This is a genomic window from Vibrio sp. CAU 1672, from assembly GCF_029223195.1.
Taxonomy (GTDB): Bacteria; Pseudomonadota; Gammaproteobacteria; order Enterobacterales; family Vibrionaceae; genus Vibrio.
Genome location: NZ_JARHUF010000018.1, coordinates 1 through 57,671 on the forward strand (window position 1 = coordinate 1; position 57,671 = coordinate 57,671).

At 50.2% G+C, this 57,671-nt stretch carries 53 protein-coding genes (1 of these 53 running past the window's edge); 34 read left to right on the forward strand and 19 right to left on the reverse strand.

Going from position 1 to position 57,671, the window contains the following annotated elements; translation table 11 throughout:
* Nucleotides 1-465 precede the first annotated feature (465 nt).
* From hemG to P2G85_RS15340, 3 genes are read right to left on the reverse strand one after another with little or no spacing between them, the layout of a single operon-like run.
* Entirely contained in the window at nucleotides 466-993 is a 528-nt protein-coding gene (hemG, locus tag P2G85_RS15330; protein ID WP_275864936.1) for a menaquinone-dependent protoporphyrinogen IX dehydrogenase, read from the reverse strand.
* 9 nt (nucleotides 994-1,002) lie between these two features.
* A complete protein-coding gene (locus tag P2G85_RS15335) occupies nucleotides 1,003-2,460 on the reverse strand; it encodes a TrkH family potassium uptake protein (RefSeq protein ID WP_275864937.1) in 1,458 nt (485 codons plus the stop codon).
* A gap of 46 nt (nucleotides 2,461-2,506) precedes the next feature.
* The gene (locus P2G85_RS15340; protein WP_275865009.1) at nucleotides 2,507-3,130 is read right to left on the reverse strand and encodes a YigZ family protein; all 624 of its coding nucleotides are present in this window, start codon (nucleotides 3,128-3,130) and stop codon (nucleotides 2,507-2,509) included.
* Nucleotides 3,131-3,400: 270 nt separating this feature from the next.
* Here P2G85_RS15340 and fadB point away from each other — a divergent pair, with 270 nt between their 5' ends.
* The 3 genes from fadB (at nucleotide 3,401) to P2G85_RS15355 (ending at nucleotide 7,995) form a co-directional block, all read left to right on the forward strand.
* Complete coding sequence (fadB, locus tag P2G85_RS15345; protein ID WP_275864938.1) at nucleotides 3,401-5,602, forward strand: fatty acid oxidation complex subunit alpha FadB; 2,202 nt, start codon at nucleotides 3,401-3,403, stop codon at nucleotides 5,600-5,602.
* Nucleotides 5,603-5,616: 14 nt separating this feature from the next.
* Nucleotides 5,617-6,792, forward strand: coding sequence for an acetyl-CoA C-acyltransferase FadA (gene fadA, locus P2G85_RS15350; protein ID WP_275864939.1), 1,176 nt, complete (start codon nucleotides 5,617-5,619; stop codon nucleotides 6,790-6,792).
* Between the two features lie 222 nt (nucleotides 6,793-7,014).
* Complete coding sequence (locus P2G85_RS15355; RefSeq protein ID WP_275864940.1) at nucleotides 7,015-7,995, forward strand: MDR family oxidoreductase; 981 nt, start codon at nucleotides 7,015-7,017, stop codon at nucleotides 7,993-7,995.
* Between the two features lie 78 nt (nucleotides 7,996-8,073).
* Here the strand turns inward: P2G85_RS15355 and P2G85_RS15360 are convergent, their stop codons facing one another.
* Both P2G85_RS15360 and P2G85_RS15365 read right to left on the reverse strand, forming a co-directional pair.
* Nucleotides 8,074-9,015 (reverse strand): LysR family transcriptional regulator, encoded by a 942-nt coding sequence (locus P2G85_RS15360; protein ID WP_275864941.1) that lies wholly within the window; start codon nucleotides 9,013-9,015, stop codon nucleotides 8,074-8,076.
* 165 nt (nucleotides 9,016-9,180) lie between these two features.
* Entirely contained in the window at nucleotides 9,181-9,363 is a 183-nt protein-coding gene (locus P2G85_RS15365; RefSeq protein ID WP_275864942.1) for a hypothetical protein, read from the reverse strand.
* A gap of 132 nt (nucleotides 9,364-9,495) precedes the next feature.
* Between P2G85_RS15365 and tusA the strand changes: the two genes are divergently transcribed.
* Nucleotides 9,496-9,744 carry a sulfurtransferase TusA gene (gene tusA / locus P2G85_RS15370; RefSeq protein ID WP_275864943.1) on the forward strand — a complete coding sequence of 83 codons (249 nt, stop codon included), beginning with the start codon at nucleotides 9,496-9,498 and terminating at the stop codon, nucleotides 9,742-9,744.
* Between the two features lie 65 nt (nucleotides 9,745-9,809).
* Here tusA and P2G85_RS15375 read toward each other — a convergent pair whose 3' ends face one another.
* Complete coding sequence (locus P2G85_RS15375; RefSeq protein WP_275864944.1) at nucleotides 9,810-10,070, reverse strand: hypothetical protein; 261 nt, start codon at nucleotides 10,068-10,070, stop codon at nucleotides 9,810-9,812.
* Between the two features lie 161 nt (nucleotides 10,071-10,231).
* Complete coding sequence (locus tag P2G85_RS15380; protein WP_275864945.1) at nucleotides 10,232-10,786, reverse strand: TMEM165/GDT1 family protein; 555 nt, start codon at nucleotides 10,784-10,786, stop codon at nucleotides 10,232-10,234.
* Between the two features lie 481 nt (nucleotides 10,787-11,267).
* Here P2G85_RS15380 and glyQ point away from each other — a divergent pair, with 481 nt between their 5' ends.
* The 4 genes from glyQ (at nucleotide 11,268) to P2G85_RS15400 (ending at nucleotide 18,092) form a co-directional block, all read left to right on the forward strand.
* Nucleotides 11,268-12,188: a glycine--tRNA ligase subunit alpha gene (glyQ, locus tag P2G85_RS15385; protein ID WP_275864946.1), complete on the forward strand. Its 921-nt coding sequence runs from the start codon at nucleotides 11,268-11,270 to the stop codon at nucleotides 12,186-12,188.
* A 14-nt stretch (nucleotides 12,189-12,202) separates the two neighbouring features.
* Nucleotides 12,203-14,269 carry a glycine--tRNA ligase subunit beta gene (glyS, locus tag P2G85_RS15390; RefSeq protein ID WP_275864947.1) on the forward strand — a complete coding sequence of 689 codons (2,067 nt, stop codon included), beginning with the start codon at nucleotides 12,203-12,205 and terminating at the stop codon, nucleotides 14,267-14,269.
* A gap of 204 nt (nucleotides 14,270-14,473) precedes the next feature.
* Nucleotides 14,474-16,558 carry an alpha-amylase gene (locus tag P2G85_RS15395; RefSeq protein WP_275864948.1) on the forward strand — a complete coding sequence of 695 codons (2,085 nt, stop codon included), beginning with the start codon at nucleotides 14,474-14,476 and terminating at the stop codon, nucleotides 16,556-16,558.
* 283 nt (nucleotides 16,559-16,841) lie between these two features.
* Nucleotides 16,842-18,092, forward strand: a complete 1,251-nt coding sequence (locus tag P2G85_RS15400) for a valine--pyruvate transaminase (protein ID WP_275864949.1) — start codon at nucleotides 16,842-16,844, stop codon at nucleotides 18,090-18,092.
* A 59-nt stretch (nucleotides 18,093-18,151) separates the two neighbouring features.
* On the opposite strand, the gene P2G85_RS15405 is transcribed toward P2G85_RS15400, so the two are convergent.
* The 5 genes from P2G85_RS15405 to dnaA form a co-directional block, all read right to left on the reverse strand.
* The gene (locus P2G85_RS15405; RefSeq protein WP_275865010.1) at nucleotides 18,152-18,589 is read right to left on the reverse strand and encodes an Hsp20 family protein; all 438 of its coding nucleotides are present in this window, start codon (nucleotides 18,587-18,589) and stop codon (nucleotides 18,152-18,154) included.
* Between the two features lie 371 nt (nucleotides 18,590-18,960).
* Complete coding sequence (gyrB, locus tag P2G85_RS15410; RefSeq protein WP_275864950.1) at nucleotides 18,961-21,378, reverse strand: DNA topoisomerase (ATP-hydrolyzing) subunit B; 2,418 nt, start codon at nucleotides 21,376-21,378, stop codon at nucleotides 18,961-18,963.
* Between the two features lie 13 nt (nucleotides 21,379-21,391).
* The gene (recF, locus tag P2G85_RS15415; RefSeq protein ID WP_275864951.1) at nucleotides 21,392-22,471 is read right to left on the reverse strand and encodes a DNA replication/repair protein RecF; all 1,080 of its coding nucleotides are present in this window, start codon (nucleotides 22,469-22,471) and stop codon (nucleotides 21,392-21,394) included.
* Between the two features lie 9 nt (nucleotides 22,472-22,480).
* Nucleotides 22,481-23,581: a DNA polymerase III subunit beta gene (gene dnaN, locus P2G85_RS15420; RefSeq protein ID WP_275864952.1), complete on the reverse strand. Its 1,101-nt coding sequence runs from the start codon at nucleotides 23,579-23,581 to the stop codon at nucleotides 22,481-22,483.
* A 63-nt stretch (nucleotides 23,582-23,644) separates the two neighbouring features.
* Nucleotides 23,645-25,051 (reverse strand): chromosomal replication initiator protein DnaA, encoded by a 1,407-nt coding sequence (gene dnaA / locus P2G85_RS15425; RefSeq protein WP_275864953.1) that lies wholly within the window; start codon nucleotides 25,049-25,051, stop codon nucleotides 23,645-23,647.
* Between the two features lie 414 nt (nucleotides 25,052-25,465).
* On the opposite strand from dnaA, the gene P2G85_RS15430 reads away from it, so the two are divergent.
* The 23 genes from P2G85_RS15430 (at nucleotide 25,466) to glmU (ending at nucleotide 45,649) form a co-directional block, all read left to right on the forward strand.
* A complete protein-coding gene (locus tag P2G85_RS15430) occupies nucleotides 25,466-26,212 on the forward strand; it encodes an amino acid ABC transporter substrate-binding protein (protein ID WP_275864954.1) in 747 nt (248 codons plus the stop codon).
* A 105-nt stretch (nucleotides 26,213-26,317) separates the two neighbouring features.
* The gene (locus tag P2G85_RS15435) at nucleotides 26,318-26,989 is read left to right on the forward strand and encodes an amino acid ABC transporter permease (protein WP_275864955.1); all 672 of its coding nucleotides are present in this window, start codon (nucleotides 26,318-26,320) and stop codon (nucleotides 26,987-26,989) included.
* Nucleotides 26,986-27,726: an amino acid ABC transporter ATP-binding protein gene (locus tag P2G85_RS15440; protein WP_275864956.1), complete on the forward strand. Its 741-nt coding sequence runs from the start codon at nucleotides 26,986-26,988 to the stop codon at nucleotides 27,724-27,726. Before P2G85_RS15435 ends, P2G85_RS15440 begins: the two co-directional genes overlap by 4 nt.
* A gap of 228 nt (nucleotides 27,727-27,954) precedes the next feature.
* On the forward strand, nucleotides 27,955-28,089 hold the full coding sequence (gene rpmH / locus P2G85_RS15445) for a 50S ribosomal protein L34 (RefSeq protein WP_006880025.1): 135 nt from the start codon (nucleotides 27,955-27,957) through the stop codon (nucleotides 28,087-28,089).
* Between the two features lie 46 nt (nucleotides 28,090-28,135).
* Nucleotides 28,136-28,459 carry a ribonuclease P protein component gene (gene rnpA, locus P2G85_RS15450; protein WP_275864957.1) on the forward strand — a complete coding sequence of 108 codons (324 nt, stop codon included), beginning with the start codon at nucleotides 28,136-28,138 and terminating at the stop codon, nucleotides 28,457-28,459.
* On the forward strand, nucleotides 28,426-28,683 hold the full coding sequence (gene yidD / locus P2G85_RS15455; RefSeq protein ID WP_275864958.1) for a membrane protein insertion efficiency factor YidD: 258 nt from the start codon (nucleotides 28,426-28,428) through the stop codon (nucleotides 28,681-28,683). The genes rnpA and yidD overlap by 34 nt, the downstream gene beginning before the upstream one ends.
* Nucleotides 28,684-28,685: 2 nt before the next feature.
* The gene (yidC, locus tag P2G85_RS15460) at nucleotides 28,686-30,305 is read left to right on the forward strand and encodes a membrane protein insertase YidC (RefSeq protein ID WP_275864959.1); all 1,620 of its coding nucleotides are present in this window, start codon (nucleotides 28,686-28,688) and stop codon (nucleotides 30,303-30,305) included.
* A 132-nt stretch (nucleotides 30,306-30,437) separates the two neighbouring features.
* Nucleotides 30,438-31,799, forward strand: coding sequence for a tRNA uridine-5-carboxymethylaminomethyl(34) synthesis GTPase MnmE (gene mnmE / locus P2G85_RS15465; RefSeq protein ID WP_275864960.1), 1,362 nt, complete (start codon nucleotides 30,438-30,440; stop codon nucleotides 31,797-31,799).
* Nucleotides 31,800-31,862: 63 nt separating this feature from the next.
* The gene (gene mioC, locus P2G85_RS15470) at nucleotides 31,863-32,297 is read left to right on the forward strand and encodes an FMN-binding protein MioC (RefSeq protein WP_275864961.1); all 435 of its coding nucleotides are present in this window, start codon (nucleotides 31,863-31,865) and stop codon (nucleotides 32,295-32,297) included.
* 474 nt (nucleotides 32,298-32,771) lie between these two features.
* On the forward strand, nucleotides 32,772-34,670 hold the full coding sequence (mnmG, locus tag P2G85_RS15475; RefSeq protein WP_275864962.1) for a tRNA uridine-5-carboxymethylaminomethyl(34) synthesis enzyme MnmG: 1,899 nt from the start codon (nucleotides 32,772-32,774) through the stop codon (nucleotides 34,668-34,670).
* Nucleotides 34,667-35,302: a 16S rRNA (guanine(527)-N(7))-methyltransferase RsmG gene (gene rsmG / locus P2G85_RS15480; protein WP_275864963.1), complete on the forward strand. Its 636-nt coding sequence runs from the start codon at nucleotides 34,667-34,669 to the stop codon at nucleotides 35,300-35,302. Before mnmG ends, rsmG begins: the two co-directional genes overlap by 4 nt.
* Before the next feature lie 10 nt (nucleotides 35,303-35,312).
* The gene (locus tag P2G85_RS15485; protein ID WP_275864964.1) at nucleotides 35,313-36,086 is read left to right on the forward strand and encodes a ParA family protein; all 774 of its coding nucleotides are present in this window, start codon (nucleotides 35,313-35,315) and stop codon (nucleotides 36,084-36,086) included.
* Nucleotides 36,087-36,110: 24 nt separating this feature from the next.
* A complete protein-coding gene (locus tag P2G85_RS15490; RefSeq protein ID WP_275864965.1) occupies nucleotides 36,111-36,992 on the forward strand; it encodes a ParB/RepB/Spo0J family partition protein in 882 nt (293 codons plus the stop codon).
* A 190-nt stretch (nucleotides 36,993-37,182) separates the two neighbouring features.
* Nucleotides 37,183-37,572 carry a F0F1 ATP synthase subunit I gene (locus tag P2G85_RS15495; RefSeq protein ID WP_275864966.1) on the forward strand — a complete coding sequence of 130 codons (390 nt, stop codon included), beginning with the start codon at nucleotides 37,183-37,185 and terminating at the stop codon, nucleotides 37,570-37,572.
* Nucleotides 37,573-37,580: 8 nt separating this feature from the next.
* Entirely contained in the window at nucleotides 37,581-38,393 is an 813-nt protein-coding gene (gene atpB, locus P2G85_RS15500; protein WP_275864967.1) for a F0F1 ATP synthase subunit A, read from the forward strand.
* A gap of 55 nt (nucleotides 38,394-38,448) precedes the next feature.
* Nucleotides 38,449-38,703 (forward strand): F0F1 ATP synthase subunit C, encoded by a 255-nt coding sequence (gene atpE, locus P2G85_RS15505; RefSeq protein ID WP_002540812.1) that lies wholly within the window; start codon nucleotides 38,449-38,451, stop codon nucleotides 38,701-38,703.
* 71 nt (nucleotides 38,704-38,774) lie between these two features.
* A complete protein-coding gene (gene atpF, locus P2G85_RS15510) occupies nucleotides 38,775-39,245 on the forward strand; it encodes a F0F1 ATP synthase subunit B (RefSeq protein ID WP_275864968.1) in 471 nt (156 codons plus the stop codon).
* Nucleotides 39,246-39,259: 14 nt separating this feature from the next.
* The gene (gene atpH / locus P2G85_RS15515) at nucleotides 39,260-39,793 is read left to right on the forward strand and encodes a F0F1 ATP synthase subunit delta (protein WP_275864969.1); all 534 of its coding nucleotides are present in this window, start codon (nucleotides 39,260-39,262) and stop codon (nucleotides 39,791-39,793) included.
* 13 nt (nucleotides 39,794-39,806) lie between these two features.
* Complete coding sequence (gene atpA, locus P2G85_RS15520; protein WP_275864970.1) at nucleotides 39,807-41,348, forward strand: F0F1 ATP synthase subunit alpha; 1,542 nt, start codon at nucleotides 39,807-39,809, stop codon at nucleotides 41,346-41,348.
* 44 nt (nucleotides 41,349-41,392) lie between these two features.
* The gene (gene atpG / locus P2G85_RS15525; RefSeq protein ID WP_275864971.1) at nucleotides 41,393-42,259 is read left to right on the forward strand and encodes a F0F1 ATP synthase subunit gamma; all 867 of its coding nucleotides are present in this window, start codon (nucleotides 41,393-41,395) and stop codon (nucleotides 42,257-42,259) included.
* A gap of 35 nt (nucleotides 42,260-42,294) precedes the next feature.
* Nucleotides 42,295-43,698, forward strand: coding sequence for a F0F1 ATP synthase subunit beta (gene atpD, locus P2G85_RS15530; RefSeq protein WP_275864972.1), 1,404 nt, complete (start codon nucleotides 42,295-42,297; stop codon nucleotides 43,696-43,698).
* 18 nt (nucleotides 43,699-43,716) lie between these two features.
* A complete protein-coding gene (locus P2G85_RS15535; protein ID WP_275864973.1) occupies nucleotides 43,717-44,139 on the forward strand; it encodes a F0F1 ATP synthase subunit epsilon in 423 nt (140 codons plus the stop codon).
* Nucleotides 44,140-44,287: 148 nt separating this feature from the next.
* A complete protein-coding gene (gene glmU, locus P2G85_RS15540) occupies nucleotides 44,288-45,649 on the forward strand; it encodes a bifunctional UDP-N-acetylglucosamine diphosphorylase/glucosamine-1-phosphate N-acetyltransferase GlmU (protein WP_275864974.1) in 1,362 nt (453 codons plus the stop codon).
* A gap of 83 nt (nucleotides 45,650-45,732) precedes the next feature.
* Here glmU and P2G85_RS15545 read toward each other — a convergent pair whose 3' ends face one another.
* Nucleotides 45,733-46,473: an amino acid ABC transporter permease gene (locus P2G85_RS15545; RefSeq protein ID WP_275864975.1), complete on the reverse strand. Its 741-nt coding sequence runs from the start codon at nucleotides 46,471-46,473 to the stop codon at nucleotides 45,733-45,735.
* Nucleotides 46,474-46,594: 121 nt separating this feature from the next.
* On the opposite strand from P2G85_RS15545, the gene P2G85_RS15550 reads away from it, so the two are divergent.
* Nucleotides 46,595-47,371 carry a transporter substrate-binding domain-containing protein gene (locus P2G85_RS15550; RefSeq protein WP_275864976.1) on the forward strand — a complete coding sequence of 259 codons (777 nt, stop codon included), beginning with the start codon at nucleotides 46,595-46,597 and terminating at the stop codon, nucleotides 47,369-47,371.
* A 63-nt stretch (nucleotides 47,372-47,434) separates the two neighbouring features.
* Here the strand turns inward: P2G85_RS15550 and punC are convergent, their stop codons facing one another.
* Nucleotides 47,435-48,640: a purine nucleoside transporter PunC gene (punC, locus tag P2G85_RS15555; RefSeq protein ID WP_275864977.1), complete on the reverse strand. Its 1,206-nt coding sequence runs from the start codon at nucleotides 48,638-48,640 to the stop codon at nucleotides 47,435-47,437.
* Nucleotides 48,641-48,794: 154 nt separating this feature from the next.
* Between punC and punR the strand changes: the two genes are divergently transcribed.
* The gene (gene punR, locus P2G85_RS15560; protein WP_275864978.1) at nucleotides 48,795-49,697 is read left to right on the forward strand and encodes a DNA-binding transcriptional activator PunR; all 903 of its coding nucleotides are present in this window, start codon (nucleotides 48,795-48,797) and stop codon (nucleotides 49,695-49,697) included.
* A gap of 39 nt (nucleotides 49,698-49,736) precedes the next feature.
* On the opposite strand, the gene ilvA is transcribed toward punR, so the two are convergent.
* From ilvA to ilvG, 5 genes are read right to left on the reverse strand one after another with little or no spacing between them, the layout of a single operon-like run.
* On the reverse strand, nucleotides 49,737-51,266 hold the full coding sequence (gene ilvA / locus P2G85_RS15565) for a threonine ammonia-lyase, biosynthetic (protein WP_275864979.1): 1,530 nt from the start codon (nucleotides 51,264-51,266) through the stop codon (nucleotides 49,737-49,739).
* Between the two features lie 3 nt (nucleotides 51,267-51,269).
* Entirely contained in the window at nucleotides 51,270-53,111 is a 1,842-nt protein-coding gene (gene ilvD, locus P2G85_RS15570) for a dihydroxy-acid dehydratase (protein WP_275864980.1), read from the reverse strand.
* Between the two features lie 19 nt (nucleotides 53,112-53,130).
* Nucleotides 53,131-54,069 carry a branched-chain-amino-acid transaminase gene (ilvE, locus tag P2G85_RS15575; RefSeq protein ID WP_275864981.1) on the reverse strand — a complete coding sequence of 313 codons (939 nt, stop codon included), beginning with the start codon at nucleotides 54,067-54,069 and terminating at the stop codon, nucleotides 53,131-53,133.
* 12 nt (nucleotides 54,070-54,081) lie between these two features.
* Nucleotides 54,082-54,366 (reverse strand): acetolactate synthase 2 small subunit, encoded by a 285-nt coding sequence (ilvM, locus tag P2G85_RS15580; RefSeq protein ID WP_275864982.1) that lies wholly within the window; start codon nucleotides 54,364-54,366, stop codon nucleotides 54,082-54,084.
* A gap of 11 nt (nucleotides 54,367-54,377) precedes the next feature.
* Nucleotides 54,378-56,024 (reverse strand): acetolactate synthase 2 catalytic subunit, encoded by a 1,647-nt coding sequence (gene ilvG / locus P2G85_RS15585; protein WP_275864983.1) that lies wholly within the window; start codon nucleotides 56,022-56,024, stop codon nucleotides 54,378-54,380.
* A 451-nt stretch (nucleotides 56,025-56,475) separates the two neighbouring features.
* Here ilvG and P2G85_RS15590 point away from each other — a divergent pair, with 451 nt between their 5' ends.
* On the forward strand, nucleotides 56,476-57,671 hold the 5' portion of the coding sequence (locus P2G85_RS15590) for a YifB family Mg chelatase-like AAA ATPase (RefSeq protein WP_275864984.1). 328 nt of this gene lie beyond the right edge of the window; the window shows 1,196 of its 1,524 coding nt (coding positions 1-1,196); its start codon is at nucleotides 56,476-56,478; its stop codon lies off the right edge, out of view.

Here is a 57,671-nt window from a genome sequence, read left to right on the forward strand (position 1 = left end):
AATACTGACTTCAAAACTACTAATGTAATTTTAAAGCTATTATCGTTCCAACAGAACGATAATGAATTGACTGTGCCAAGTCCGAAGACTTGATTGGTCACTCAGTTCATTGAAACCTAATTTACTACCGAAGTAGTTAATTGGATTATCATCAACGAGTGCCCACACAGATTGATAGGTCTATATTGTTAAAGAGCTTTCCATCTGAGCTTCGCTCAAGTGGACGGCCATTTTAGCGAGTTAAAATTTAGTGTCAATCACTTTTTTCAAACTTTCTTTCAAGCGTTTCCGCTGGGCTAAACTGACTTGCTAACCCAACCGCGTTTCTTTCGAAGCGTTGCCGTGTCAGCGAGGTGGCATTATAGAGATTGCGATCACATTGGCAAGCCCTTTTTCGTGTTTTTTTTGCTTTTTTTATTGTTCGGATAAATTTGCAGCAAAAACCGCTAAAAAAGCATGTTATTTCTACAGTTCTTTGAATTTATCCGCGAAAAGTGCCACTTTTTCCCAGTTGGTGTATTCCACTTCTTTACTTGTATCCGTTTCTCCCCCCGTCATTGACATGATGAACTTAATCATCACTTTGTCGAACCAACTATAGCGGGGGTAATACAACGCACCCGCAAAAACACCAATTAATGCCGGCTTCCAGGGTGACTTCTTCAAGAACTTACGAACATAGATACTACCTTCCGGGGTATCTTTACCCTGCTCCTCTTTACGAGCCGTTAGGTTGACACAGAAAAACGCCACTTTACCCTGCTCTAACTGAGTCAGGTGGCGCTCAATAAATTGGTAGAGCTTTTTATTAAGATGACCATAACGAATCGATGCACCAATCATTACTTTGTCATACTGGCTGAAATCCAGCATATCGGCCTGATGGAGATCCACCAGTTCACAATCAAAATCCACCAATTGTTTATCTATATAACGGAAGATTTTTTTCGTTTGCCCTTCACGTGAAGAATACAGAAATAGTGCTTTTGCCACGATATCCCCTTAACTACGCCAAAATGTCGGCGTTAGTAAAATCAATAAAGTAAAGATTTCTAATCGACCAAACAGCATCGACACCACCAGCACCCACTTTGCTTTGTCATTGATATCTCCAAAATGCAGCGCCACCTCACCAAGACCCGGGCCAAGGTTATTCAGTGTTGCCGCAACGGCTGAAAATGCACTCAGTTCATCCATCCCAGTTGCAATAAGCGCCAACATACAAGCTACGAAGACCAATGTATAAGCGGAAAAGAACCCCCATACCGCATCCACGACCCGTTGTGGCAGCGCACTTCCTCCCACTTTAATGGTATATACCGCACGAGGGTGTACCAGACGCTTCAGTTCACGAGCACCTTGTAAGGTCAGCAACAAAATACGGATGACTTTCATACCACCACCCGTCGAACCCGCACACCCTCCTATAAAAGAAGAGAACAGGAGTAATACCGGTAAGAACAGTGGCCAATCAGCAAATCCTGTGGTGGTAAATCCGGCGGTCGTCGAGATTGACACGGTCTGAAACAGAGCCTGATCAAAGGCATCATAGGCAGAATCGTAGGAATGGTGGTTCAGCAACAGTAAAAAACAGATGATAAACAACAGCAACTGAATAAGTAAGAAGGCACGAAACTCAGGGTCTTTCCAGTAATACTTCGGGTGTACGCCTCCTGAAGCAAACGCCGCAAAGTGCAAAGAATAATTACAAGCGGAGATGAGCAGAAAGACCACCGTGATCATGTTAATGGCATAGCTGTTGAAGTAGCCCATACTGGCATCATGGGTAGAGAACCCACCGATAGCGATGGTCGAAAAGCTGTGACTGATGGCATCAAATGGTGTCATACCGGCAAACCAAAATGCAGTCGCACAGGCAATGGTTAAGCTCAGATAGATGTACCACAGTGCTTTGGCCGTCTCTGCGATGCGTGGCGTCATTTTGGTGTCTTTGACCGGCCCCGGGATTTCCGCGCGATAAAGCTGCATACCACCGATGCCTAATACCGGAAGTATTGCTACTGCTAGTACGATAATCCCCATGCCACCAAACCACTGTAAGAACTGGCGGTAGAACAGAATCGCTTTCGGCAGTTCATCCAGCCCGACGATCACAGTCGCACCAGTGGTGGTTAACGCTGAAAATGACTCAAAAAAGGCATCCGTCACGGAGATGTTGGGGTGATCAGACAGTAAGAAAGGCAGTGAGCCAGCACTGCCGATTACCGTCCAGAACAGCACCACGATAAGAAAGCCATCACGGGCTTTAAGTTCATGCTTATGATGCCGATTAGGAAACCAACACAGTCCGCCACAAAACAGAAGCACAAAAAAGGTGGTCACAAACGGCACACCAGCACCGTCTCTGAAGATCAGTGCTATCAGTGCAGGGGCAAGCATGGTGACACTAAACAGCGCCAGCAAAAGCCCGACGATTCGAATGATTGAACGAAATTGCATGGATTGATTGACTAGCGAAGCTGTCCCTGTTGCTTCTTATTTTTCATTATTGTCCATCCAGTGGAGTAACTATTGCCTTTGCCCCACTTTTATTGATGATCGTTTGGGTAAACGCGCTGACTTGACGAAGTTCAATCTCCACCACCAACACTACCTGGTCGCTGTACTCAGCATCGACTTCTACCGCACCAAACTGAGGCATAATCGACTGTACAATAGGCATAAAGCCATAGTCTAACGTTAGTCTGAGCTTTGTGGTTATTTTTTTCTCAATTGTTTGAAGCAGCTTGAGTGCTTGTTGTACGCCACCACCGTAGGCTTTGACCAAACCACCGGTACCTAACTTGATCCCACCAGAGTAGCGCGTCACGACGGCGGTGATCTCCCCCACACCCGAACCAGATAGCTGTGCCAATATTGGTTTGCCTGCTGTACCTGAGGGTTCGCCATCATCGCTGAATCCCCACTTCATGGAATCTTCAGGCCTGCCTGCAACAAAGCCCCAGCAGTTGTGTCTCGCATCAGCATGTTCAGCTTTGATCTGCTCAACAAATGCTTTCGCGGCTTCAACTCCGGGCGTATGAGCAAGATGGGTAATAAAGACACTCTTTTTTATTTCTTCTTCAAACCGGGCTGCAGCGGCAGGTATCAAATATGGCTGGTCATTCATCATGTTAGCTTACTTATCGCTTTGCTAAAAAGTGTACCACGAGAGCCATAGTCACGTCGCTGAAGATCTGCGCAAGTGCACAATGTTAAACAGTTGTTTAAAATATGTATTGAAATTAACCAGCCTGAGGTCCACACTAAGCCAACTGGTCAAACCAGAACAATAATAATACGACTTTCCTCTATATCTGTTGGCTGCGGAATACAACGCTCGACTCTTCGCCCAACAGATATACAGACAATCCAAGATTGTATGTCATGGAGATAGACAATGATTTACCAAGCCAAAACCCTACAGGTAAAGGAAGTACAAGATGGCATTGCAGAACTTAGCTTCTGCTCTCCAAAATCCGTAAACAAGCTCGACCTAGCCACACTGGAATCGCTCGATAAAGCCCTTGATGCACTCAATGCCCACCAAGGACTAAAGGGCTTAATCCTCACCTCTGATAAAGACGCGTTCATTGTTGGCGCGGATATCACCGAATTCTTAGGCCTGTTTGCCAAGACAGACACTGAGCTCGATCAGTGGCTGCAGTTTGCCAACAGCATCTTCAACAAACTGGAAGACTTACCTGTTCCGACAATCTCGGTACTAAAAGGTCACACCTTAGGTGGCGGTTGTGAGTGTGTACTTGCCACCGACATGCGTATTGGGGACAAAACCACCAGCATAGGTCTGCCAGAAACCAAGCTTGGCATCATGCCAGGCTTTGGCGGCTGTGTGCGTCTGCCACGCGTTATTGGAGCTGACAGTGCAATGGAAGTGATCACTCAGGGCAAAGCCTGCCGTGCGGATGAAGCGTTAAAGATCGGCCTTTTAGATGCGGTTGTAGAAACCGACTCTCTTTACGAATCAGCACTGCAAACCCTGAACGCGGCCATAAATGAACAACTGGACTGGCAAACTCGCCGAAAACAGAAAACCTCACCTCTGACACTGAGTAAGCTTGAATCGATGATGAGCTTCACCATGGCAAAAGGCTTAGTCGCGCAGAAAGCCGGACCTCATTATCCCGCGCCAATGACGGCGGTCATCACTATCGAAGAAGGTGCCTGCCTGGCACGTAATGAAGCGCTGGATGTGGAACGTAAGCACTTCGTTAAGCTGGCGAAATCAGAAGAAGCCAAATCTCTGGTTGGCTTGTTCCTCAATGACCAATACGTCAAAGGCATCGCTAAGAAAGCCGCCAAATCTGCGAGCAAAGACACTCAGCGTGCGGCAGTGCTTGGCGCGGGTATCATGGGCGGCGGCATCGCTTACCAATCCGCGCTGAAAGGCGTGCCGGTACTGATGAAAGACATCGCGCAGGCCTCACTCGATTTGGGCATGACTGAAGCCTCGAAGCTACTCAATAAACGCCTGGAGCGCGGCCGCATTGACGGCTTCAAAATGGCGGGTATTCTGGCTTCTATCACACCAAGCCTACACTATGCGGGTATTGAGAACTCGGACGTGATTGTTGAAGCGGTGGTTGAGAACCCGAAAATCAAAGCAGCGGTACTCAGCGAAGTGGAAGCGCACGTCGGCGAAGATACGGTTATTACCTCTAACACCTCGACCATCCCAATTAACATGTTGGCACAATCACTAAAACGCCCAGAAAACTTCTGTGGTATGCACTTCTTTAACCCTGTGCATCGCATGCCTTTAGTTGAGATCATTCGCGGTGAACACACCTCAGATGAAACCATCAACCGCGTGGTGGCTTATGCCGCCAAGATGGGTAAATCCCCTATCGTCGTGAATGACTGTCCTGGTTTTTTCGTCAACCGGGTTCTGTTTCCATACTTTGGCGGCTTTAGCCTGCTGCTACGTGACGGAGCGGATTTCACCCAGATCGATAAAATTATGGAACGCAAGTTTGGCTGGCCAATGGGCCCGGCTTACCTGCTTGACGTCGTGGGCATTGATACCGCTCATCATGCCCAAGCCGTGATGGCACAAGGTTTCCCGGAGCGTATGGGTAAATCGGGCCGAGATGCGATTGATGCGCTGTTTGAAGCAGACAAGTACGGTCAGAAGAATGGTAATGGCTTCTACAGCTACACCATTGATAGAAAAGGTAAACCTAAGAAAAGCTTCTCAGAAGAGATCTTGCCGGTACTGGCAGACGTATGCGCTGATAAACCTTTCCATGACCAAGAATGCTTCGACGAGCAGACCATCATTCAGCGGATGATGATTCCAATGATCAACGAAGTGGTGTTGTGTCTGCAAGAAGGCATCATTGCCTCTCCTCAAGAAGCCGATATGGCACTGGTTTACGGCCTGGGCTTCCCTCCGTTCCGCGGCGGAGTATTCCGTTACCTAGACAGTGTGGGTATTGCTGAATTTGTCGAGATGGCAAACCAGTACTCAGAACTGGGCGCGATGTACCAGGTACCGCAAATGCTGGTTGATATGGCCGCCAAAGGCCATTCTGTTTATGGAAAAAGCTTCTACGGCGCGCAGCAGCAAGGTTCTATCTAAGGAGGGATTCCCAAATGACTAATCAAACAAGAAACGTTGTCGTCGTCGATTGTCTGCGCACCCCTATGGGGCGCTCTAAAGGTGGGGCTTTCCGCCATACTCGTGCAGAAGACCTCTCCGCCCATCTGATGAAGGGTATTCTGGCGCGTAACCCACAAGTAAACCCCAGCGAAATTGAAGACATCTACTGGGGCTGTGTGCAGCAAACCCTGGAGCAAGGCTTCAACATCGCGCGTAACGCCGCACTGCTGGCTGGCCTGCCGATTGGGATCGGTGCCGTCACGGTCAATCGTCTATGCGGTTCCTCCATGCAGGCACTGCACGATGCAACCCGCGCCATCATGACCGGCGATGCCGAAATCTGCCTGATCGGTGGTGTAGAGCATATGGGCCATGTGCCAATGAACCATGGCGTCGATTTCCACCCAGGCATGTCAAAGCACGTTGCTAAAGCAGCCGGCATGATGGGCCTGACCGCAGAAATGCTGGGAAAACTGCATGGCATCAGCCGTGAGCAACAAGATGAGTTTGCCGCCCGCTCTCACGCCCGCGCCCACGCCGCCACAGTAGAAGGCCGGTTTAAAAACGAAATCCTGCCCACCGAAGGCCACGCTGTGGATGGCACCCTATTCTTGCTCGATCACGATGAGGTGATCCGTCCAGAAACAACAGTCGAAGGCTTATCGCAACTTAGCCCGGTCTTCGACCCCGCCAATGGAACGGTCACCGCTGGCTCCTCTTCGGCACTGTCGGATGGTGCATCGGCGATGCTGATCATGAGCGAAGAAAAAGCCAACGAACTGGGTTTAACCATTCGTGCCCGCATTAAAGGCATGGCAATCGCCGGCTGTGATCCCTCCATCATGGGTTACGGTCCGGTACCGGCAACACAAAAAGCCTTAAAACGCGCCGGACTGACGATAGAAGATATGGATGTGGTAGAGCTCAATGAAGCGTTTGCCGCCCAGTCTCTGCCCTGTGCCAAAGATCTGGGCCTGCTTGAAATGATGGACGAGAAAGTCAATCTCAATGGCGGTGCGATTGCACTGGGCCACCCATTGGGTTGTTCGGGTGCACGCATCTCCACCACCCTGATCAACCTGATGGAAGACAAACAAGCCAAATATGGTCTTGCCACCATGTGTATCGGCCTTGGCCAGGGCATCGCCACGGTCTTTGAGCGACCATAGTCGTAGATCATCCCGCCAGTTATTATCGTAATCTGGAATTAGACTTAAGGGCGACATCCTGTGTCGCCCTTTGCTTATCATTCGCAGCACTATGCACAACAAGCATAAATAAAATGATAATCTTTCATTTTATTCATAAATCTAGAAGGCATACACTGAAAGCCAGTTGATATCTTGCTGCATGTGGCACCACCGTCACGCTACGCACATTCGGAGAACCTTATGTTTAATGCTCTAGTTCTAAATCAAGAAGACAAACGTACTACCGCCACCATCGAACAACTTGATGAAGCCCAACTGCCAGACGGTGACGTTCTGATTGACGTTGACTACTCATCGCTCAATTACAAAGATGGTCTGGCGATCACCGGCAAAGGGAAAATCATCCGCAACTTCCCGATGGTACCGGGCATTGATTTAGCAGGTACGGTAGTCAGCTCTGAAGATGCACGTTACCAGGCAGGCGACAAAGTGGTACTCACAGGCTGGGGAGTGGGAGAAAACCACTGGGGCGGTATGGCGCAACGTGCCCGGCTGAAAGCCGACTGGTTGGTTCCGCTGCCACAAGGTCTAGACAGCAAGAAAGCCATGATGGTCGGTACGGCTGGCTTCACCGCGATGCTGTGTGTTCAGGCACTGCTTGATGCCGATATTAAACCGGAAGATGGTGAAATCCTCGTGACGGGTGCCAGTGGTGGCGTCGGTTCTGTCGCGGTAACGCTGCTGGCTCAACTGGGCTACCAAGTCGCAGCGGTAACAGGCCGTGCAGAACAAAACGGTCCACTGCTAGAAAAACTCGGCGCAAGCCGGATCATCGACCGCGCAGAGTTTGAACAGCCAGCGCGTCCTCTGGAGAAACAGGTATGGGCAGGTGCAGTGGATACCGTGGGTAGCAAAGTTCTGGCCAAAGTACTGGCTCAGATGGATTACAACAGTGCCGTTGCGGCTTGTGGTCTCGCGGGTGGCTTCGACCTGCCAACCACGGTCATGCCTTTCATCCTGCGTAACGTGCGCCTGCAGGGTGTTGATTCCGTGATGTGCCCAACGGAAAAACGTATCGCGGCATGGGAAAAACTGGTTGAACTGCTTCCAGACAGCTACTTCGAGCAGGCTTGTACTGAAGTTGGGTTAGCAGAAGCACTCAAATACGCCGAAGACATCACCAACGGCCAGGTTACCGGGCGCGTGGTCATCAAGCTGTAAGCTTCTAGTGCAACAAACACTGAATAAAGCAAGCCGGGACATTGCCCGGCTTTTTAACTTCTATGCTCGAAAATCGCTTCAGTCCAAACCCATATCTTCAATGCGCTTGGCGATCAGGCGGCTACACTCCTCACGCACCACACTGCGCAGCCACTCCTGTGCAGGAGAGTGCTCACAGCGCGCATGCCAGATCATCGAGTAATCAAACGGGGTAAACTGAAACGGCAACGGCTTGACCACCAAGTCATACCGCTCGGCGACTAAATAAGCCAGATCTGCCGGAACCGTAATGATGATCGGTAGAGTGTCGATCAGCGCTAACGCCGCTTCCAGGTGGTAAGCCCGCAGGACCATTCTGCGTTCAGGCTGATCAACCAGAGCCTGCTCAATCAGTGCTTTCACGCCATCACTGATCGCAATCATCGCATGCGGGAACACCAGGTAATCTTCCAGACTCATCTCCTTGTCAGCCAGCGGATGCTGTCTGGACAACATACACAACACCCCAACCCGACCAAGAATTTCACTGCGCAGCGGCTCTACCGGACCAGTCGGGCGACAAATTGCCAGATCGGCCCCCTCATAAGTTAGCTGATCTGACAGTCGATCATGCTGCAGCGGCAAGAAATTAAACGACACATTGGGGGCTTCCTGATAAATACGTGGCAACGCAAACGGCAAAATGGTCTGCATGGCGTAATCCGTGGTGGCAATATTGAAGGTCTGATTGCAGCACAGCGGATCAAACTCAACCGGCGATAATAACTGACGCAGCGACTCCAGCGGCTCTCCCAGTGCCCGGTCGATCTCGATGGCCTTTTGGGTCGGCAGCAAATGCTGTCCCTGGCGGGTAAACAGCGGATCACCTAACAAATCACGCAGACGGCCTAACACCCGGCTCATGGCCGACTGGCTCAGGTTTAACCGCGTGGCGGCTTTGCTCACGCTGCTTTCCTCAATCAACACACGTAACGCAACCAACAAACTCAGATCACGACGATAAATATCTTCCAGCTCCACGGCTTGCCACTTATAAACTAGGGGATATAACCAAATTGTACTCTGAAGAAAAAAAAAATCCCGCCTTTCAGCGGGGAAGCCCAAGAAAAATGGGGATAGTGTCGGAATGAAGTATCGTTAAAACGGTGAGCATGTTTATCTGTCCGGATTGAGCGCAGCGGCGGATCAATGTTCCTGCTCCGATACACCTGACCAGCGGCGCATCTCAATCCAAATCCCAATAATGGTGGCACTGATACCGACAAGAGGCAGCAGTGAGGTTTCAGCTGGCGTTCTCAGCACTAATGCGCAGAACGAGATAAAGCACAATACTGAATAAATCGTCAGCCTGTCTATGCTAGTTAACATCATCTCTCCTTACCAGTTGTTACCACTTTGTTAAATTAAGTTAAAACAAAATAGTTAGTTTGCCAAGTGGTTATTGAATATTTTTTCAACGAAAGTAGAATTCACCGCAGAGTTAGTTAAGAGAATCACACTATGAGTTTTAATCCTGCACTGGCAACACAAACACTTGAAGCACAGGGATTACGCTGTCCGGAGCCAGTGATGATGGTCAGGAAGACAATTCGTAACATGCAAGACGGTGAAGTTTTGCTGGTCAACGCTGACGATCCATCCACAACACGTGACATCCCAAGCTTTTGTCGCTTCATGGATCATCAGTTAATTGCTGCGCAAACGGAATCAATCCCGTACCAATACTTAATCAAGAAAGGCCTGGCATGACACCGCCGCGCAGAACATCGCTAGCAAAAAGATAGAAAAACGGCAGCCAATAGGCTGCCGTTTGCTTATTCATCAAATTCTAAAGTGCGCATTTCCGATTGTAGCTTGTTAAGCTGCTTCTTCATCGCACGCATTTCTTCATGCATCGGTATAATATGCGCCACCCGGATCCAGGCTTCAACCGTTAACCCGGTTAGGATGAAAGCACCTGCCACAATCGGCAGCCACATATCAGTCAGAACCATGGCCAGCAGACACAGCGCCAACCCAAAGGTGAATAAATAACTCTGATTTTTCGGGGACATCCCCATATAACGTGTCAGCATAAACGTTGCCCTCTCGCTATCATTCACATGGTTAAAGTATCATGACAAGTATGGCACTAATATGGCGTCCGTCACGCTCCGAGCCGATTATGCGCCGGAGTTTTGATCCAGCGCAGATCCTCGATAATTTATTGATTGCTCAGTGCATATCAGCGTATCAATCAGAAGATCGCCGCTCCGACGGCCAACGCCACAAACAGTAAAGCCGTCACTTTGCGGATCAGATCGAGCGGCATTTTATCTGCCGACAACTTGCCAATCAGTACCACTGGTACATTAGCCAGCAACATCCCTATCGTGGTGCCAAGCACCACCCAGCTCAATGCATCCGAATACTGCGCACCTAAGATAGAGGTGGCGATTTGAGTTTTGTCCCCCACTTCCGCGATAAAAAACGCAACGAAACTGGCGATGAACGGACCTCGGTTAGAGATTGTTTCATCATCATCGAGTTTATCCGGGATCAGCACCCAGGCCGCCATGGCCACAAAACTGACCACCAGCACCCACTTTAACACCTCAGGAGAGAGGTAATCCGCCACCACCACGCCAAGCCATGCCGCCAAAGCGTGGTTGGCAATCGTGGCCAAAAAGATCGCGGTAATAATAGGGATTGGTTTACGGTAACGACTGGCAAGTAAAAGAGATAGCAATTGGGTCTTATCGCCAATTTCTGCTAACGCGACGGTAGTAATTGAAATAGCTAAAACGCTCACGACATGCTCATTGGGGCGGGATAATTATTTTAACCATAGACAAACCTCACGCCCCACCCCGGTTCGTGATGATTTGTCTAAGGTCTTGCTAAACTCGAAAGGCCTCGAGTCTCGAACGCCATGGTGATTTTGCACCAATTATGTTGACGAACGAACCGGATGAAGCAGAAACTTCATCGGGTAAGCTACTCCCCAAAGACAGGCGCAATTCTAGCCATGTTTGTTCATCACCTCAAGAGTGAAAGCCAGCGAAAACTCCCTTTTAGGAAAAATTCAGCAGATAACGCGGTAAAAATTCATTAAAGGAGAAAATTGCCCACGAATTAATCAAGATTAGCTCTACTCCCATGCGCAATATCTGGGTATACTTGATTGTTATTTTATTCAACCGTAATTACTTTGAATCACCATTGTTGAGGTAAGAAAACCCAACAAAAGAGACGAATTCATTAGTAATAAGAGAATCGCGCGAACCTGACTTATGCAAAAATACGATATCAAAACCTTCCAGGGAATGATCCTCGCGCTGCAGGATTATTGGGCTCAAAATGGTTGTACCATTGTTCAACCGCTAGATATGGAAGTAGGTGCGGGTACCTCTCACCCAATGACATGTCTAAGAGCGCTTGGCCCAGAGCCAATGTCGACAGCTTACGTACAACCTTCACGTCGTCCTACCGATGGTCGTTACGGTGAAAACCCTAACCGTCTTCAGCACTACTACCAATTCCAGGTGGCGCTAAAACCATCGCCAGACAATATTCAAGAGTTGTATCTTGGCTCCCTTGAAGTTCTTGGTATTGACCCCCTTGTACACGACATCCGTTTCGTCGAAGACAACTGGGAAAACCCGACACTGGGCGCATGGGGTCTGGGCTGGGAAGTGTGGCTCAACGGCATGGAAGTGACTCAGTTCACTTACTTCCAGCAAGTTGGCGGCCTTGAGTGTAAACCGGTAACCGGTGAAATCACTTACGGTATCGAACGTCTGGCCATGTACATTCAGGAAGTAGATTCTGTGTATGACCTGGTCTGGAACATCGCCCCAGACGGCAGCAAAGTCACTTACGGTGACATCTTCCACCAAAACGAAGTTGAGCAGTCAACTTACAACTTTGAACATGCTGACGTTGAATTCCTATTCAGCTTCTTTGAGCAGTGTGAGAAAGAGTGTCAAGAGCTGCTTCAGCTTGAAAAACCTCTCCCTCTACCAGCTTACGAGCGCATCCTGAAAGCTGGTCACGCCTTCAACCTACTAGACGCACGTAAAGCGATCTCAGTAACCGAGCGTCAACGCTATATCCTGCGCATCCGCAACCTGACCAAGTCAGTCGCAGAAGCATACTACGCATCGCGTGAAGCTCTAGGCTTCCCAATGTGTAAAAAAGAAGAAAACGCGTAAGGGGAAGATCTAACATGGCAAAAGAATTTCTAATCGAGCTGGGTACCGAAGAGCTACCACCAACGCAACTTCGTACTCTGGCTGAAGCATTCGCAGCAAACTTTGAAGCCGAACTAAAAAGCGCCGAGCTTGCTCACGAGGGCGTAAAATGGTTCGCGGCACCTCGCCGTCTGGCACTGAAAGTCGCCGCCCTGGCAGAAAGCCAGGCAGACAAAATTGTTGAAAAGCGTGGTCCTGCCGTTTCTGCCGCCTTTGACGCCGAAGGTAACCCAACTAAAGCGGCTCAGGGCTGGGCTCGTGGTTGTGGCATCACTGTTGACCAGGCAGAGCGCATGGTGACAGACAAAGGTGAATGGCTGCTGTTCAAACAAGAAGTGAAAGGCAAACCAACCAGTGAAATCGTGGTGGAACTGGCAGCCAAAGCACTGGCTCACCTGCCTATCGCCAAACCAATGCGCTGGGGTAACAAAACCACTCAGTTTATCCGTCCGGTTAAGACGCTAACCATGCTAATGGGCAGCGACCTGATCGAAGGTGAGATCCTTGGCGTCGCGTCAGGCCGCACGATCCGTGGTCACCGCTTCATGGGTGAGCAAGAGTTCACTATCGATTCTGCTGAGCAATACCCTGCGCTCCTGGAAGAACGCGGTAAAGTCATGGCCGATTACGAAGCGCGTAAAGCCATCATCCTGGCTGACGCACAAAAAGCGGCCGCAGCCGTTGGCGGTATCGCTGACCTGGAAGATGACCTGGTAGAAGAAGTAACGTCTCTGGTTGAATGGCCAGTCGTGCTAACCGCGAAGTTCGAAGAAGAGTTCCTGAAAGTACCGTCTGAAGCCTTGGTTTACACCATGAAGGGTGACCAAAAGTACTTCCCTGTCTATGACGAAAACAAGAAGCTACTACCTAACTTCATCTTCGTATCAAACATCGAATCAAAAGAACCTCGCTATGTAATCGAAGGTAACGAGAAAGTGGTTCGTCCACGCCTTGCTGACGCAGAATTCTTCTTCAACACCGACCGTAAGCGCCCGCTTATCGACCGTCTGCCTGAACTAGAATCAGCGATCTTCCAGAAGCAACTGGGTACGATCAAAGACAAGACAGACCGTATTGCAGCTCTGGCGGGTTACATCGCCAAGCAAATCGGTGCGGATGTCGAAAAATCAACCCGCGCGGGCTTGCTGGCCAAATGTGATCTGATGACCTCAATGGTATTCGAATTTACCGATACCCAGGGTGTGATGGGCATGCACTACGCTCGCCATGACGGGGAAGATGAGGAAGTTGCGGTTGCGCTTAACGAGCAGTACATGCCACGTTTTTCTGGTGATAACCTACCAAACCAAGGTGTGTCTGCAGCAGTGGCAATGGCTGACAAACTGGATACCATTGTGGGTATCTTCGGTATTGGCCAGGCGCCGAAAGGCAGTGACCCATTTGCACTGCGCCGCGCCTCTTTAGGTGTGCTGCGTATCATCGTCGAGTACGGCTACCAACTGGATCTGGTCGATCTGGTCCGCGAAGCAAAAATGCTGTTTGGCGGCAAGCTGACCAACGACAACGTTGAGCAGGACGTGATTGATTTCATGCTGGGTCGTTTCCGCGCCTGGTATCAAGACGAAGGCTTCAGTGTCGACATTATTCAGGCGGTACTGGCACGTCATCCGACCAAGCCGGCTGATTTCGACCAACGTGTTAAAGCCGTATCCCACTTCCGCGGGCTGGAAGCCGCAGAAGCACTGGCTGCCGCAAACAAGCGTGTGGGTAACATTCTGGCGAAATTCGACGGTGAACTGGCGGCAGATATTGATCTGGCACTGCTGCAAGAAGACGCGGAAAAAGCCCTGGCGGAAAGCGTTGAAGTGATGACCGAAGCGCTTGAACCAGCCTTTGCTACCGGTAACTACCAGGAAGCCCTGAGCAAACTGGCTGATCTGCGTGAGCCTGTGGATGCGTTCTTCGACAACGTGATGGTAATGGCAGACGACGAAGCACTGAAGCACAACCGTCTGACACTGCTTAACAACCTGCGTAACCTGTTCTTGCAGATTGCAGATATCTCTCTGTTACAGAAGTAATCATTGCCACAAAATCATGATCAAAGGGAAGCTCAGTCTTCCCTTTTTGTTATCAGCCATATCAATAAACGGACATCAAGTTATGGGTTTTGTGAACGAGGTAGTCATTTGTAGGGGGAGAAAGCGCAAACTTGGTGGAATAGTACTCGGACTGTAGAGCCCTGTATTTGCTATAACGTGGCAGTTGATTCGGGGAAGGACACTATGAAAAAAACCATTCTTGCACTCTCTATCGGTGTACTCAGCGCCTGTAGCCAAACTCCAGACAATGCCCTGCTGTTGAGTATCGGTGATGATCATGTGGTATTTGAGGAAAACGCCCAAGGTTTACTGGTGGCAGACCAAACGTTAGACAAAGGCAGCTACACCTTTACTATCGCCGACAGTAAACAAACCTGTGGCAGCAGCTTTGCACTGGCAGAAGAAAGCCGGATAAAATTTAACAAGCCACTGAAGATGGACAGCTGTGCAACGGACGCCGAGATGCCGCTGCGCATTTTTAAAGCCAATACCTACCAGTTTACCCTGAACCCGGCCACCAGTGAGCTGACGGTTAAGATCAAACCTAAGCAGAGCCAGGACGTTACCTACTCTTGCCCTGTCGCCAGCGAGACGCCCAAAACCATCAGTGTGGCACAAACCTTTACTGATGGCACGGTTATTCGCGATGCCTTAACCGGACAGGAAACCACAGTAACAAACGGCAGCGTCACCCTACAACCTGGGCCAATGAGCCAGGGCCTGCTGTTGCTAGAAGCTGTCGAGCAGCAAGCAGATAAACCATTCAGCTGGGATAACGCGACGGTTTACTTCGTCATGACCGACCGTTTCTACAACGGCAACCCGGACAACGACAACAGCTATGGCCGCAGCAAGGACGGCAAGTACGAGATCGGCACCTTCCACGGTGGCGACTTAGCCGGCCTGACCCAAAAGCTCGATTACATCGAATCGCTGGGGGTTAACGCCATCTGGATCACCTCCCCACTGGAACAAATCCACGGCTGGGTCGGCGGTGGTGACAAGGGCGATTTCAAACACTACGGTTACCATGGTTACTACCACCAGGACTGGACCCAGCTCGATGCCAACATGGGTACTGAAGACGAACTGAGAGCCTTCATCGATACCGCACACAAGAAAGGTATTCGCGTAATTTGGGATGTGGTGATGAACCACACCGGCTACGCCACATTGGCAGACATGCAGGAATTCGGTTTTGGTCAGCTTTACCTTGATGACCAAGAAGCCAAAGAAGTCCTCGGTAAGAAATGGACCGACTGGCAGCCTAAATCTGGTCAAAGCTGGCACAGCTTTAATGATTACATCAAGTACGGTGACAGCGCCGCGTGGGAAAAATGGTGGGGTAAAGATTGGATCCGTACTGACATCGGCGATTACGACGCACCGGGCTATAATGACATTACCATGTCGCTCAACTACCTGCCGGATCTGAAAACCGAATCGAGCCAGAAAACCGGGTTGCCGAACTTCTTCCACAATAAAGACACTCAAGCCCAGGATGAGTTAAAAACGCCGCGTGAACACCTGATCACCTGGTTATCCGACTGGGTGCGCGATTACGGCATTGACGGTTTCCGTGTCGATACCGCCAAACACGTTGAAATGGAGGCGTGGGCAGAGCTGAAAGCCAGCACCACAAAAGCCCTTGCCGAGTGGAAGCAAAACAACCCGGATAAAGCGCTGGATGACTTACCATTCTGGATGACTGGCGAAGTGTGGGCACACAGCGTGGTCAAAAGCCCATATTTCGATAACGGCTTCGATTCGATCATCAACTTCGAGTTCCAATCTGACGTAGCACCAAAAGCACTGAAGTGCTTTGCCAAGCTCGACAGCGACTACCAGCGTTACGCTGAGCGAATTAACAGTGATCCGGAGTTCAACGTGTTGAGCTACCTCTCCTCACACGATACGTCACTATTCTGGGCAGCTCGTAGCCGCAGCTTTGATGATCAGGCCCGTGCCGCTAATGCGCTGATGCTGGCACCGGGTAGCGTGCAAATCTATTACGGTGATGAAGTTGCTCGCGACTTTGGTACGACCGGTTCCGATCCGACCCAAGGCACCCGCTCAGATATGCCATGGGAAAAAATCCAGGGCGAACGGGAAGACCTGCTGCAACACTGGCAAAAACTGGGCGATTTCCGCAAGCGCCATCCGGCAGTCGCACAAGGCAAACACATTACCCGCCATCAGGAAGGTTACTATGCGTTTGAACGCCAATACCAGGACGATAAAGTCCTGATCGTGTACAGCGGGGAATAGCAGCACCACGGCTACACCCCATTCCAGACGAAAAGGGAGGCCAATGGTCTCCCTTTGCTGTTGCATGCTAGCGGACAGCCAAGGCCATGAACAGTCTGGCCGTTATTCCCCTGAGCCATCGACTATCTTTTCAACAACTTATTCGCGACTTTTTTCTTCTTCGAGCAAATTCACACTTTGCGTTACTCAAACATTGAGGTAAGGTCAAAGAACGCGCTATGCGCTGGCACACTTTCAGCAGCCCACAAGTAAAGTAATCACAATGAATTAGGTATAACGACAAATGCAATTCTCTAAGTTTGGTGAAAAATTTAATCAGCACTCTGGTATCACACAATTAATGGACGATCTTAATGATGGCCTGCGCACGCCTGGCGCCATCATGCTCGGCGGGGGTAACCCTGCAGCCATTCCAGCCATGCTCGAGTACTTTCACCAAGCCTGTGAAGAAATGCTGGCCAGCGGCGATCTGGTCGCGGCACTGACCAATTACGATGGCCCACAAGGTAAAGACGTATTCGTCAAAGCTCTGGCCCGGTTATTCCGTGAAACTTATGGCTGGGAGATCAGCGAGAAGAATATTAGCCTGACCAACGGCAGCCAGAGTGGCTTTTTCTATCTGTTCAATCTGCTGGCGGGCAAGCAGCCCGATGGCACGCACAAAAAAATTCTGCTACCACTTGCTCCCGAATATATCGGTTATGGGGATGCTGGAGTCGATGACGACATTTTCGTTTCTTACCATCCGGAAATTGAGTTACTCGACAATGGGATGTTTAAATACCATGTCGATTTTGAGCAGCTAAAAATTGATGACTCCATCGCGGCGATCTGTGCTTCACGCCCAACCAATCCAACCGGCAACGTGTTAACCGATGATGAAATCCGTAAACTGGATCAGCTGGCACGTCAGCACAACATTCCGCTGATCATCGACAATGCGTACGGCCTGCCGTTCCCGAATATTATTTTTGAGGATGTGGCCCCCTTCTGGAATGAAAACACCATTCTGTGTATGAGCCTGTCAAAACTGGGCCTGCCGGGGGTACGTTGTGGGATTGTGATTGCCAGTGAGGCGATCACCCAGGCGCTATCCAACATGAATGGCATTATCAGCCTGGCGCCGGGCAGTGTCGGCCCGGCAATCGCTCACCATATCATTAGTCAGGGTGATCTGCTGAAACTCAGTTCAGAGGTAATTAAGCCGTTCTATCAGCAGAAGTCACAGCGCGCGGTCGACCTGCTGCAACAGGCGATCACCGATGAGCGATTCCGCATTCACAAACCAGAAGGCGCTATCTTCTTGTGGCTATGGTTTGATGAGCTGCCGATCACCACCATGGAGCTGTATCAGCGCCTGAAAGCGCGTGGCGTATTGATTGTTCCGGGTGAATACTTCTTTATCGGTCAAGAAGATGATTGGGAGCACGCCCATCAATGCCTGCGCATGAACTACGTTCAAGATGATCAGCGGATGCAACAAGGCATTGCGATAATCGCCGAAGAGGTTGCCAAGGCTTACCAGCAAGCCTGACCATCAACCACAAAAAAGAGCGCCTTAGGCGCTCTTTCACTCTTTATTGTTGCTCGTGATCACTTATTCTCAATCAGCTTACTGCCGTTAATCTCGATTTTCCGTGGCTGCATCGCTTCGGGAATTTCACGCTCCAGATCGATATGGAGCAAGCCATTTTCCATACTGGCACCAATCACTTTGACGTAATCCGCCAACTGGAATTTGCGTTCAAAGTCGCGTTCGGCAATCCCCTGGTAAACGTAACTCTTGCCTTCATCGGCTTTGCGCTCACCTTTGACGATCAGGGTATTTTCTTTCTGGGTCAGATCCAACTGCTCTTCAGCAAAACCCGCCACAGCCATTGTAATGCGGTAATGGTTGTCGTCCTGCTGCTCGATGTTGTACGGAGGGTAACCACCGGAGCTATTCTTCGCTGCCGATGTTTCCATCATATTAAACAGACGATCAAAGCCGATTGCGTTGCGGTATAAAGGAGTGAAATCTACAGTTCTCATCATGCTATCCTCTTTGTAAGCAATAGTCTTAGCCGTGAGTTTCCCAAGAAGCGTATCTCTTCGGCGGCTAAGTGATTCAACGACCATTCCACAGGCGACAGACTCAGGGACATGGGATTGAATTCAGGTTTTAAGTGTGTGCTGCCAAAGCCATCCTCAAAAGAGCGATGCTTCTGATCAGCGATTTCAGAGGTGCTGTTCTTCTAGTCTCTAGCAAGTCAGTCATCCTCTTCATAACTAGATATAAGGACAGGGAAAAGACCTTTCAAGGCAACGGTAGTAATTTTTTGCCGATTTTATTTTTCGATAAATTTAAAACAAAAAAACACCGCTACTGGTAGCGGTGTTTTTATCAACTATTACGCGAAAACCTAGACATCCAGGTTAGCCACTTTCAGCGCATTCTCTTCGATAAAGTTACGACGCGGTTCAACCTGATCACCCATTAAGGTGGTAAACAGCTGATCCGCACCAACCGCATCTTCAATCGTTACTTGCATCATACGGCGGGTTTCTGGATCCATGGTGGTTTCCCATAGCTGATCCGGGTTCATTTCACCCAAACCTTTATAACGCTGACGGCTCAGGCCACGTTGTGACTCTTTGATCAACCAGTTGAGCGCCTCAACGAAACTGCTCACCGGTAAAGTACGCTCACCACGCTTAATGTACGCCCCTTCTTCCAGCAGGCCATCCAGTGCTTCTGACAGTTCAGCCAGTTTGCTGTACTCTTTTGAGTTGATGAAATCGATACTCAGTGCATGTTCATGGGTCACACCATGAGTACGTACGATGATCTTAGGTAGGTTCAGACCTAGCTCTTCGTGCTGCTCTACTTCAAAGCTGTATTGGCTTGCGCCCACTTCTTTGGCGTTAAGCTGTTCAACCAGTTGCTTGGTCCAGGCTTCAACCGTTGCCACATCGTGACACTGCTCAGCCATCAGGCGCGGGGTGTAAATCAGTTCGTGGATCAGAGCGTAAGGGTAACGGCGGCTCATGCGCTCAACCAGTTTGATACCGGCGTTGTACTGCTGCACCAATTGCTCCAGTGCTTCCCCCGACAGCGCCGGTGCTTGCGAGTTAACATGCAGCGATGCGTTATCCAGTGCCAGTGCCGTCTGGTACTGGTTCATGGCCTCTTCATCTTTAATGTATTGCTCTTGCTTGCCTTTCTTCACTTTGTACAGTGGTGGCTGAGCGATGTACACGTAGCCACGCTCAATCAGCTCCGGCATTTGGCGGTAGAAGAAGGTCAGCAGCAGCGTACGGATGTGCGAACCATCGACGTCCGCATCGGTCATGATGATGATATTGTGGTAACGCAGTTTATCCGGGTTGTACTCGTCACGGCCGATACCACAACCAAGTGCGGTGATCAGCGTTGCCACTTCTTGAGAAGAGAGCATCTTGTCGAAACGTGCTTTTTCTACGTTGAGGATCTTACCTTTCAATGGCAGGATTGCCTGGTTCTTACGGTTACGGCCTTGTTTTGCGGAGCCGCCTGCCGAGTCACCCTCCACTATGTATAGTTCAGACAGAGCCGGATCTTTTTCCTGACAGTCCGCTAGTTTACCTGGTAGGCCTGCTAGGTCTAATGCACCTTTACGGCGAGTCATTTCACGAGCTTTACGTGCCGCCTCACGGGCACGTGCCGCATCGATGATTTTGCTACATACCGTTTTGGCTTCGTTTGGATGCTCGACCAGGAACTCTGACAGTTTCTCACCCATGGCCGATTCGACGGCTGATTTCACCTCAGAGGAAACCAGCTTGTCTTTAGTCTGGCTGGAAAACTTAGGATCCGGCACTTTAACGGAAATCACTGCGGTGAGACCTTCACGTGCATCATCCCCAGAGGTTGCCGTTTTGGCTTTTTTCGAAAAACCTTCTTTATCCATGAACGAGTTCAGGGTACGGGTTAAGGCTGCACGGAAACCGGCAAGGTGAGTACCCCCATCACGCTGGGGAATGTTATTAGTGAAACAGTAAATGTTTTCCTGGAAGCCATCATTCCACTGCATCGCCACTTCAACGGCAATACCGTCTTCGCGCTCCGAGTTAAAGTGGAAGACTTTCTCAATGATCGGGGTTTTGTTGGTATTCAGGTGCTCAACAAACGCTTGAATGCCCCCTTCATACATAAAATGATCGGTCTTGTCAGCTTCGCGCTCATCGACCAGTTTGATAGAAACACCCGAGTTCAGGAAAGAAAGCTCACGCAGACGCTTGGCCAGAATATCGTAGTGGAACTCGATGTTGGTGAAGGTGTCAGCACTTGGCCAGAAACGGATTTGCGTACCGGTCTGGTCTGTATCACCGACAACGGCTAATGGCGCCTGAGGCTCACCGTGATGGTAGGTCTGAGTGTGGATATGACCACTACGATGGATGGTGAGTACCACTTTCTCAGACAGTGCGTTTACTACCGAAACACCTACGCCGTGAAGACCGCCTGATACCTTGTATGAGTTATCATCGAACTTACCACCAGCATGCAGCACCGTCATGATCACTTCTGCCGCAGATACTTTTTCTTCTGGGTGCATTTCTGTTGGAATGCCGCGACCATCATCCGTAACTGAAACCGAGTTGTCCTCATGAATTGTCACAACGATGTCTTTACAGTGACCAGCCAACGCTTCATCAATTGAGTTATCCACCACCTCGAAAACCATGTGGTGAAGGCCGGTGCCGTCGTCCGTGTCGCCGATGTACATACCTGGACGCTTGCGTACCGCATCCAGACCCTTCAGTACCTTAATACTCGATGAATCGTAATTTTCAGACATGAGTTTCTCTCTTCTAGTTTGACTCTATCCTGCCATGTTCCACATGAAACACTTGGCCTTGTTCGTCCAGCATATCGGCGATTTGGCTTTTAGTGATAGAGCTTACAAATACTTGTGCTCCCGTCGCTTTCAGGCAGTCAGCAAGACGCGTGCGACGTTGGCTATCTAATTCCGACGCAAAGTCGTCAATTAGGTAAATACATTGTTTTCCGGTCACCTCAGTAAGATGCTGACCTTGCGCCACACGCAAGGCACACACCATGAGTTTTAACTGACCGCGTGACAGAACATCCTCAACCGGTGTCCCGTTCACTTTGATGCGCAAATCGGCTTTATTAGGCCCGCTAAAGGTGTAACCTAACGCCTGGTCGCGCTCAAAATTCTTTTCCAATATCTCTTGGTAGGGCGTGTCTTTATCCCACCCACGATAATACTGCAATTGAATATCAAATTCTGGCAAAAATGTCCGGCAGATAGATTCCGCCACGGCTTTCATCTGTTCTAGATAATCTGCCCGCCACTGGCTGATGTTTTCAGCCAAACGTGCCATTTCCAGATCCCAGTAACTGAGTTCCCGGTAACTTCGGGCCGTTTTTAACAGCGCATTGCGTTGTTTATTCAGGCGCTTAAACCGCCCCCAAGCCTCATAGAAAGCCGGCTCAGTATGAAACACGCCCCAGTCGATAAATGCCCGGCGGTGTTTAGGCCCGTCCGTCAGCAAATCAAACCCTTCCGGATGGATCAACTGCAAGGGCAACACTTGCGCCAGTTGCGCCAGCTTTTGTCCGGATTGACCGCCTATTTTAACCTCTGTTGAGCCGTCACGCTGCTTATTAATGCCGATCGGTAGCTCAAATTGATCCGAGTTCAAAAAACGACCGTGGACAAACAGTTCATCACACTCATTTTGGATAACGCGTCCGGTGAGTGAACTCTTAAATGAGCGGCCGTGTCCCAGCAGATAAATGGCTTCCAATACGCTGGTTTTACCGCTGCCATTCGGCCCGATAAGAAAGTTAAAGCCTGCTGATAGGTGAATATCACAGGCTTTAATGTTACGAAACTGCTGAATGATGAGACGGGAAAGAGGCATTCAGATGACTTACAAGCGAATCGGCATCACCACATACATGGCACTGTCATCATCGGCGTTTTCAATCAACGCACTGGCGTTGGCATCGGACATCGATACCCGCACCTTATCACACCGCAGCGTATTGAGCACATCAAGCACATAGCTGACGTTGAAGCCGATTTCGATCGCATCACCTTCAAAAGTCACGTCCAGCATCTCTTCCGCTTCTTCCTGCTCTGGGTTATTGGCGGTAATGCGCATTTCGCCACCAGCCAGATTGACCCGTACACCACGGAATTTTTCATTAGAAAGAATTGCCGCGCGTGAAAAAGCCTGGCGCAGTTCATCACAGCTGGCTTCTAATGTTTTATTGGTACTTTGCGGCAGTACGCGGCGATAATCAGGGAAACGGCCATCCACCAGCTTGGAAGTAAAGGTGAAGTTGTTTACTTCAGCACGCACGTTTGAGCTGCCGATTTGCAGTACCACAGGCTGCTCTGGTGCATCCATCAGTTTAACCAGCTCGTGCACCCCCTTACGTGGCACAATGATTTGCTTTTGCGCAAACTCGGCACCCAGTTGGGTTTGCGATACCGCCATTCGATGCCCGTCGGTCGCCACGCTGCGTAGCGTAGTAGCATCGATTTCAAACAACATGCCATTGAGGTAGTAACGAACGTCTTGGTTCGCCATTGAGAACTGGGTTTTTTCGATCAGCGTACGCAGATCTGCCTGGCTCAATGACACTTCTACGTCACTTTGCCAGTCTTCGATATTCGGGAAGTCATTAGCAGGAAGCGTAGCCAGTGAGAAGCGGCTGCGGCCAGAACGCACCTGAACGCGATCGCCTTCTAATACAAAAGTGATGATCGCATCATCCGGCAAGCCACGGCAGATATCGAGAAACTTACGCGAAGGAACGGTAATGCTGCCCGTTTCACAATCCCCTTCCAGCGTCACTTTACTCACCAACTCCACTTCCAAATCGGTCGCGGTCATCGATAACACGTTCTCTTCGACTTTGATCAGTAAGTTGCCCAAAATCGGCAGAGTCGGCCGGCCCCCCAGGGCGCCGGATACCTGTTGCAGAGGTTTGATTAAATGACTACGTTCAATGGTAAATTTCATGCTTGGCTCTTTACGCTGTCAGCTCAATAAATGATGTGCTTAGAATCCTGTCATTCTAACCGATTACGACGACAGGGTGCGAATCAAGTTCGAGTAATCTTCTTTGATGTCGTGGCTTTCTTCACGTAACTGCTCAATCTTGCGACAAGCATGCAGTACTGTGGTGTGGTCACGGCCACCAAAGGCATCACCGATTTCCGGCAAGCTGTGGTTGGTGAGCTCTTTGGCCAACGCCATCGCCAGCTGACGAGGACGCGCAACCGAGCGTGAGCGACGCTTAGACAGCAGATCCGCCACTTTGATTTTGTAGTACTCCGCCACCGTCTTTTGAATATTATCGATAGTCACCAGCTTCTCTTGTAGCGCCAGCAGGTCGCGCAGCGCTTCGCGGACAAAATCGATCGTGATCGGACGGCCGGTAAAGTTGGCGTTGGCGATAACGCGGTTCAGAGCACCTTCCAACTCACGCACATTGGAACGCAGGCGTTTGGCAATAAAAAACGCCACTTCGTCCGCCAGGTGGATCTGGTGATCCTCGGCCTTTTTCATCAAAATGGCCACGCGCGTTTCCAGCTCTGGTGGCTCGATCGCCACTGTCAGACCCCAACCGAAGCGGGACTTAAGGCGATCTTCAACCCCGCTGATCTCTTTTGGATAACGATCTGAAGTAAGAATGATCTGTTGATTTCCTTCCAGCAGCGCGTTGAAGGTATGGAAGAACTCTTCCTGTGAGCGTTCTTTGTTGGCAAAGAACTGGATGTCATCGATCAGCAGCGCATCAACACTGCGATAGTAACGTTTAAACTCTTCAATCGCATTGTTTTGCAGCGCTTTCACCATATCCTGAACAAACCGCTCAGAGTGCATGTACACCACTTTAGCGTTGGGATTGTTATCCACAATCGCGTTACCCACCGCATGCAGCAAGTGAGTTTTACCCAGGCCGGTACCACCGTACAGGAACAGTGGGTTATAAGCTGCACCCGGGTTATCCGATACCTGTCGAGCGGCCGCCAGGCCCAGCTGGTTGGACTTACCTTCGACAAAGTTATTGAACTTGTGTTTTGGGTTGACGTTCGAGCGATGGTTGATGTTCGCAATCGCCTGAGCGTCGTCATCCCAGGTTTTGTGCACCGGCTTGCGTGCCTGCAGTTGTGCTGGCGCCGAAGATTCTGCCGCCACATCTGCCGGCGTGCGTGTCGGTGCCGGTTTGGGGGCGACAACAGGGCGACTGCCCACTTCAAAGCGCAGGTTGGGGACATCATTACCGCAATATTCCTGCAATAAGCGGGTAATACTGTTGAGGTACTTGTCGCGAACCCAGTCCAACACGAACCGGTTCGGAGCGAACAGAGTGAGCGTATTGTCATTGAGCTCCGCTTGTAACGGACGAACCCACATGCTGAATTCTGTAGCTGGTAGCTCTTCTTGAAGCTGCTGCAAACATTGCAACCAAAGCGAAGATGACACGGTGCCCCCACTGAGTATTTGAGTAATCGGAAAAGACTGGCAATTTTACCTGTTGATAACCAAGATCGCCAGCAAATGATCGACGATCCAGTGAATAAGATCCAAGTTATTCACAATTATTCCGCCTAACTTAGCGAGATCAGCACACCTTGCCCCAAAATTGCCCACAAAAAGATCCACATTAGGGCAAAATCCAGCGGATCGACAAGCTGGTGATAACTCTGTGAATGAAATTCTGCTCCGCCGGTCAAAGGATCGTTTTATCCACGATCTGAGTACCGCGGAATCCCCATTCCATCGCTCACATTTCACACCATCTTATTCCGATGAGAACTAGGTTATTGCTCTTGGTTATTTATCTAATTGAGTGGACTAACAGTAATATTTCTCGCTATCAAAGAGTGGAGATGTATTATGAAAAACTGGATCAAGGTTGCATTCGCAGCCATTGCGCTATCTGCGGCCACGGTTCAAGCCGCCACCGAGGTAAAGGTCGGCATGTCAGGTCGTTACTTCCCGTTCACCTTCGTCAAGCAAGATAAACTGCAGGGTTTCGAAGTGGATATGTGGGACGAAATCGGCAGACGCAATGACTACAACATCGAATACGTCACGGCAAACTTTTCTGGTTTATTCGGTTTGCTGGAAACCGGCCGCATCGATACCATTTCAAATCAAATCACCATGACCGATGCACGCAAAGCTAAGTACTTGTTCGCCGCCCCGTATGTGGTCGACGGTGCACAAATTACGGTACGGAAAGGTAATAACAGCATCAATGGCGTGGAAGACCTGACTGGCAAAACCGTCGCGGTAAACCTCGGCTCGAACTTTGAGCAACTGTTACGCGAGCATGACAAAGACGGCAAGATCAACATCAAAACCTATGAAACCGGCATTGAGCACGATGTCGCACTGGGGCGTGTCGACGCATTTGTGATGGATCGCCTGTCGGCCCTGGAACTGATCAAAAAAACCGGTTTGCCACTGCAACTGGCGGGTGAACCATTTGAGACCATTGAAAATGCCTGGCCTTTCCTTGATAACGAAAACGGCCGCAAGCTGCAGGCGGAAGTCAATCAAGCCCTGGCCGAGATGCGTGCTGACGGCACCGTAGAAAAAATCTCGGTCAAATGGTTTGGCGCAGACATCAGCAAATAACGATGGCTCACAAAGGGTATTGAACGCTAAGTTGAATACCCTGTTTCGGTATTAACGCTAAGGTGGAACGTTCAGTCCACCTTTTCTTGTCTCTAGGTAAGTGGTATGGGATTTGATTTAAATTACATGTTAGAGCTGCTGCCAATACTGCTTAAGTATCTTGGCACCACGATGGAAATGGCCATCTGGGGGTTGGTCTTTTCGCTGATATTAGCTATCGCCTTAGCCAATATCCGTGTATTTAAGCTGCCTGTTCTCGATCAGCTGAGCCAGCTGTACATCAGTTTTTTCCGCGGCACCCCACTGCTGGTACAGCTGTTTCTGCTGTATTACGGTTTACCGCAAATTTTCCCGATCATGGTTGGTATTGACGCCTTTTCAGCTGCGGTGATCGGCCTGACCTTGCATTTTGCTGCCTATATGGCCGAAAGCATCCGCGCCGCCATTATCGGTATTGACCGCAGCCAGATGGAAGCCAGTTTATCGGTCGGCATGACCACCGCTCAGGCGATGCGCCGGGTGATTTTACCTCAGGCTACCCGTGTGGCGTTGCCGTCGCTGATGAACTACTTCATTGATATGATTAAATCCACCTCGCTGGCCTTTACCCTGGGTGTAGCCGAAATCATGGCCAAAGCGCAAATGGAAGCCTCATCCAGCTTCCGCTTCTTTGAAGCCTTTTTAGCCGTGGCGCTGATTTACTGGGGTGTGGTGGTTATCCTGACCCGGGTGCAACTTTGGGCAGAAGCGAAACTGAATAAGGCCTACGTACGATGATCAAATTAGAAAATATCCACAAGCGCTTTGGCGATAGCGAAGTTCTGAAAGGCATTGATCTCGAGATCAAACAAGGTGAGATCATCGTGATTATCGGCTCCAGCGGAACCGGTAAGTCCACCTTACTACGTACCGTGAACTTCCTCGAGCAAGCCGACCAGGGGCGTATCACCATTGATAACATCTCGGTAGATACACAAAAGCATACCAAGGCCGAAGTTTTGGCTCTACGCCGCCGTACCGGCTTTGTATTCCAGAACTATGCCCTGTTTGCCCATCTGACCGCACGGCAAAACATCGCCGAAGGCTTGATCACCGTGCGCGGCTGGAAAAAAACCGACGCCCTGACACACGCGCAACATATCCTGGATGACATCGGCTTGAGCGATAAAGGTGACAGCTACCCCGCCGCCCTGTCTGGTGGCCAGCAACAACGGGTCGGTATCGGCCGCGCTATGGCCCTGCAACCCGAGCTACTGCTGTTCGATGAGCCGACCTCGGCCCTGGATCCAGAATGGGTCGGGGAAGTGCTGGCGCTGATGAAAAAGCTCGCCACCCAGCACCAGACGATGCTGGTGGTCACTCATGAAATGCAGTTCGCCAAAGAAGTGGCCGATCGAGTGATCTTCATGGCCGAGGGCAACATTGTCGAACAGGGTTCTCCACAAGATATCTTTGATAATCCACAGGATCCTCGACTAAAGAAATTCCTCAACCAAGTGGGAATAGAGCAATGATCAAACATAAGGATCGATCGATCCTTGAGATTTTGCTCACACTACGTATAATCGCCCGGCCGGAATATCATCCACATTGAGTCATTGACACAAATTGTGAGTGTGATTACAATTCCGCCTCTTTGTTGAGAGGCGTCGGTGGTTTCCCTCTATATAAAGAGAGAAATAATATCGCCCACGCCGGGTTAACCAAGAACCTAAAACTACTGATCAGTAAAGGTAATTATCATGAAACGCACTTTTCAACCTTCAGTTCTAAAGCGCAAGCGTACTCACGGCTTCCGTGCTCGCATGGCAACTAAGAACGGTCGTAAAGTTATTAACGCACGTCGTGCAAAAGGCCGTGCGCGCCTATCAAAATAATCGCTAGTTTATTTTGAATACGTACGCGTTCGATCGGGAGTTACGTTTGTTAACTCCCGAACATTATCAAAACGTCTTTCAGCAAGCTCATCGAGCTGGCTCCCCTCATTTCACCATCATTGCTCGCAATAACAACCTTTCTCATCCTCGATTAGGGTTGGCAGTTCCGAAAAAGCAAATCAAAACCGCGGTAGGCCGAAATCGTTTTAAACGCTTGGCTCGTGAAAGCTTTCGTAACAAACAACATCAGCTTCCCAATAAAGATTTTGTTGTGATTGCCAAAAAAAGCGCGCAAGATTTAAGCAATGAGGAAATTTTCAAGTTGTTTGATAAGTTATGGCAACGCCTGTCTCGCCCTTCACGTGGGTAGCCATTGGGCTAGTTTATCTTTACCGCTGGTTTATCAGTCCTCTGATTGGCCCCCGCTGCCGATTCACCCCAAGCTGCTCGACTTATGCGCTAGAAGCCTTGAGAGCTCACGGTTTTGTAAAAGGGTGTTGGTTATCAGGCAAACGTCTATTAAAATGCCACCCTTTGAATGAAGGGGGGTATGACCCCGTTCCACCAGTCCAAAAACAAGACAGAGATAAATAACGATGGATTCTCAACGTAATATCCTGTTAATCGCACTGGCTCTGGTTTCTTTCCTGCTGTTTCAACAATGGCAAGTTGCAAAGAACCCGGCACCACAAGCGGTTGAACAGGCTCAATCAAGCAGTACTCTACCTGCACCATCTCTCGCCGATGAGCTTGACCCGGTTCCTGGTCAGCAAGCGTCAGCGAAAACAATCACAGTAACTACTGATGTGCTGACTCTGTCAATCGACACTGTTGGTGGTGACGTAGTGCATGCTGACCTGAATCAATACGCCGCTGAACTTGATGAATCTGACCCATTTGTTTTGCTGAAAAACAAAGAAGGCCACCAGTTCATCGCTCAGAGCGGCCTGGTCGGTCCTCAGGGTATCGACCTGAGCAGTGCCAACCGTCCGCATTACGCGGTGAGCGCAGACAGCTTTACCCTGGCTGACGGTCAGGATGAACTGCGCGTGCCAATGACTTTCACTGCCAATGGCCTTGAATACACCAAGACTTACGTTCTTACCCGTGGCAGCTATGCTATCAACGTTGAATACGATGTAATCAACAACTCGGGCAACAATGCCACCTTTGGTATGTACGCTCACCTGCGCCAGAATCTGATGGACGCGGGTGGCAGCATCACCATGCCAACCTACCGTGGCGGTGCCTACTCCACCGAAGATGTACGCTACAAAAAGTACAGCTTTGATGATATGCAAGACCGTAACTTGTCGCTGAATCTTGCCAATGGCCAAGGCTGGGCAGCGATGATCCAACACTACTTTGCGGTAGCCTGGATCCCACGCAACGAGCCAGGCACCAACCTGTACACTCGTGTGATTGGCAACCTGGGCGATATCGGCGTTCGCATGCCAAACAAAACCATCGCAACGGGTGACCAGGCCAAGTTCGAAGCCACACTGTGGGTTGGTCCTAAACTGCAGTCTGAAATGGCCGCAGTGGCACCAAGCCTGGATCTGGTAGTCGATTACGGCTGGTTATGGTTTATCGCTAAACCGCTTCACTCACTACTGGCATTTATCCAAAGCTTCGTCGCTAACTGGGGCGTGGCGATTATCTGCTTGACCTTCATCGTTCGTGGCGCCATGTACCCGCTGACCAAAGCTCAGTACACCTCAATGGCGAAAATGCGCATGCTACAGCCTAAGCTGCAGGCGATGCGCGAGCGCATCGGTGATGATCGCCAGCGCATGAGCCAGGAGATGATGGAACTGTACAAGAAAGAGAAAGTGAACCCACTGGGTGGCTGTCTGCCTCTTATCCTACAGATGCCTATCTTCATCGCGCTATACTGGGCACTGATGGAATCGGTGGAGTTACGTCACTCACCATTCTTCGGCTGGATTCATGACCTTTCAGCGCAGGACCCTTACTACATCCTGCCGCTACTGATGGGTGCTTCAATGTTCCTGATCCAGAAGATGAGCCCGACTACCGTTACGGATCCAATGCAGCAGAAGATCATGACCTTTATGCCGGTGATGTTTACCTTCTTCTTCCTGTTCTTCCCATCAGGTCTGATTCTGTACTGGCTGGTGTCGAACATCGTAACGTTGATCCAGCAGACATTGATTTACAAATCGCTGGAGAAAAAAGGTTTACATACTAAGTAATCCTTGGACAAAAGATTGAGAAAGGCGGCCAAAAGGTCGCCTTTTTGTTTTTGGCTGATTACAATTCAGCTAACTAATGGTTATGGCTCCCTAGGGCTACAAACCCTATAGCCCAGCTCAAAAGGCAAGATTATGACTACAGATACGATTGTCGCCCAAGCTACCGCACCAGGCCGGGGTGGTGTCGGCATTATTCGTGTTTCAGGCCCTAAGGCCAACCAGGTGGCGCAGGAAGTCACAGGCAAAACGCTAAAACCCCGCTACGCAGAATACCTGCCATTCCAGGCAGAAGATGGCAGCGTACTCGACCAGGGCATAGCACTGTACTTCCCTAACCCGCATTCGTTCACCGGTGAAGACGTACTGGAGCTGCAAGGCCATGGCGGCCCGGTGGTGATGGACATGCTGATCAAGCGCATCCTTGGTATTGAAGGGGTCCGTGCCGCCCGTCCGGGAGAATTCTCTGAGCGTGCCTTCCTCAACGACAAGATGGACCTGACCCAGGCCGAGGCGATTGCCGACCTGATTGATGCCAGCTCGGAAGAAGCCGCAAAATCGGCACTGCAATCACTGCAAGGTCAGTTCTCCCAGCGAATCCAAACCCTGGTCGAATCACTGATCCATTTGCGTATCTACGTTGAAGCCGCCATCGACTTCCCGGAAGAAGAAATCGACTTTCTGGCTGATGGCAAAGTGTCTGCCGACCTACAGGCGATTATCGACAACCTTGCAGCAGTGCGCCAGGAGGCCAATCAGGGTGCGATTATGCGTGAAGGGATGAAAGTGGTGATTGCCGGTCGTCCCAATTCTGGCAAATCCAGCCTACTGAATGCGCTGTCGGGCAAAGAGTCTGCGATTGTCACCGATATTGCTGGTACCACCCGTGACGTACTACGTGAGCATATCCATATTGATGGTATGCCGCTGCACATCATTGATACAGCCGGTCTGCGTGACGCTTCTGATGAAGTCGAGAAAATCGGTATCGAGCGCGCATGGGATGAAATAGCCCAAGCTGACCGGGTGCTATTCATGGTCGATGGCACGACCACCGATGCCACCAATCCGCAAGATATCTGGCCTGATTTTGTCGATCGTCTGCCAGAGAATATCGGCATGACAGTGATCCGCAACAAAGCCGATCAAACCGGTGAAGAAATGGGGATCTGCCATGTCAACGATCCAACCTTAATTCGCCTCTCTGCGAAAACTGGTGCAGGTGTGGATGCTTTACGTTGCCACTTAAAAGAATGTATGGGCTTCTCAGGTAACACCGAAGGCGGCTTTATGGCCCGCCGACGTCACCTGGACGCACTAGAGCGTGCCGCACAGCATATCCAGACAGGTCAGGAGCAGCTCGAAGGCTTTATGGCCGGTGAGATACTGGCAGAGGAGCTACGCATTGCTCAGCAGCACCTGAACGAGATCACCGGCGAGTTCAGTTCCGATGACCTCCTCGGCCGAATCTTCTCTTCATTCTGTATCGGTAAATAATCTCAGCGCGGCAATGGACTTCCTCTCCATGCCGCGCTTTTTTTTGCTTAAAAAGGAAGACGTATGATCCATATTATTACAGGTAGTACCCTAGGTGGCGCAGAATACGTTGGCGATCACCTGAGTGAGCTCCTGGTTGAAAAAGGGTTTGAAACCACGATCCACAACCAGCCGGATCTGGCCGAGATCCCCGCCACGGGAACCTGGTTGGTGATCACCTCCACCCATGGCGCCGGCGATTATCCCGACAATATCCAACCTTTTATTGCAGCCCTGCAAAATACGCCACCGAAGATGAGTGAGGTAAAATATGCGGTGATCGCGATCGGTGATTCGAGTTACGACACCTTCTGTGCTGCCGGTCAGCATGCGTACGAGCTACTGGAAGATATTGGCGCCACCCCGATCACTGACTGCCTGTTGATCGATGTACTAAACCATGCCGCCCCTGAAGATGCTGCAGAAGCGTGGTTAAACCAACATATTGATCATTTTTAACCATGATCACTCGTGTTTCAGAGTCGCAATGCGGCTCTGTTTGCTCTGATGTGAATAACTTCCTCAATCTTTCTCAGTTCGATCGAACAAAAAACCAGCACACCATCTGTGGATAAGTCAGGTAAGATCCGGTTACTTTCCTTTAGTTATCCAAATAACAACTTTGATCTATTTTTACCCCTGTGCATAACCCACTATTTTGATCCCAGCTAATCCTCGATCAGATCAAACCATGATCACAAGATATGATCCAAAGAAGATCCATGATCTTGTTGATCATTTTTTAGTTATCCACAGAATCTCTCGATCCTAATAATAGATCCAATAAAAGATCATATATATAGATCTTATATATATTTATCTCATGCCCTTTAAGGATAAAACGAGAAAACAATTTTCACTCACCGATAAAGAAGGTAAAATACCGCTCTTTTTATCTGTCCATTAAATCCTTTGAATACCTGAGGTCAGTTCATGCTTTATCACGAAAATTTTGACGTCATTGTTGTCGGTGGCGGACACGCAGGAACGGAAGCCGCGCTCGCATCTGCACGCACAGGACAAAAAACCTTACTCCTTACCCATAACATCGATACATTAGGCCAAATGTCTTGTAATCCGGCCATTGGTGGTATCGGTAAAGGTCACTTAGTCAAAGAAGTGGATGCTATGGGCGGTCTGATGGCACAAGCTATTGACCATGCAGGTATTCAATTCCGAACACTAAATGCCTCGAAAGGTCCGGCTGTAAGAGCGACTCGTGCTCAGGCTGATCGTGCGTTGTACAAAGCATATGTCCGTACTGCATTAGAAAATGCGCCCAACTTAACTCTGTTCCAACAATCGGTGGACGATCTGATTGTTGAACAAGATCGTGTCGTGGGTGTGGTGACCCAGATGGGGCTTAAATTCCATGCCAAAGCGGTAGTGCTCACCGTTGGAACGTTCCTGGGCGGTAAGATTCACATAGGTATGGAAAGCTCTTCCGGCGGGCGTGCCGGGGATCCACCGTCGATCGCCCTGGCGGATCGTCTGCGTGAGATGCCATTCCGGGTGGATCGTTTGAAAACCGGGACACCACCACGTATTGATGCTCGCACTGTGGATTTCTCAGTGCTCGAAGCACAGTATGGTGATAACCCAACGCCGGTATTTTCATTTATGGGCAAGCGTGAACATCATCCGCGTCAAATCCCATGTTTTATTACCCACACCAATGAGCAAACTCATGAGGTGATCCGCAATAACCTCGATCGCAGCCCGATGTATGCTGGGGTGATCGAAGGTATTGGTCCACGTTATTGCCCGTCTATCGAAGACAAAGTGATGCGCTTTGCGGACAAGAACAGTCACCAGATTTTCATTGAGCCAGAAGGCCTGACAACACACGAACTATACCCGAACGGTATTTCGACCAGCCTGCCGTTTGACGTCCAGGTACAGATAGTTCGTTCGATGAAAGGCTTTGAAAACGCGCACATCGTGCGTCCCGGCTATGCGATTGAGTATGACTTTTTCGACCCGCGTGATTTGAAGCAGACTTACGAAACCAAATTTATTGGTGGCCTGTTCTTTGCCGGCCAAATCAACGGTACCACCGGTTATGAAGAGGCGGCGGCACAGGGGCTCATGGCCGGCTTAAACGCCAGCCTGTATAGCCAGGGTAAGGAAGGCTGGAGCCCGCGCCGTGATCAGGCTTACATGGGGGTATTGATTGATGATTTATCGACCATGGGGACCAAAGAGCCGTACCGGATGTTTACCTCGCGTGCTGAATATCGTTTGTTACTGCGTGAAGACAATGCCGATTTACGTTTGACGGAAAAAGCACGTGAACTTGGTTTGATTGATGATGCGCGTTGGGCGCGATTTAACCAGAAGATCGACAATATAGAATCGGAGCGTCAGCGTCTGAAATCAGCCTGGATTAATCCAGGTTCGACCGGCGTCGATGCGCTAAACGGGATGCTGAAAACACCACTGGTACGTGAAGCGAGCGGCGAAGATCTGCTGCGTCGCCCGGAGATCACTTACCGCCAGTTAACCCAACTGGAGACCTTTGCCCCGGCGCTGGAGGATCAACAGGCCGCAGAGCAGGTTGAGATCCAGGTTAAGTACGAAGGCTACATTAAACGGCAACAAGATGAGATCGAGAAATCATTGCGTCATGAGCACACACAGTTGCCTGTGGATCTCAACTACCAGGACGTGAAGGGGCTGTCGAACGAAGTGGTGGCTAAGCTGAGTGAAGCTAAGCCGGAAACCATCGGTATTGCGTCACGCATTTCCGGTATTACTCCTGCGGCGGTGTCGATTCTGCTGGTCCACCTGAAAAAGCACGGCCTGTTGAAAAAGGGTGAGGAAGAGTCATGAGCACACTGCGCCAAAAATTAGATTCTCTGATTGCACAAACCGATTTAACGGTTTCAGACCAACAGCGTGAGCAGTTGGTCGGTTATGTCGAGCTGCTGGATAAATGGAACAAAGCGTACAATCTGACTTCTGTGCGAGAGCCGATGGATATGCTAGTGAAACATATCCTCGATAGCATTGTGGTGAGCACTCACTTGCAAGGTGAGCGTTTTATTGATGTTGGCACCGGTCCTGGTTTACCGGGGATCCCATTGGCAATCATGAACCCAGGCAAACAGTTCTTTTTGCTTGATAGTTTAGGCAAACGCATTCGCTTCATTAAGCAAGTCGTGCATGCCCTGGGGCTGAAAAATGTGACCCCTATCCAAAGTCGCGTTGAAGAATTCCAGCCAGAAGAAAAATTTGATGGCGTATTGAGCCGTGCTTTTGCTTCAATGACAGATATGGTTGAATGGTGTCACCATCTGCCGAAAGACAAGGATGGGGTATTTCTAGCCTTGAAGGGTATCCACCCTAAAGATGAATTAGATCAGCTTCCTGATTGGTGCCGTGTGACAGAGATCATATCTTTAGCGGTTCCAGAGTTAGAAGGTGATCGTCATCTTGTAATCTTATCGCGCAAGGAAAAATAGCGAGGTCACTGTGGGTAAAATTGTAGCAATCGCCAACCAGAAAGGTGGGGTCGGCAAAACAACAACGTGCGTTAATTTAGCGGCTTCTATGGCGGCAACCAAGCGCAAAGTTTTGGTCATCGATCTCGATCCTCAGGGTAACGCTACGATGGCCAGTGGTGTCGACAAATACATGGTAGATGCCACGGCGTATGACCTTCTGGTGGAAGATACGCCGTTTGAGCAGGTTGTCTGTACCCAGACAACCGGGAAGTTTGATTTGATTGCCGCCAACGGAGACGTGACGGCGGCTGAAATCAAGTTGATGGAGGTGTTCGCGCGTGAAGTTCGCTTAAAAAATGCGTTAGCCTCAGTTCGTGATAACTATGATTTCATCTTTATTGATTGTCCTCCCTCTCTAAACCTTCTTACAATCAACGCTATGGCTGCAGCTGACTCTGTGCTGGTGCCGATGCAATGTGAATACTTTGCGTTAGAAGGTTTGACAGCACTGATGGACACCATCAGTAAGTTAGCGGCGGTGGTCAATGAAAACCTCAAAATTGAAGGTTTGTTGCGTACTATGTACGACCCAAGAAACCGCCTGTCTAATGAAGTCTCCGATCAACTGAAAAAACATTTTGGCACCAAAGTTTACCGTACGGTGATACCACGCAATGTGCGTTTGGCAGAAGCCCCGAGTCACGGTAAACCTGCGATGTACTATGACAAGTACTCGGCAGGTGCGAAAGCGTATCTTGCTTTGGCGGGTGAAATGCTCCGCCGTGAAGAAGTCCCAGTTTAACTCTAACCGAAGGAATTCATCTCAATGTCTAAGCGTGGTCTTGGAAAAGGACTGGATGCGTTATTGTCGACCAGTTCATTAGCGCGTGAAAAACAGCATGTTGCTTCACACAGTCAGGCGTTATCGGCAGAGGGTGAGCTGACCGAGCTTGCTATCGGCCAGTTGCAACCGGGCGTCTATCAACCGCGTAAAGACATGGCAGCGGAAGCGCTTGAAGAGCTGGCTGCTTCGATCCAGTCTCAGGGGATTATTCAGCCCATCGTGGTTCGTCCTCTGGGTAGTGGTCAGTTTGAAATCATTGCCGGAGAGCGCCGTTGGCGCGCCGCGCGTCAGGCAGGCCTGAAGCGTGTACCTTGTCTGGTGAAAACGGTTGAGGATCGCGCCGCGATCGCGATGGCATTGATCGAAAATATCCAACGTGAAGATCTTAATGTGATCGAAGAAGCGCAAGCGTTGGAGCGGCTGCAGGATGAGTTCACCTTGACCCACCAACAAGTGGCAGACGTGATTGGCAAATCGAGAGCCACGGTGAGTAACTTATTACGTCTTAATCAGTTAGAAATTGACGTAAAAGGTCTGGTTGCGGACAAGAAGCTGGAAATGGGGCATGCTCGGGCTTTGCTGGCGCTGGAAGGTGAGCAGCAGGTAGATGTTGCGCAGCAGGTGGCGAAAAAGCAAATGACGGTTCGCCAAACCGAACAGTTAGTAAAAAAGTGCTTAGCTCCACAAAATGAGCAAAAAGCACCACAACAAGATACTGAAGCCGAGCAAATGTCGCATAAATTGAGTCAACTGCTTGATGCGCAAGTCTCAATGAACCGTTCTGCAAACGGAAAGGTCAAATTGACGATAAGTATTGATGGGTCTCACAAAATTGAGCAGCTAATTGCCAAGCTTGAAGGCTAAGTGAGATAATTGATTTAGGTCAAGTTATAAACTTTATTGATTTTTGTGCGAAAGTTGTCGTTTTGTAAATGAAAGTGTAAGTTTTTGCTGCGTTTTGATTGCAATAACTTAGACTGAACGTATAATTTTTGCCAGTTTCCCGGCACATTGAGTTTTAGTGCGAAGTGGATATTACTAGAGGTACGAATACATGGTAGCTGCGTTAGCTAGACCAGGACGAGCGCTCGCGAAGCAATTGTTAATGATCCAGTCTGGCGCGGTTATTTTTGTGGCAGCAGGAATGGCGGTAGCCATAAATCCTGACTGGGGACTTTCTGCGCTGATTGGCGGGGGCATTTTTGTTGTTGCCAATGCTGTCTTTGCGCTGTGTGCTTTTATGTTTAGTGGGGCTCGCGCTGCCAAGCGTATCGCGGTGTCTTTCTATACCGGTGAAGTACTGAAAATTCTCATCACGGTTGCACTGTTCTATGTTGCCTACATGTATATGCAGGTGGAACTTGTTCCCCTCAAACTAACCTATTTGCTGGTACTAGGTATTAATATCTGTGCACCAGTGCTATTCATTAACAACAAAAAATAGGATGAGTTATGGCTGCGCCAGGTGAAGCGCTAACATCGTCCGGATACATTGCCCACCACCTTACTAACCTATCGCTTTATAAGTTAGGTCTGGTAGCGGAGGAAGCAAGTTTCTGGAACGTACATATCGATAGCCTGTTTTTTTCTTGGTTTACAGGTTTAATTTTCCTCGGAATTTTTTACAAAGTAGCGAAGAGAACAACAGCGGGTGTACCGGGTAAGCTTCAGTGTGCTGTAGAAATGATCGTTGAATTTGTCGCTGATAACGTCAAAGACACGTTCCATGGACGCAACCCACTGATTGCGCCTTTAGCACTGACTATCTTTTGTTGGGTATTCTTGATGAACGTGATGGACTTAGTTCCGATCGACTTCTTACCATACCCAGCAGAACATTGGCTTGGTATCCCTTATCTTAAGGTTGTACCGTCAGCTGATGTGAATATCACCATGGCTATGGCTCTAGGCGTATTCGCATTGATGATTTACTACAGCATCAAAGTGAAAGGTCTAGGTGGATTCGCAAAAGAACTTGCACTACATCCATTTAATCACCCAGTAATGATTCCGTTTAACCTACTGATCGAAGTTGTATCGCTGCTTGCGAAGCCACTTTCTCTCGGTATGCGTCTATTCGGTAACATGTTCGCGGGTGAGGTTGTATTCATTCTTTGTGCGGCAATGCTACCATGGTACTTGCAATGGATGGGTTCACTTCCGTGGGCAATCTTCCATATCTTGGTTATTACGATTCAGGCCTTCGTGTTTATGATGTTGACAATTGTTTATCTGTCAATGGCACACGAAGACAGTGATCATTAATTTTTTAAGCTTTTTATTTGGGCACTAAGCCAACAACTATAAATTGGAGATAGTAATGGAAACTTTACTGAGCTTTTCTGCAATCGCCGTAGGTATTATCGTCGGTCTTGCTTCTCTTGGTACTGCGATTGGTTTCGCGCTGCTAGGTGGTAAATTCCTAGAAGGTGCAGCTCGTCAACCAGAAATGGCTCCTATGCTACAAGTTAAGATGTTCATCATCGCTGGTCTACTTGATGCGGTTCCAATGATCGGTATCGTAATCGCGCTACTATTCACTTTCGCAAACCCATTCGTTGGTCAACTAGGTTAATCACTTTTAACGCTAGACAAGCTACGGCTTGTCCCTGATTAACACTAAGTCCAAATAGAGGGGTAGCTGTTGTGAATATAAACGCAACTCTGCTAGGTCAAGCAATCTCGTTTGCACTGTTTGTGTGGTTCTGCATGAAGTATGTATGGCCGCCATTGATGCAAGCGATTGAAGAGCGTCAGAAAAAAATTGCTGATGGTCTTCAGGCAGCGGAACGTGCTGCAAAAGACTTGGATCTGGCACAAGCCAACGCTTCTGATCAGTTAAAAGAAGCGAAGCGCACAGCAACTGAGATCATCGAGCAAGCGAATAAGCGCAAGGCTCAAATTCTAGACGAAGCCCGCGAGGAAGCTCAGGCAGAACGCCAGAAAATCCTTGCTCAGGCAGACGCAGAACTTGAAGCTGAACGCAACCGCGCGTGCGATGAGCTGCGCAAACAAGTTGCTACTCTGGCTGTAGCTGGTGCTGAGAAAATTCTTGAGCGTGCAATCGATAAAGATGCGCACAAAGATATTCTCGACAACATTACTGCAAAACTTTAAGTCTGGGGGCGCATATGTCTGATTTGACTACAATCGCACGCCCCTATGCTAAAGCAGCTTTTGACTTTGCTGTAGACAAAGACCAGTTGGACCTATGGGGCCAAATGTTGTCTTTCGCTACTGAAGTTGCCAAAAACGAACAAATGAAAGAACTTTTAACAGGTTCTGTTTCAGCTGACAAAATGGCAGAAATTTTTGTTGCAGTTTGCGGTGAACAAGTTGATGCGCACGGTCAAAACCTGATTAAGGTTATGGCTGAGAATGGTCGTCTAACGGCCCTTCCCGATGTTTGTGAGCAATTCTTCTTATTGAAGAAAGAGCATGAGAAAGAAATCGATGTTGATGTCATTTCAGCAAGCGAACTTTCTGATGAACAGCTAGCAAACATTGGCAGCAAACTTGAAGTGCGTCTTGAACGCAAAGTGAAGCTGAATTGCAGCGTAGATGAGGCCCTACTTGGTGGGGTGATTATTCGAGCCGGAGACCTAGTCATCGATGACTCAGCGCGAGGTCGTTTGAACCGCCTGAGCGATGCATTGCAGTCTTAATGGGGATTGGAGCATGCAACTTAATTCCACGGAAATCAGCGATCTGATCAAACAGCGTATCGAATCTTTCGAAGTTGTTAGTGAAGCTCGCAACGAGGGTACTATCGTATCGGTAAGCGATGGTATCATCCGCATCCACGGCCTAGCGGACGTGATGCAAGGTGAAATGATTGAATTACCGGGTGGCCGTTATGCACTAGCACTTAACCTTGAGCGTGACTCGGTTGGTGCGGTTGTAATGGGCCCATATGCTGACCTTAAGGAAGGCATGAAAGTTACAGGTACTGGCCGCATTCTTGAAGTGCCAGTTGGTCCGGAACTGCTAGGTCGCGTAGTGAACACACTAGGTGAGCCTATCGATGGTAAAGGTCCAATCGAAGCGAAACTGACTTCGCCTGTAGAAGTGATCGCACCAGGTGTAATCGACCGTAAATCGGTAGACCAACCTGTACAAACTGGCTACAAATCAGTTGACTCAATGATCCCAATCGGTCGTGGTCAGCGTGAGCTTGTGATCGGTGACCGTCAGACTGGTAAAACAGCAATGGCGATCGATGCGATCATCAACCAGAAAGACTCTGGTATTTTCTCAATCTACGTAGCAATCGGTCAGAAAGCATCGACTATCGCTAACGTAGTTCGCAAACTAGAAGAGCACGGCGCGCTAGCTAACACTATCGTTGTTGTTGCATCGGCTTCTGAATCTGCAGCGCTGCAATACCTGGCGCCATACGCAGGTTGTGCGATGGGTGAATACTTCCGCGATCGCGGTGAAGACGCACTGATTGTTTACGATGATCTATCTAAGCAAGCGGTAGCTTACCGTCAGATCTCTCTACTACTAAAACGTCCACCAGGCCGTGAGGCATTCCCAGGTGACGTATTCTACTTACACTCGCGTCTACTAGAGCGTGCAGCTCGTGTAAACGAAGAGTACGTAGAGCGTTTCACTAACGGTGAAGTGAAAGGTAAGACCGGTTCTCTAACTGCTCTTCCTATCATCGAAACTCAAGCAGGTGACGTTTCAGCATTCGTACCGACTAACGTAATCTCGATTACCGATGGTCAGATCTTCCTACAAACTGAGCTATTCAACGCAGGTGTACGTCCAGCGGTTGACCCAGGTATCTCAGTATCTCGTGTAGGTGGTTCAGCTCAGACGAAAATCATCAAGAAGCTATCAGGTGGTATCCGTACAGCACTTGCAGCATACCGCGAACTGGCAGCCTTTGCTCAGTTCTCTTCTGATCTTGATGAAGCGACGAAGAAACAGTTAGACCATGGTCAAAAAGTAACAGAACTGATGAAGCAGAAGCAGTACGCTCCAATGTCTGTCTTTGACCAAGCGCTAACTATCTTTGCGGCAGAGCGCGGTTACCTGGATGATGTAGAACTGAATAAAGTTCTGGATTTCGAGGCGGCTCTACTATCGTACGCTCGCGGCCAATACGCTGAATTAGCAGCTGAGGTTGACAAGTCTGGTGCTTATAACGATGAAATCGAAGCTCAGTTCAAGAAACTGACTGACGATTTCAAAGCAACCCAAACTTGGTAATTAGGTCGGTGGCAGTTTCTGCCACCAACTAACGGAGAGTAACGATGGCCGGCGCAAAAGAGATACGTAATAAAATCGGTAGTGTTAAAAGCACTCAGAAAATTACGAAAGCGATGGAAATGGTAGCTGCTTCTAAAATGCGTCGTTCTCAAGACGCAATGGAAGCTTCTCGTCCATACGCGCAAACAATGCGTAAAGTGATCGGTCATGTGGCGAACGCAAACCTAGAGTACCGACATCCGTACCTAGAGGAGCGTGAAGCCAAGCGTGTTGGTTACATCATCGTTTCGACAGACCGTGGTCTGTGTGGTGGTTTGAACATTAACGTGTTCAAAAAAGCCGTGACAGACATACAGGCATGGAAAGAGAAAGGTGCTGAAGTTGAGTTGGCTGTGGTCGGCTCGAAAGCAACAGCTTTCTTTAAAAGTGGTGGCGCAAAAGTAGCGGCACAGGTTTCAGGTCTGGGTGATAACCCAAGCCTGGAAGACCTAATCGGTTCTGTTGGCGTCATGCTGAAGAAATACGATGAAGGTGAATTGGACCGTTTGTACGTAGTGTTCAACAAGTTTGTTAACACTATGGTTCAAGAACCAACGATCGATCAATTGCTACCTTTGCCTAAATCGGACAGCGCAGAGATGCAGCGTGAGCATTCATGGGACTACATCTACGAGCCTGAACCTAAACCTCTGCTGGATACGCTACTAGTGCGTTACGTAGAGTCTCAGGTGTACCAGGGTGTAGTTGAGAACCTTGCTTGTGAGCAAGCGGCTCGAATGATTGCGATGAAGGCTGCAACTGATAATGCGACCAACTTGATTGAAGATTTGGAACTTGTGTACAACAAAGCCCGTCAGGCGGCGATTACACAAGAACTGTCTGAGATCGTTGGTGGTGCAGCAGCGGTTTAAGCTTAGGTAAAACGAAATAGTTTAGAGGATTAACGATGGCTACAGGTAAGATCGTACAGATCATCGGTGCGGTAGTCGACGTAGAGTTCCCACAGAGCGAAGTACCAAGTGTATATGACGCTCTAAACGTAACGGACTCAAAAGAGCGTCTAGTTCTTGAAGTTCAGCAACAGCTAGGCGGTGGCGTAGTTCGTTGTATCGTAATGGGTAGCTCTGATGGTTTACGTCGTGGAGTGGAAGTTGAAAATACTGGCGCTCCAATTACAGTACCAGTAGGTACTAAGACCCTAGGTCGTATCATGAACGTTCTAGGTGACGCGATTGATGAGCGTGGCGATATTGGTGCAGAAGAGGCTTACTCTATTCACCGTGAAGCGCCAAGCTACGAAGAGCAATCAAACGAAACAGCGCTGCTGGAAACTGGCGTTAAAGTAATCGACCTGATTTGTCCGTTCGCTAAGGGTGGTAAAATCGGTCTATTCGGTGGTGCAGGTGTAGGTAAGACCGTTAACATGATGGAACTTATCAACAACATCGCACTTCAACACTCAGGTCTGTCTGTATTTGCCGGTGTAGGTGAGCGTACTCGTGAGGGTAACGACTTCTACTACGAGATGCAGGAAGCCGGTGTTGTTAACATCGAGAAGCCGGAAGAATCGAAAGTAGCGATGGTTTACGGTCAGATGAACGAGCCACCAGGTAACCGTCTGCGTGTTGCACTGACTGGCCTGACAATGGCTGAGCGTTTCCGTGATGAAGGTCGTGACGTACTGCTGTTTATCGATAACATCTACCGTTACACGCTAGCGGGTACAGAGGTATCAGCACTGCTTGGCCGTATGCCATCAGCGGTAGGTTACCAGCCAACTCTTGCAGAAGAGATGGGTGTACTTCAGGAGCGTATCACGTCAACTAAGCAAGGTTCTATCACGTCTGTACAGGCGGTATACGTACCGGCGGATGACTTGACTGACCCATCACCAGCAACGACGTTCGCGCACTTGGATGCAACGGTTGTACTTAACCGTAACATCGCAGCAATGGGTCTGTACCCAGCGATCGACCCACTGGATTCAACGTCTCGTCAGCTAGACCCACTAGTGGTAGGTCAAGAGCACTACGATACTGCTCGTGGCGTTCAGCAGACTCTTCAGCGCTACAAAGAGCTGAAAGACATCATTGCGATCCTAGGTATGGATGAGCTATCTGAAGAAGATAAGCAAGTCGTATCGCGTGCACGTAAGATTGAGCGTTTCCTAACTCAGCCTTACCACGTAGCTGAAGTATTTACGGGTGACCCAGGTATCTACGTACCTCTTAAAGAGACACTACGTGGCTTCCAAGGTCTGCTTTCTGGTGAATACGATGACATTCCAGAGCAAGCGTTCATGTACTGCGGTACGATTGAAGATGCTATCGAGAATGCGAAGAAGCTATAAGGCTAACTAGGAGGCGATATGGCACCAATAACCTTTCACCTTGACGTGGTCAGCGCTGAGAAGCAAATCTTCTCAGGGCGTGTAGAAACGTTTCAGGTGACCGGTAGCGAAGGTGAGCTGGGTATTTTCCACGGCCACACTCCGCTGCTGACCGCTATTAAGCCTGGTATGGTGCGTATTGTGAAACAGCACGGCCACGAAGAGTTCATCTATGTCTCGGGTGGTATGATCGAAGTGCAGCCTGGTACTGCTACAGTATTGGCTGATACGGCGATCCGTGGTGAAGATCTAGACGCAGCGAAGGCAGAAGAAGCCAAGCGTCGCGCTGAAGAAAATATTCAGAATCAGCATGGCGATATGGACTTTGCTCAAGCGGCCAGTGAACTGGCTAAAGCCATTGCTCAGCTACGAGTTATCGAGCTGACCAAGAAGCGTCGCTAAGCTCAATTAGCAACGTTGCATGAAAAAGGCGGCCATTTGGTCGCCTTTTTGATTAATTTTAGTTGGAAATTTACATCCCACCATTAACTAATCCTTCCAAGCTGTTTAAAATAACGCCCAATTAAAATAGAACGTCAATAGGTTATTAATGAAATTCAGTGCTGTGATTCTTGCTGCGGGTAAAGGCACCCGTATGTATTCGAACATGCCGAAAGTGCTTCACACTTTGGCAGGCAAGCCAATGGCAAAACATGTGATCGATACATGTACAGGTCTTGGTGCACAAAACATTCACCTGGTTTATGGCCATGGCGGTGAGCAAATGCAGCAGACGCTGGCTGAAGAACCAGTCAGCTGGGTTCTGCAAGCGGAACAGTTAGGTACTGGCCACGCGGTCGATCAAGCTTCAGCACAGTTTGAAGATGATGAAAAAGTCCTGGTGCTTTACGGTGATGTTCCACTGATTTCAGCTGAAACCATTGAAAACCTTCTCGATGCGCAGCCAACTGGCGGTATTGCACTACTGACGGTAATGCTGGATAACCCGACCGGTTACGGTCGCATTATTCGTAAAAACGGTCCAGTCGTAGCGATCGTCGAGCAGAAAGATGCGACAGAAGAGCAGAAGCTCATCAAAGAATGTAACACTGGTGTGCTGGTGGCGACAGGTGGTGACCTGAAGCGCTGGCTTGCTGGTCTAAACAACGAAAACGCACAGGGTGAATACTACTTAACTGACGTTATCGCAGCGGCACACGACGAAGGTCGCGCAGTGGAAGCGGTACATCCAGTCAATGCGATTGAAGTTGAAGGTGTCAACGACCGTGCTCAACTTGCTCGCCTGGAGCGTGCATTCCAGTCAATGCAGGCGCAGAAGCTACTGGAGCAGGGCGTAATGCTGCGCGATCCGGCTCGTTTTGACCTACGTGGTGAACTGCAGTGTGGTATGGACTGTGAAATCGACGCGAATGTGATCATCGAGGGTAACGTATCGCTGGGTGATAACGTGATTATCGGCGCTGGTTGTGTACTAAAAGATTGTGAAATCGATGACAACACCATTGTTCGTCCTTATAGCGTGATTGAAGGTGCTACCGTCGGCGAAGAGTGTAGCGTTGGTCCATTTGCCCGTCTGCGTCCGGGGGCTGAGATGCGTAACGACTCTCACGTGGGTAACTTCGTCGAGGTGAAAAATGCCCGTATCGGCGAAGGCTCGAAAGCCAACCACCTGACCTACCTGGGTGATGCTGAGATCGGCCAGCGTACTAACATCGGCGCTGGTACCATCACCTGTAACTACGATGGCGCCAACAAGTTCAAAACTATCATTGGTAACGATGTATTTGTCGGATCTGACAGTCAGTTGGTGGCACCAGTGACCATCGCCGATGGTGTGACGATTGGGGCTGGTACCACCTTGACTAAAGATGTCGCAGAAGGTGAGCTAGTGATCACTCGCGCCAAAGAGCGCAAAATCACTGGCTGGCAGCGCCCGGTAAAACAAAAATAATTCAGGCGAATTTTCGTTAAGTTGGATTGTCAAAGCCGCTCATCATGAGCGGCTTGGTTGTACCTGGCGTTTAGATCGGGAGTCTAGTGGCCAGGAATCGCAATGCGTTTTTCTAACCAGCGTACCGCTTGAGAGACCAATAGAATTAACAGCAAGTATTCCACAACCAAGAAAGTATAAATTTCTAACGGTAAATACTCATTCACCACCAGCTCATTCGCTCTGCGTGTTAAGTCACTTAAGCCAATCACACTGACCAGCGAACTCATTTTGAGGATATAAACAAATTGATTGCCCAGTGGCGGTAAGATTTGTCGGAAAGCTTGCGGAAGAATCACCAAACGCATTTTCTGCCAGTAATTCAACCCTAATGATTCGGCTGCTTCATGTTGCCTGTGGCTGATGGCTTGAATTCCGCCTCTAAAGACCTCCGCCATAAATGCACTTTCAGCAATCGTCAGGGCAATCACCCCTGCCCAGAAGTGGTTGAGTGACACATCAAGCAGTGTCGGCATGCCGTAATAAACCCAGAGCAGTAAAACCAAAACAGGTATTGAACGGATCACCTCGACATAAATACGGTTGACCCATTTTAGTCTTGGTGACTCGGATAGTGCTGGAAGCGCAATGATTAATCCGAGTGTCATGGCAAATAGCATGCTCAGTAACGATACTTGGATCGTGTCATTAAAGCCGGCGACTAGAAACCTGATGTTGGTCAGCCCTTGTTCTGTTGACGGATCAAGCACATACCAACCCCATTGATAATCGGAACAGCCCGTGAGCAACAGCAACGAAATCAGCCATAGATGTTGATAGTTCACATTTACTCCCTGAACTAACTAAAAAACTTCCTTTGTTACTGCTATGTTAACAATGAAGTTGCACTAATGGTTAATAATTAAAGGGAATATTTCCCATCATCATTCTTTTAAGGGAACAGACATGAAAAAAACGTTGCTTGCGCTAGGAATGTGTTTACTTGTAATGACCCAAGTCGCTCATGCTGACAGTCGTTTACAAGAGATTCTGGATAAAGGCGTGCTTCGCGTCGGAACGACAGGTGATTGGAACCCAATGACGATGAAAGATCCGGCCACCAACAGTTATCGAGGCTTCGACATCGATGTCACCACACAGCTGGCGAAAGACCTGGGAGTGAGGGTGGAATATGTGGCGACCGACTGGAAAACGCTGGTGAATGGCGTAACGGCGAATAAGTACGACATCACGGGGAGTGCCTCGCTGAATATGTCACGTGCCAAAGTCGCCGGCTACAGCCAGCCCTACTTTTACCTGGCGTTTGTGCCGGTGGTGCAGAAAAAAGATTTAGCCAAATTCTCGGACTGGAGTGATTTTGACCGTGCTGATGTTAAAGTTGCCGCGACGCTCGGCACCGTGCAAGAGAAAATGGTCAAAGAATTTTTCCCATCAGCACAGCACATTGTGATCGAAGCGCCGGCGCGCGATTTCCAGGAGTTGCTTGCCCGCCGAGCGGATGTATCCGTGACCTCTAACGTCGAGGCCGCGACGCTGGTGGCTAAGTTCAAGCAGCTGGCCATCGTCCCCGTTAAGTCGCCGCGTCAACCGACACCGATTGCCATGCTGTTGCCCCAAGATGATCAGGTGTGGATTAACTATATTAACCATTGGGTAGAGCTGAAAAAGACCCAGGGCTTCTTTCGGCAAACCGCTGAGAAGTGGGGCTTGCAGAGTATGTAAGCACTCTCAAACAATAAGAGCCGCATGATGCGGCTCTGTGCTTATGTCTGTTGTGAAGTGGGATTAAAGTTCATCTTCACTGACAACGCGTGCATTGTCTGGCGTGGTGAAGTGCTGAGACAGTTCACGGTTTGACAGGATATATCCCATCCATAGACCACCCATACAAATCACAATCGCAATGCCTGTAACCATTTGTGCCTGGCTGGCCATGGCTGCCACTAATGCGCTGGACAGGCTGCTGACACTGATTTGCAAACTGTTTTGCAGGCCGGCTGCGGTGGCCGGGCTTTGCTTGGCACTGGCCAGTGCGCGGTTTACTACGATAGGGTACAGCGCGCCGTTGGCTACCGCAATCAGACAGAACGGTGCCAGGATTGGCCAGATTGAAGTTAACTGCCATTGTGATGCAATGAAGATCAGCAGGGCGGCGACACTGAACAGGCCAATCAGCTGGCGCAAGACTTTTTCGTCGCCAAATTTGCTGACGCACACTTTGCCTAAGTAGCCCCCGACCATAAACGCAATGGTCTGTGGGATAAAGCTCAAGCCGATATCTTTCGCTTCATAGCCCAGTTGCGCCATGATTTCCGGCATACCGGTCAGGTAAGCAAAGAAGGCCGCCGATGCGGTGGCGAACATAAACACGTTGCCCAGATAAGTCTTCGAGCTCAGCAGGGCTTTGATGTCTGCTGACATACTGGTTGATTTGACTTCTGCCTGGTCATTTTTCTGGGCCATCGTCGCAGCCACCAGCAATACCCCCATTAGGGTCAGGGCGACAAAAATACTGTGCCAGCCAAAGCGGTCAGCCAGCAGTACCCCGAGCTGAGGCGCGAGGGCCGGAGAGAGGGCCACTAATGGCATGATGGTGGCAAAGATCTGTTGGCTGCTGCTGGTATGGCGTTTGATCACCATCGCTTGCCAGATCACCGCCGGGGCACACACCCCAATCGCCTGGATAAAGCGCAACGTCAGTAACTGCCAGACCTGATCGCTGAAGGCTAAGCCAAACGAGGCCACGGTAAACAGGGCTAAACCGGCGGCAAGCGTGTTGCGGTGACCGAACTTGTCTGAGGCCAGGCCCCACATCAGTTGGCCTAAGGCCATGCCGACCAGAAAGACGGTCAGTGACAGGGCGATTTGTTCCGGGCCGGTGGCAAAGTCGATTTCCATCGCCTTGAACGCCGGCAGATACATATCGGTGGCAATAAAGCCCAGCATAGACAGGGCTGCGAGATAAACGAGCTGTAGTTTTGCAATTTTCATGATTCAACCAATCAAATTATTTAATCATTGTTTACTCAATATCAGTTGGCGCCAGCTCTGATTTACTTGAGTTTTCATTCTATTTTTCGATTTTGATAAAATAAAACGCTAAAATTGTTGGTTATCAATCAAATTTTTTGAAAGGTTATTGCGGATGTTTTCCAAGTCTTCGCTGGAGATGCTCGATACCGTGGCCCGGTTGGGCAGCTTTACCGCTGCAGCAGAAGTGCTGCATAAAGTGCCGTCGGCGATCAGTTATGGGGTACGTCAGGTTGAGCAAGAGCTGGGGGTGATCCTCTTCCGCCGTTTGCCGAGGAAAGTCGAACTGACCCCGGCGGGGGAGCTGTTTATTGCCGAGGCCCGGCTGCTGCTGCGGCAGATGGGGGAGGTCAAGGCGCAGACCCGGCGCGCTGCGCATGGCTGGCAAGCGACCTTAAAGCTGACTCTCGACAACGTGGTTAAACTGGAGAAACTCAAACCCCTGGTCGAAGATTTTTATCAGGCGTTTGATTTTGCTGAGCTGCAAATCAATATGGAAGTGTTTAATGGCTCATGGGAAGCGATAGCGCAGGGGCGGGCTGACATTGTGGTCGGGGCGACCTCTGCCATTCCTGTCGGGGGAGACTTTGAAGTCAAAGATATGGGGGTACTTGACTGGGCATTCGTGATGGCGCCATCCCATCCTTGTGTGCGTCAACAGGTGCTGACCGAAGAGTTTGTCAGTCAGTTTCCGGCGATCTGCCTGGATGATACCTCGAACGTCTTGCCCAAGCGCCATACCGGTCACTACCCGAAGCAGCGTCGCTTGTTACTGCCGAACTGGTACAGTGCGATTGAATGTTTAAAAAATGGGGTTGGAGTGGGGTACATGCCACGTCATATTGCCATGCCACTGATCAATGAAGGGCTGCTGGTGGAAAAGCTGCTGCCGGACGAGATGCCGCTCGGCCGTTGCTGCCTGGTATGGCGCAAAGATGATAACCACAAGCTGATCCAGTGGATGGTCGATTACCTTGGGTCGCCCGAGCAGCTGCATCAGGACTGGTTGCAATATTGAGGAAAAACACCCCGCGAGGCGGGGTGTTTTTCCTGAGTGCTAGGATAAGAAGAACTTGTAGGACGGGTTGTCCGTTTCGTCTTTGCATTGATAGCCAAGTTCACGCAAATGGGCGGAAAATTGGGCTAAATCGCTTTCATCTAACTCGAAACCACAGAGAACGCGGCCGTAATCGGCACCATGATTCCGGTAGTTGAACAGGCTGATGTTCCAGTGGGTGCCCAGGGTGCTGAGAAACTTCAACAATGCGCCTGGGTACTCGGGAAACTCAAAACTGTACAGACGCTCTTTCAAGGGTTTGGAAGGCTTGCCACCGATCATATAGCGGATGTGCAGCTTGGCCATTTCATCATCGGACAGATCCACCACCGGATAGCCGCCTTCGCGCAGATCGTGAATGATGCTCTCCAGCTCTTCCTGGCCCCCTTGCAGACGTACGCCGACAAAGATATTGGCCAGCTCGTCATCGTTGTAGCGGTAGTTGAACTCGGTCACTGCCCGGCCGCCAATCAGGTTACAGAACTCAAAGAAAGCCCCCTGGCGTTCTGGAATGGTAACCGCCAGCAGGCCTTCGCGTTTTTCACCCAGTTCACAACGCTCTGAGACATAGCGCAGACCGTGGAAGTTGGTGTTGGCTCCGGAGAGCACCGTCGCGAGTTTTTTACCTTTAAGCTGATTCTGCTCGGCATACTTTTTCAGCCCAGCCAGGGCGAGGGCACCGGATGGCTCTGCAATCGCCCGGGTGTCTTCGAAGATATCTTTGACCGCCGCGCAGATCTCATCACTGGAGACGCTGATGTGGCCATCAATGTACTTCTGGCACAGGCGGAACGTCTCGTCGCCGATGCGTTTTACTGCTACCCCATCGGCGAACATGCTGACCTGGTCGAGTACCACTGGCTCACCGGCATCAAGCGCGGCTTTGAGGCAGGCGGAGTCTTCCGGTTCTACCGCAATCACCTTGATTTCCGGCATCAGCTGTTTGATCAGGACCGCCACTCCAGCGGCTAAACCGCCACCACCCACCGGGACGAAGATATATTCCAGATGGCCGTTTTGCTGCAGCATCTCCATCCCTATCGTGCCTTGTCCGGCAATCACCAGTGGGTGATCGAACGGAGGCACAAAGGTGTAGCCGTGCGCTTGGGCCAGCCGTTCAGCTTCAGCTTTGGCTTCATCAAAATTGTTGCCATGCAGTACCACATGGCCACCAAAACTACGTACCGCATCAACTTTGATGTCTGGGGTGGTCTTGGGCATCACGATGATGGTTTTGATGCCGAGCTTGGTACCGGACAGGGCCATTCCCTGAGCATGGTTGCCGGCCGAAGCAGCGATCACCCCGGCGGCTTTCTGTTCTTCAGACAGGCTTGCGACCATGTTATAGGCACCGCGCAGCTTAAATGAATGTACCGGCTGGCGGTCTTCCCGCTTGATTTGTACCTGGTTGCCAATCCGGGCCGACAGGCGCGGCATCTCTTGTAGCGGGGTGACCGTTGCCACTTCGTAAACTGGAGCGCGCAGGATCTGGCGCAGATAGTCTGCGCCAGTTTGGGTTGTCAGCGTCATCAGCTAGCCCTCTAGCTTAGATTTATCTCGCACGGCACCTTTGTCCGCACTGGTGGCCATGCTGGCGTAGGCTTTCAGGGCAAATGAAACTTCACGTTGACGATCGGCGGGTTTCCAACCCAGTTCGTCTTGTTTTGCACGACGCTCAGCCAGTTCTGGTTCTGAAATCTCTAGTGAGATGCTGCGGTTTGGAATATCAATCGCAATCAAGTCACCGTTTTTCACCAAGCCAATTGCGCCGCCGTTGGCGGCTTCCGGAGAGGCGTGACCGATCGACAGACCGGATGTACCGCCAGAGAAGCGGCCGTCAGTCAGCAGGGCGCACTCTTTGCCCAGGCCCATTGATTTCAGGTAGGTAGTTGGGTAGAGCATTTCCTGCATGCCCGGGCCACCTTTAGGCCCTTCGTAGCGGATCACCACCACATCACCGGCTTTCACTTTGCCCCCGAGGATACCGTCGACGGCATCTTCCTGGCTTTCAAAGACCACGGCAGGGCCGGTGAACTTGAGGATGCTTTCATCTACCCCCGCGGTTTTTACGATACAGCCATCCAGCGCGATGTTGCCTCGCAGAACGGCAAGGCCACCGTCCTGGCTGAAGGCATTCTCTTTGGTGCGGATGCAACCTTCAGTGCGGTCGTCATCCAGGGAGTCCCAGCGGCAGTCCTGCGAGAACGCCTGGGTGGTACGGACGCCCGCAGGACCTGCGCGGTAGAAGGCCTTCACTTGTTCCGACTCAGTTTGCATGATGTCGTATTGTGCAAGTTGTTCTTCCCAGGTCAGACCCAGTACTGTCTTCGATTGGTTGTGCAGCAGGCCGGCGCGATTCAGTTCACCAAGGATGCCGACCACACCACCAGCGCGGTGTACGTCTTCCATATGGTATTTCTGCGTCGAAGGTGCCACTTTACACAGGTGCGGTACCTGGCGAGACATACGGTCGATATCCGTCATATCAAAATCGACATCACCTTCTTGTGCAGCCGCTAACAGGTGCAGTACGGTGTTGGTTGAGCCGCCCATGGCAATATCCAGTGCCATCGCGTTTTCAAACGCCGCTTTAGTCGCGATACTGCGTGGCAGGGCACTCTCGTCGTCCTGTTCATAGTAACGTTTGGTTAGCTCAACAATACGTTTACCAGCGTTGACGAACAGCTGTTTACGGTCCGCGTGGGTTGCCAGCAGTGAGCCGTTACCCGGCTGAGACAGACCCAGCGCTTCGGTCAGGCAGTTCATGGAGTTGGCGGTGAACATGCCCGAGCACGATCCACACGTCGGGCATGCGCTGCGTTCGATCTGTTCGCTCTGCTCATCAGAAACTTTTGGATCCGCGCCCTGGATCATCGCATCCACCAGATCAAGTTTGATGATCTGATCCGACAGTTTGGTTTTACCCGCTTCCATCGGGCCGCCGGAAACAAAGATCACCGGAATATTGAGGCGCATTGAGGCCATCAGCATTCCCGGTGTGATTTTGTCACAGTTGGAGATGCACACCATCGCATCGGCGCAGTGCGCGTTGACCATGTACTCCACTGAGTCTGCGATCAGTTCACGTGACGGCAGGGAGTAGAGCATGCCACCGTGGCCCATGGCGATGCCGTCATCCACGGCGATGGTGTTGAATTCTTTTGCGATACCCCCAGCGGCTTCGATCTCTTGTGCCACCAGCTGGCCTAAGTCTTTGAGGTGGACGTGACCCGGCACAAACTGGGTAAACGAGTTCACCACCGCGATGATGGGTTTACCGAAGTCTTCATCCTTGACGCCGGTGGCCCGCCATAGCGCACGGGCGCCCGCCATGTTACGACCATGTGTGGTAGTGGCTGATCTATATTTTGGCATTTCCTTATCCTTCTTACTCTTACTGCTGCTCTGGGTACACATAGTCTAACCAGCCCCACTTATCTTCTGTGGTGCCGTTAAATAGGCCAAAGTAGGCCTCTTGCAGTTCTTTGGTGATTGGGCCGCGTTTGCCGCAACCCACTTCAATGTTGTCAATGGTTGCCACCGGCACCACTTCTGCGGCAGTTCCGGTCATAAACACCTCATCGGCGAGATACAGCGCTTCACGCGCGATGTTGGCTTCACGGACTTCATAGCCTTTATCGCGGGCAATGGTCATGAGCGAGTCACGGGTAATGCCCGGCAGGATGGCACTGGTGGCGGGAGGGGTGCTGATCACGCCGTTTTTGACCACAAAAATGTTTTCACCGGCGCCTTCAGAAAGATAACCATCGACACTCAGGGCGATGCCTTCGTCGTAACCGTGGCGACGTGCTTCCCCGCCAACCAGGAGTGAAGACAGGTAGTTACCACCGGCTTTGGCGGCGGTCGGGATGGTGTTCGGTGCCGCGCGGTTCCAGCTGGAAATCATCGCATCGACGCCTTTTTCCAGCGCTTCTTCTCCCAGGTATGATCCCCATGGGAACGCGGCGATGATCAGATCCATTTCGGTGCCGGCAGGGGGGCACACACCGAGGCCAACATTGCCGACAAAGCCCAATGGACGAATGTAAGCGTTGTCGAGTTTGTTCTGGCGTAGTGTTTCACGCGTGGCTTCCATGATTTCTTCCACTGAGTATGGGATCGGGAAGCGGTAAATCTTGGCTGAATCTTTTAGACGTTGGGCGTGTTCACGGTGACGGAAGACAATGGGTCCTTTGGGCGTGTTGTAGCAGCGTACGCCTTCAAAAACCGAGGTGCCGTAGTGCATTGCGTGGGTTAGAACGTGGACGTTCGCCTCTGCCCACGGAACCATCTCACCATTAAACCAAATGAAATCTGCAGTTTTCGTTGCCATTTATTGCCTTCCTTATGCACTCACGTGTTGTTGTAAGTTGTGATTGGGGAGTTCATCGTTGCGGATTTTCAGTACGTCGACCGTACGGATGTCCCACAACTTCTCAATCTGATTGACCAAAAACGAGATCGGTCGATCGCTGTCGACGATGATCTCAACGCTGGCTACCTTGCTCGCGTGGTTTTGCGTAGCTGCGACTTGCTTGATCACAAAGCCTCGGTGACGGATCACACGAAGAACGCGCTCTAACAGTACCGGTTTGTCATCGGCTTTGATGTCGAGTAAATATCTGTCCATGTGATTGTCTCCTAGGTGTTTTCCAACATATCACTATTTGATGCGCCCGGTGGGACCAGTGGCCACACGTTCTCTTCTTCATCGATTAAAACGTGCAGCAGGTAAGACGTTTTACTTGCCAGCATCTCTTTAAGTGCCGGTTCGACCTCTTCTTTCTTGGTAATCGTTTTACCCGGAATGTCGAACGCTTTGGCCAGCATCACGAAATCGGGATTGTCATCCAGAATGGTCTGACTATGGCGGCCATCAAAGAACAGTGACTGCCATTGGCGCACCATGCCAAGACGTTGGTTATTGAGAAGAACAATTTTCACCGGGATCTGACGACGTTTGAGTGTGCCAAGCTCCTGCACATTCATCATGAAAGAACCGTCCCCAGTAATAAGAATAGACTGATCATCAGGACGCGCGACGGCCGCACCCATTGCGGCTGGCAAACCAAAGCCCATGGTGCCGAGGCCCGCTGAAGTAATGAAGTTTTGTGGTTCACGTGGCTGGATGTGCTGGGCTGCCCACATCTGGTGTTGACCGACGTCAGTCGACACGATGGCACTGTCCGGCATCATGTCAGACAACTGCTTAAGCAGCAGCGGGGCATAGATCGGCTCGCCTGGATGGTCGTAGCGCCATTTGAATCCGCTGCGCAGGCTTTCGCTGTGATGAACCCAGGGTGAAATATCTTGGGTCAGCTCTAGCTGGGGAAGAATGGTATTAATATCACCACGCAGTGGTGCATTGGCGTGGCGCAACTTATGGATCTCTGCGGCATCAATATCGATATGGATCACCTTGGCATGCGGGGCAAAGGTATCCAGTTTACCGGTTACCCGGTCGTCAAAACGGGCTCCAACCACAATCAACAGGTCACATTCCTGCACCACCAGGTTTGCCGCTTTAGTGCCATGCATGCCCAGCATGCCCAGATAGTGGGGATCGTGACGTTCAATCGTCCCCAAGCCTTTTAAGGTGCTGACGGCAGGCATCGGGTTTAAACGCAAGAACTCACGCACCGCGTCCGTGGCTTTGGCCAGCTGAACGCCACCGCCCACATAAAGTACCGGGCGCGTCGATGCGGCTAATAATTCTTGCGCACGCAGGATGTCATCGGTAGTTACATTAGGGAGCGCTGGTGGAGTAAAGGGAGGGACCAACTCGGTTGGCGCCTGGGCCAATTGTACATCTTTGGCGATATCTACAATCACCGGACCCGGGCGGCCGGTTTTCGCCACTTCAAATGCTTCGGCCAGCGTTGGGGCAAGATCGTCAATCTCAGTCACCAGGTAGCTGTGCTTGGTACAGGCGAGAGACATACCAATCACATCCATTTCCTGAAACGCATCGGTACCGATGTGAGAGCTGGCGACCTGGCCGGTGATGGCGACCAGCGGAACGGAATCGAGGAATGCATCGGCAAGGCCGGTGACCAGGTTGGTGGCTCCCGGGCCGGATGTCGCCATGCATACCGCTACATCCTGGGTTGCACGTGCCATGCCGATGGCCGCCATGGCGGCTCCCTGTTCATGGCGGCAGAGGATGTGTTCCACCCCTCCGTCATATAAGGCGTCGTAGATTGGCATAATGGCCCCGCCAGGGTAACCAAACACGGTTTCGATGCCTTGCTGTCTTAAAGCGGCTACGACAAGTTCTGCACCAGTCATCGTAAACCTCCCTTGCTACGTTGTGGCTCGTAGCGATTGCCATGCATGTTGCACTTCATGTGCGCTCCCATTCTTCCCGTTAAACTGTCCGAAGGTTAGACAGATGACAACTTGTAGTTGTAAAAAAACCCCCGGACTTCTCAGTGCGGGGGTTTTTTGTGATTTGTGGTTATCTTTCGTCCACAATACCCCGCGCGGTGCCAATAATGACCACGATAATCAGGGTAATCAGTGAGTGAAGGTGGGCGAAAATATTCATCTGTCCGTCGTTAACTATTTTTGTGTAATCTTCTACGTAAATGTTTGCGTAACTAGTGGTAACACACAAATCTGCTGTCTGACAAGCAAAAAGTCATTCTTTTTTCACATTTCCTCGTCAATCGGACAGGTTATATAACCTACTCATAACGAATTTTTTTGTCTATCGAGTGTTCAATCTGTTGGAGAAATCATGGGGCTGGCAATTATTCAAAGTCGGGCAAGTGTTGGGGTCGAAGCTCCTTTAGTGAGTATAGAGGTGCATATCAGTCATGGTATGCCCGGCTTTACCTTGGTCGGGTTACCCGAAACCACGGTTAAGGAGTCCAAAGACCGGGTCCGTAGTGCGATCGTCAACTCCAATTTTCAGTTTCCGGCCAAGCGCATCACGGTCAATCTGGCCCCCGCGGATTTACCCAAAGAAGGTGGCCGTTTTGACCTGCCAATCGCATTGGGTATTCTTGCAGCTTCAGGGCAAATCGCGACAGATAGGCTCGTAAACTACGAATTTATCGGCGAGTTGGCGCTGTCTGGTGGGTTGCGAATGGTAAAAGGTGTGCTTCCCGCTGCGCTGGCTGCTAACCTGGCCAAACGTCATCTGGTGGTCCCGCATGCCAATGGTGATCAGGCGGCACTGGTGGGCCGGGAGCAACATAAATCCGCTCAGTCACTGCTGGAAGTGTGTGCCGAGTTATGCGGCCAGCAACGGCTGGCACTGCATCAGTCTGCCAGGGGCAACACTGCGGTGAGGCCGGAACGCGATCTTCAGGACATCATCGGTCAGCAGCAAGGCAAACGCGCGCTGGAAATTGCCGCAGCCGGCAACCATAACCTGCTTTTTCTCGGCCCGCCCGGAACCGGAAAGACCATGCTGGCGTCGCGCTTACGTGATCTATTGCCAGAGATGAGTGACGATGAAGCGATGGAAACGGCGTCGGTGGCTTCCCTGACGCAAAATGAAATTAATCTCCACAACTGGAAATGCCGGCCGTTTCGCGCCCCGCATCACTCCAGTTCGATGGCGGCACTGGTTGGCGGAGGTTCTGTGCCCAGGCCGGGGGAAATCTCGCTGGCGCATAACGGCTTACTGTTTTTAGATGAGATGCCGGAGTTTGACCGTAAAGTGTTGGACTCACTGCGAGAGCCACTGGAATCGGGGGAGATCATCATCTCCCGGGCTCAGGGTAAAACGCGCTTTCCTGCGCGTTTTCAATTGGTGGGGGCGCTCAACCCCAGTCCGACCGGCTATTACGAAGGCCATCAGGCCCGGACGAACCCGCAGGTGATATTGCGTTATCTGGCTCGCTTGTCTGGCCCCTTGCTGGACCGCTTTGATATGTCACTGGAAATACCGGCTTTGCCGAAAGGTACCTTGGCTGCAGGGGGGGA

Bases quoted from the DNA above. Each gene is read 5' to 3' on its own strand.
- P2G85_RS15435 (WP_275864955.1), top strand. From the start codon at position 26,318: ATGGGATTTGATTTAAATTACATGTTAGAGCTGCTGCCAATACTGCTT.
- tusA (WP_275864943.1), top strand. From the start codon at position 9,496: ATGAGTTTTAATCCTGCACTGGCAACACAAACACTTGAAGCACAGGGA.
- rsmG (WP_275864963.1), top strand. From the start codon at position 34,667: ATGAGCACACTGCGCCAAAAATTAGATTCTCTGATTGCACAAACCGAT.
- fadB (WP_275864938.1), top strand. From the start codon at position 3,401: ATGATTTACCAAGCCAAAACCCTACAGGTAAAGGAAGTACAAGATGGC.
- recF (WP_275864951.1), bottom strand. From the start codon at position 22,471: ATGCCTCTTTCCCGTCTCATCATTCAGCAGTTTCGTAACATTAAAGCC.
- ilvA (WP_275864979.1), bottom strand. From the start codon at position 51,266: ATGACGCTGACAACCCAAACTGGCGCAGACTATCTGCGCCAGATCCTG.
- yidC (WP_275864959.1), top strand. From the start codon at position 28,686: ATGGATTCTCAACGTAATATCCTGTTAATCGCACTGGCTCTGGTTTCT.
- P2G85_RS15430 (WP_275864954.1), top strand. From the start codon at position 25,466: ATGAAAAACTGGATCAAGGTTGCATTCGCAGCCATTGCGCTATCTGCG.
- P2G85_RS15400 (WP_275864949.1), top strand. From the start codon at position 16,842: ATGCAATTCTCTAAGTTTGGTGAAAAATTTAATCAGCACTCTGGTATC.
- punR (WP_275864978.1), top strand. From the start codon at position 48,795: ATGTTTTCCAAGTCTTCGCTGGAGATGCTCGATACCGTGGCCCGGTTG.
- punC (WP_275864977.1), bottom strand. From the start codon at position 48,640: ATGAAAATTGCAAAACTACAGCTCGTTTATCTCGCAGCCCTGTCTATG.
- P2G85_RS15335 (WP_275864937.1), bottom strand. From the start codon at position 2,460: ATGCAATTTCGTTCAATCATTCGAATCGTCGGGCTTTTGCTGGCGCTG.
- mnmG (WP_275864962.1), top strand. From the start codon at position 32,772: ATGCTTTATCACGAAAATTTTGACGTCATTGTTGTCGGTGGCGGACAC.
- P2G85_RS15440 (WP_275864956.1), top strand. From the start codon at position 26,986: ATGATCAAATTAGAAAATATCCACAAGCGCTTTGGCGATAGCGAAGTT.
- mnmE (WP_275864960.1), top strand. From the start codon at position 30,438: ATGACTACAGATACGATTGTCGCCCAAGCTACCGCACCAGGCCGGGGT.
- glmU (WP_275864974.1), top strand. From the start codon at position 44,288: ATGAAATTCAGTGCTGTGATTCTTGCTGCGGGTAAAGGCACCCGTATG.
- P2G85_RS15355 (WP_275864940.1), top strand. From the start codon at position 7,015: ATGTTTAATGCTCTAGTTCTAAATCAAGAAGACAAACGTACTACCGCC.
- atpE (WP_002540812.1), top strand. From the start codon at position 38,449: ATGGAAACTTTACTGAGCTTTTCTGCAATCGCCGTAGGTATTATCGTC.
- ilvG (WP_275864983.1), bottom strand. From the start codon at position 56,024: ATGACTGGTGCAGAACTTGTCGTAGCCGCTTTAAGACAGCAAGGCATC.
- dnaN (WP_275864952.1), bottom strand. From the start codon at position 23,581: ATGAAATTTACCATTGAACGTAGTCATTTAATCAAACCTCTGCAACAG.
- atpD (WP_275864972.1), top strand. From the start codon at position 42,295: ATGGCTACAGGTAAGATCGTACAGATCATCGGTGCGGTAGTCGACGTA.
- P2G85_RS15395 (WP_275864948.1), top strand. From the start codon at position 14,474: ATGAAAAAAACCATTCTTGCACTCTCTATCGGTGTACTCAGCGCCTGT.
- ilvM (WP_275864982.1), bottom strand. From the start codon at position 54,366: ATGGACAGATATTTACTCGACATCAAAGCCGATGACAAACCGGTACTG.
- P2G85_RS15535 (WP_275864973.1), top strand. From the start codon at position 43,717: ATGGCACCAATAACCTTTCACCTTGACGTGGTCAGCGCTGAGAAGCAA.
- atpA (WP_275864970.1), top strand. From the start codon at position 39,807: ATGCAACTTAATTCCACGGAAATCAGCGATCTGATCAAACAGCGTATC.
- atpG (WP_275864971.1), top strand. From the start codon at position 41,393: ATGGCCGGCGCAAAAGAGATACGTAATAAAATCGGTAGTGTTAAAAGC.
- P2G85_RS15550 (WP_275864976.1), top strand. From the start codon at position 46,595: ATGAAAAAAACGTTGCTTGCGCTAGGAATGTGTTTACTTGTAATGACC.
- atpB (WP_275864967.1), top strand. From the start codon at position 37,581: ATGGCTGCGCCAGGTGAAGCGCTAACATCGTCCGGATACATTGCCCAC.
- yidD (WP_275864958.1), top strand. From the start codon at position 28,426: ATGGCAACGCCTGTCTCGCCCTTCACGTGGGTAGCCATTGGGCTAGTT.
- gyrB (WP_275864950.1), bottom strand. From the start codon at position 21,378: ATGTCTGAAAATTACGATTCATCGAGTATTAAGGTACTGAAGGGTCTG.
- P2G85_RS15490 (WP_275864965.1), top strand. From the start codon at position 36,111: ATGTCTAAGCGTGGTCTTGGAAAAGGACTGGATGCGTTATTGTCGACC.
- glyS (WP_275864947.1), top strand. From the start codon at position 12,203: ATGGCAAAAGAATTTCTAATCGAGCTGGGTACCGAAGAGCTACCACCA.
- P2G85_RS15405 (WP_275865010.1), bottom strand. From the start codon at position 18,589: ATGAGAACTGTAGATTTCACTCCTTTATACCGCAACGCAATCGGCTTT.
- rpmH (WP_006880025.1), top strand. From the start codon at position 27,955: ATGAAACGCACTTTTCAACCTTCAGTTCTAAAGCGCAAGCGTACTCAC.
- P2G85_RS15365 (WP_275864942.1), bottom strand. From the start codon at position 9,363: ATGTTAACTAGCATAGACAGGCTGACGATTTATTCAGTATTGTGCTTT.
- P2G85_RS15340 (WP_275865009.1), bottom strand. From the start codon at position 3,130: ATGAATGACCAGCCATATTTGATACCTGCCGCTGCAGCCCGGTTTGAA.
- ilvD (WP_275864980.1), bottom strand. From the start codon at position 53,111: ATGCCAAAATATAGATCAGCCACTACCACACATGGTCGTAACATGGCG.
- atpH (WP_275864969.1), top strand. From the start codon at position 39,260: ATGTCTGATTTGACTACAATCGCACGCCCCTATGCTAAAGCAGCTTTT.
- fadA (WP_275864939.1), top strand. From the start codon at position 5,617: ATGACTAATCAAACAAGAAACGTTGTCGTCGTCGATTGTCTGCGCACC.
- P2G85_RS15375 (WP_275864944.1), bottom strand. From the start codon at position 10,070: ATGCTGACACGTTATATGGGGATGTCCCCGAAAAATCAGAGTTATTTA.
- P2G85_RS15495 (WP_275864966.1), top strand. From the start codon at position 37,183: ATGGTAGCTGCGTTAGCTAGACCAGGACGAGCGCTCGCGAAGCAATTG.
- glyQ (WP_275864946.1), top strand. From the start codon at position 11,268: ATGCAAAAATACGATATCAAAACCTTCCAGGGAATGATCCTCGCGCTG.
- mioC (WP_275864961.1), top strand. From the start codon at position 31,863: ATGATCCATATTATTACAGGTAGTACCCTAGGTGGCGCAGAATACGTT.
- ilvE (WP_275864981.1), bottom strand. From the start codon at position 54,069: ATGGCAACGAAAACTGCAGATTTCATTTGGTTTAATGGTGAGATGGTT.